Origin of the sequence: Herbihabitans rhizosphaerae, from assembly GCF_004216555.1 — a bacterium.
Classification (GTDB): Bacteria; Actinomycetota; Actinomycetes; order Mycobacteriales; family Pseudonocardiaceae; genus Herbihabitans; species Herbihabitans rhizosphaerae.
Map to the genome: position 1 here is coordinate 393,532 of NZ_SGWQ01000005.1, position 55,212 is coordinate 448,743.

The 55,212-nt window shown below is 69.5% G+C and carries 65 protein-coding genes (2 of these 65 cut by a window edge); 34 read left to right on the forward strand and 31 right to left on the reverse strand.

All coding sequences use genetic code 11. The features are described 5' to 3' along the window. A protein-coding gene (locus EV193_RS18005; RefSeq protein ID WP_130345278.1) for an SH3 domain-containing protein crosses the window boundary here: on the reverse strand, positions 1-220 show its start. It extends 230 nt beyond the left edge of the window; the window shows 220 of its 450 coding nt (coding positions 1-220); its start codon is at positions 218-220; its stop codon lies off the left edge, out of view. A 75-nt stretch (positions 221-295) separates the two neighbouring features. After that, positions 296-2,557 carry a (Fe-S)-binding protein gene (locus EV193_RS18010; protein ID WP_130345279.1) on the reverse strand — a complete coding sequence of 754 codons (2,262 nt, stop codon included), beginning with the start codon at positions 2,555-2,557 and terminating at the stop codon, positions 296-298. 105 nt (positions 2,558-2,662) lie between these two features. Between EV193_RS18010 and EV193_RS18015 the strand changes: the two genes are divergently transcribed. The 8 genes from EV193_RS18015 (at position 2,663) to EV193_RS18050 (ending at position 9,576) form a co-directional block, all read left to right on the forward strand. Continuing rightward, the gene (locus tag EV193_RS18015) at positions 2,663-2,989 is read left to right on the forward strand and encodes a DMT family transporter (RefSeq protein ID WP_130345280.1); all 327 of its coding nucleotides are present in this window, start codon (positions 2,663-2,665) and stop codon (positions 2,987-2,989) included. Continuing rightward, positions 2,986-3,561: a TetR/AcrR family transcriptional regulator gene (locus EV193_RS18020; protein ID WP_130345399.1), complete on the forward strand. Its 576-nt coding sequence runs from the start codon at positions 2,986-2,988 to the stop codon at positions 3,559-3,561. Before EV193_RS18015 ends, EV193_RS18020 begins: the two co-directional genes overlap by 4 nt. A 30-nt stretch (positions 3,562-3,591) precedes the next feature. Continuing rightward, a complete protein-coding gene (locus EV193_RS18025; protein WP_130345281.1) occupies positions 3,592-4,188 on the forward strand; it encodes a hypothetical protein in 597 nt (198 codons plus the stop codon). A 140-nt stretch (positions 4,189-4,328) separates the two neighbouring features. After that, positions 4,329-5,111: a DUF4097 family beta strand repeat-containing protein gene (locus EV193_RS18030; protein ID WP_165401392.1), complete on the forward strand. Its 783-nt coding sequence runs from the start codon at positions 4,329-4,331 to the stop codon at positions 5,109-5,111. A 191-nt stretch (positions 5,112-5,302) separates the two neighbouring features. After that, entirely contained in the window at positions 5,303-7,186 is a 1,884-nt protein-coding gene (gene dnaK, locus EV193_RS18035; RefSeq protein ID WP_130345283.1) for a molecular chaperone DnaK, read from the forward strand. A 2-nt stretch (positions 7,187-7,188) separates the two neighbouring features. Beyond that, positions 7,189-7,938 carry a nucleotide exchange factor GrpE gene (gene grpE / locus EV193_RS18040; RefSeq protein ID WP_207222700.1) on the forward strand — a complete coding sequence of 250 codons (750 nt, stop codon included), beginning with the start codon at positions 7,189-7,191 and terminating at the stop codon, positions 7,936-7,938. 19 nt (positions 7,939-7,957) lie between these two features. After that, positions 7,958-9,127: a molecular chaperone DnaJ gene (gene dnaJ, locus EV193_RS18045; RefSeq protein ID WP_130345284.1), complete on the forward strand. Its 1,170-nt coding sequence runs from the start codon at positions 7,958-7,960 to the stop codon at positions 9,125-9,127. Positions 9,128-9,132: 5 nt separating this feature from the next. After that, a complete protein-coding gene (locus tag EV193_RS18050; protein ID WP_130345285.1) occupies positions 9,133-9,576 on the forward strand; it encodes a heat shock protein transcriptional repressor HspR in 444 nt (147 codons plus the stop codon). Between the two features lie 25 nt (positions 9,577-9,601). Here the strand turns inward: EV193_RS18050 and EV193_RS34135 are convergent, their stop codons facing one another. From EV193_RS34135 to EV193_RS18070, 4 genes are read right to left on the reverse strand one after another with little or no spacing between them, the layout of a single operon-like run. Continuing rightward, positions 9,602-9,817 carry a hypothetical protein gene (locus tag EV193_RS34135; protein ID WP_242613472.1) on the reverse strand — a complete coding sequence of 72 codons (216 nt, stop codon included), beginning with the start codon at positions 9,815-9,817 and terminating at the stop codon, positions 9,602-9,604. A 52-nt stretch (positions 9,818-9,869) separates the two neighbouring features. Then, the gene (locus EV193_RS18060; RefSeq protein WP_130345286.1) at positions 9,870-10,169 is read right to left on the reverse strand and encodes a TetR family transcriptional regulator C-terminal domain-containing protein; all 300 of its coding nucleotides are present in this window, start codon (positions 10,167-10,169) and stop codon (positions 9,870-9,872) included. A 35-nt stretch (positions 10,170-10,204) separates the two neighbouring features. Then, the gene (locus tag EV193_RS18065; protein ID WP_130345287.1) at positions 10,205-10,912 is read right to left on the reverse strand and encodes a dienelactone hydrolase family protein; all 708 of its coding nucleotides are present in this window, start codon (positions 10,910-10,912) and stop codon (positions 10,205-10,207) included. A 2-nt stretch (positions 10,913-10,914) separates the two neighbouring features. Then, the gene (locus EV193_RS18070) at positions 10,915-12,087 is read right to left on the reverse strand and encodes an FAD-binding oxidoreductase (protein WP_207222687.1); all 1,173 of its coding nucleotides are present in this window, start codon (positions 12,085-12,087) and stop codon (positions 10,915-10,917) included. Positions 12,088-12,312: 225 nt separating this feature from the next. Here EV193_RS18070 and EV193_RS18075 point away from each other — a divergent pair, with 225 nt between their 5' ends. The 3 genes from EV193_RS18075 (at position 12,313) to clpB (ending at position 16,687) form a co-directional block, all read left to right on the forward strand. Further along, entirely contained in the window at positions 12,313-13,119 is an 807-nt protein-coding gene (locus tag EV193_RS18075) for a pyridoxamine 5'-phosphate oxidase family protein (RefSeq protein ID WP_242613473.1), read from the forward strand. Positions 13,120-13,327: 208 nt separating this feature from the next. Beyond that, complete coding sequence (locus EV193_RS18080) at positions 13,328-13,981, forward strand: PIN domain-containing protein (protein WP_130345289.1); 654 nt, start codon at positions 13,328-13,330, stop codon at positions 13,979-13,981. A gap of 120 nt (positions 13,982-14,101) precedes the next feature. Continuing rightward, positions 14,102-16,687 (forward strand): ATP-dependent chaperone ClpB, encoded by a 2,586-nt coding sequence (gene clpB / locus EV193_RS18085; RefSeq protein WP_130345290.1) that lies wholly within the window; start codon positions 14,102-14,104, stop codon positions 16,685-16,687. On the opposite strand, the gene EV193_RS18090 is transcribed toward clpB, so the two are convergent. Beyond that, positions 16,688-17,854, reverse strand: a complete 1,167-nt coding sequence (locus tag EV193_RS18090) for an outer membrane protein assembly factor BamB family protein (protein ID WP_165401393.1) — start codon at positions 17,852-17,854, stop codon at positions 16,688-16,690. A gap of 322 nt (positions 17,855-18,176) precedes the next feature. On the opposite strand from EV193_RS18090, the gene EV193_RS33380 reads away from it, so the two are divergent. Beyond that, positions 18,177-18,536 (forward strand): hypothetical protein, encoded by a 360-nt coding sequence (locus EV193_RS33380; protein ID WP_165401394.1) that lies wholly within the window; start codon positions 18,177-18,179, stop codon positions 18,534-18,536. Here the strand turns inward: EV193_RS33380 and EV193_RS18100 are convergent. Beyond that, a complete protein-coding gene (locus EV193_RS18100; protein ID WP_130345293.1) occupies positions 18,466-19,737 on the reverse strand; it encodes a WD40 repeat domain-containing protein in 1,272 nt (423 codons plus the stop codon). The two genes, EV193_RS33380 and EV193_RS18100, sit on opposite strands and share 71 nt — an antisense overlap. A gap of 67 nt (positions 19,738-19,804) precedes the next feature. On the opposite strand from EV193_RS18100, the gene EV193_RS18105 reads away from it, so the two are divergent. The 12 genes from EV193_RS18105 (at position 19,805) to EV193_RS18160 (ending at position 27,953) form a co-directional block, all read left to right on the forward strand. Next, a complete protein-coding gene (locus tag EV193_RS18105) occupies positions 19,805-20,503 on the forward strand; it encodes a type III secretion system chaperone family protein (protein ID WP_130345294.1) in 699 nt (232 codons plus the stop codon). A 37-nt stretch (positions 20,504-20,540) separates the two neighbouring features. Further along, positions 20,541-21,317 carry an SDR family NAD(P)-dependent oxidoreductase gene (locus tag EV193_RS18110; protein ID WP_130345295.1) on the forward strand — a complete coding sequence of 259 codons (777 nt, stop codon included), beginning with the start codon at positions 20,541-20,543 and terminating at the stop codon, positions 21,315-21,317. 13 nt (positions 21,318-21,330) lie between these two features. Next, positions 21,331-22,053 carry a DUF3137 domain-containing protein gene (locus EV193_RS18115; RefSeq protein WP_130345296.1) on the forward strand — a complete coding sequence of 241 codons (723 nt, stop codon included), beginning with the start codon at positions 21,331-21,333 and terminating at the stop codon, positions 22,051-22,053. Between the two features lie 76 nt (positions 22,054-22,129). Next, the gene (gene pyrE / locus EV193_RS18120) at positions 22,130-22,678 is read left to right on the forward strand and encodes an orotate phosphoribosyltransferase (protein ID WP_130345402.1); all 549 of its coding nucleotides are present in this window, start codon (positions 22,130-22,132) and stop codon (positions 22,676-22,678) included. A gap of 66 nt (positions 22,679-22,744) precedes the next feature. Beyond that, entirely contained in the window at positions 22,745-23,245 is a 501-nt protein-coding gene (locus tag EV193_RS18125; protein ID WP_130345297.1) for a VOC family protein, read from the forward strand. 80 nt (positions 23,246-23,325) lie between these two features. Continuing rightward, positions 23,326-23,730, forward strand: a complete 405-nt coding sequence (locus EV193_RS18130) for a DUF2784 domain-containing protein (RefSeq protein ID WP_130345298.1) — start codon at positions 23,326-23,328, stop codon at positions 23,728-23,730. Continuing rightward, complete coding sequence (locus EV193_RS18135; RefSeq protein ID WP_130345299.1) at positions 23,727-24,380, forward strand: TrmH family RNA methyltransferase; 654 nt, start codon at positions 23,727-23,729, stop codon at positions 24,378-24,380. Before EV193_RS18130 ends, EV193_RS18135 begins: the two co-directional genes overlap by 4 nt. A 98-nt stretch (positions 24,381-24,478) precedes the next feature. Then, on the forward strand, positions 24,479-25,621 hold the full coding sequence (locus EV193_RS18140) for a glycoside hydrolase family 76 protein (RefSeq protein WP_423202180.1): 1,143 nt from the start codon (positions 24,479-24,481) through the stop codon (positions 25,619-25,621). Between the two features lie 220 nt (positions 25,622-25,841). Next, the gene (locus EV193_RS18145; protein WP_130345300.1) at positions 25,842-26,588 is read left to right on the forward strand and encodes an SDR family oxidoreductase; all 747 of its coding nucleotides are present in this window, start codon (positions 25,842-25,844) and stop codon (positions 26,586-26,588) included. Positions 26,589-26,591: 3 nt separating this feature from the next. Further along, on the forward strand, positions 26,592-27,209 hold the full coding sequence (locus tag EV193_RS18150; protein WP_130345301.1) for a nucleoside/nucleotide kinase family protein: 618 nt from the start codon (positions 26,592-26,594) through the stop codon (positions 27,207-27,209). 85 nt (positions 27,210-27,294) lie between these two features. After that, entirely contained in the window at positions 27,295-27,708 is a 414-nt protein-coding gene (locus tag EV193_RS18155; protein WP_130345302.1) for a VOC family protein, read from the forward strand. 65 nt (positions 27,709-27,773) lie between these two features. Then, positions 27,774-27,953, forward strand: a complete 180-nt coding sequence (locus tag EV193_RS18160) for a hypothetical protein (RefSeq protein WP_130345303.1) — start codon at positions 27,774-27,776, stop codon at positions 27,951-27,953. Here the strand turns inward: EV193_RS18160 and EV193_RS18165 are convergent, their stop codons facing one another. After that, a complete protein-coding gene (locus tag EV193_RS18165) occupies positions 27,954-28,559 on the reverse strand; it encodes a DedA family protein (protein ID WP_130345404.1) in 606 nt (201 codons plus the stop codon). 119 nt (positions 28,560-28,678) lie between these two features. Further along, positions 28,679-29,641 (reverse strand): alpha/beta hydrolase, encoded by a 963-nt coding sequence (locus tag EV193_RS18170; RefSeq protein ID WP_165401395.1) that lies wholly within the window; start codon positions 29,639-29,641, stop codon positions 28,679-28,681. A 381-nt stretch (positions 29,642-30,022) separates the two neighbouring features. Here EV193_RS18170 and EV193_RS18175 point away from each other — a divergent pair, with 381 nt between their 5' ends. Beyond that, positions 30,023-31,408, forward strand: coding sequence for an FAD-binding oxidoreductase (locus tag EV193_RS18175; protein WP_130345305.1), 1,386 nt, complete (start codon positions 30,023-30,025; stop codon positions 31,406-31,408). A 91-nt stretch (positions 31,409-31,499) separates the two neighbouring features. On the opposite strand, the gene EV193_RS18180 is transcribed toward EV193_RS18175, so the two are convergent. The 11 genes from EV193_RS18180 to EV193_RS18230 all read right to left on the reverse strand — a co-directional run bounded on the left by EV193_RS18180 (position 31,500) and on the right by EV193_RS18230 (position 38,373). Further along, a complete protein-coding gene (locus EV193_RS18180) occupies positions 31,500-31,883 on the reverse strand; it encodes a hypothetical protein (protein WP_130345306.1) in 384 nt (127 codons plus the stop codon). An 8-nt stretch (positions 31,884-31,891) separates the two neighbouring features. Then, entirely contained in the window at positions 31,892-32,566 is a 675-nt protein-coding gene (locus EV193_RS18185; RefSeq protein ID WP_130345307.1) for a DedA family protein, read from the reverse strand. Between the two features lie 54 nt (positions 32,567-32,620). After that, a complete protein-coding gene (locus EV193_RS18190) occupies positions 32,621-33,004 on the reverse strand; it encodes a hypothetical protein (RefSeq protein ID WP_130345308.1) in 384 nt (127 codons plus the stop codon). 40 nt (positions 33,005-33,044) lie between these two features. Next, entirely contained in the window at positions 33,045-34,184 is a 1,140-nt protein-coding gene (gene nagA, locus EV193_RS18195; protein ID WP_242613474.1) for an N-acetylglucosamine-6-phosphate deacetylase, read from the reverse strand. After that, a complete protein-coding gene (locus EV193_RS18200) occupies positions 34,181-34,762 on the reverse strand; it encodes a SigE family RNA polymerase sigma factor (RefSeq protein ID WP_130345309.1) in 582 nt (193 codons plus the stop codon). Before EV193_RS18200 ends, nagA begins: the two co-directional genes overlap by 4 nt. A gap of 49 nt (positions 34,763-34,811) precedes the next feature. Then, positions 34,812-35,279, reverse strand: a complete 468-nt coding sequence (locus EV193_RS18205) for a pyridoxamine 5'-phosphate oxidase family protein (protein WP_130345310.1) — start codon at positions 35,277-35,279, stop codon at positions 34,812-34,814. Continuing rightward, positions 35,279-36,193 carry a short-chain dehydrogenase/reductase gene (locus EV193_RS18210; protein ID WP_130345311.1) on the reverse strand — a complete coding sequence of 305 codons (915 nt, stop codon included), beginning with the start codon at positions 36,191-36,193 and terminating at the stop codon, positions 35,279-35,281. Before EV193_RS18210 ends, EV193_RS18205 begins: the two co-directional genes overlap by 1 nt. A gap of 91 nt (positions 36,194-36,284) precedes the next feature. Next, on the reverse strand, positions 36,285-36,710 hold the full coding sequence (locus EV193_RS18215) for a hypothetical protein (RefSeq protein ID WP_130345312.1): 426 nt from the start codon (positions 36,708-36,710) through the stop codon (positions 36,285-36,287). Between the two features lie 85 nt (positions 36,711-36,795). Then, positions 36,796-37,638, reverse strand: a complete 843-nt coding sequence (locus EV193_RS18220) for a helix-turn-helix domain-containing protein (RefSeq protein ID WP_130345313.1) — start codon at positions 37,636-37,638, stop codon at positions 36,796-36,798. Then, positions 37,625-38,140, reverse strand: coding sequence for a DUF6879 family protein (locus EV193_RS18225; RefSeq protein ID WP_130345314.1), 516 nt, complete (start codon positions 38,138-38,140; stop codon positions 37,625-37,627). The genes EV193_RS18220 and EV193_RS18225 overlap by 14 nt, the downstream gene beginning before the upstream one ends. Then, on the reverse strand, positions 38,131-38,373 hold the full coding sequence (locus EV193_RS18230; RefSeq protein WP_130345315.1) for a hypothetical protein: 243 nt from the start codon (positions 38,371-38,373) through the stop codon (positions 38,131-38,133). The genes EV193_RS18225 and EV193_RS18230 overlap by 10 nt, the downstream gene beginning before the upstream one ends. A 268-nt stretch (positions 38,374-38,641) precedes the next feature. Between EV193_RS18230 and EV193_RS18235 the strand changes: the two genes are divergently transcribed. Further along, positions 38,642-39,742 (forward strand): methyltransferase domain-containing protein, encoded by a 1,101-nt coding sequence (locus EV193_RS18235; protein WP_130345316.1) that lies wholly within the window; start codon positions 38,642-38,644, stop codon positions 39,740-39,742. Between the two features lie 7 nt (positions 39,743-39,749). Here the strand turns inward: EV193_RS18235 and EV193_RS18240 are convergent, their stop codons facing one another. Next, positions 39,750-40,487 (reverse strand): sulfite exporter TauE/SafE family protein, encoded by a 738-nt coding sequence (locus EV193_RS18240; protein ID WP_130345317.1) that lies wholly within the window; start codon positions 40,485-40,487, stop codon positions 39,750-39,752. Then, positions 40,484-41,422: an aldo/keto reductase gene (locus EV193_RS18245; RefSeq protein WP_130345318.1), complete on the reverse strand. Its 939-nt coding sequence runs from the start codon at positions 41,420-41,422 to the stop codon at positions 40,484-40,486. The genes EV193_RS18240 and EV193_RS18245 overlap by 4 nt, the downstream gene beginning before the upstream one ends. A gap of 102 nt (positions 41,423-41,524) precedes the next feature. On the opposite strand from EV193_RS18245, the gene fbaA reads away from it, so the two are divergent. The 3 genes from fbaA (at position 41,525) to EV193_RS18260 (ending at position 43,745) form a co-directional block, all read left to right on the forward strand. Then, positions 41,525-42,559 (forward strand): class II fructose-bisphosphate aldolase, encoded by a 1,035-nt coding sequence (gene fbaA, locus EV193_RS18250; protein WP_130345319.1) that lies wholly within the window; start codon positions 41,525-41,527, stop codon positions 42,557-42,559. A 109-nt stretch (positions 42,560-42,668) separates the two neighbouring features. After that, positions 42,669-43,232, forward strand: coding sequence for a VanZ family protein (locus tag EV193_RS18255; RefSeq protein WP_130345320.1), 564 nt, complete (start codon positions 42,669-42,671; stop codon positions 43,230-43,232). A 66-nt stretch (positions 43,233-43,298) separates the two neighbouring features. After that, positions 43,299-43,745, forward strand: coding sequence for a peptidoglycan-binding domain-containing protein (locus tag EV193_RS18260; protein ID WP_130345321.1), 447 nt, complete (start codon positions 43,299-43,301; stop codon positions 43,743-43,745). Here EV193_RS18260 and EV193_RS18265 read toward each other — a convergent pair. Next, positions 43,736-44,872: a hypothetical protein gene (locus EV193_RS18265; RefSeq protein WP_242613475.1), complete on the reverse strand. Its 1,137-nt coding sequence runs from the start codon at positions 44,870-44,872 to the stop codon at positions 43,736-43,738. The genes EV193_RS18260 and EV193_RS18265 overlap by 10 nt on opposite strands. Before the next feature lie 33 nt (positions 44,873-44,905). Here EV193_RS18265 and EV193_RS18270 point away from each other — a divergent pair, with 33 nt between their 5' ends. Both EV193_RS18270 and EV193_RS18275 read left to right on the forward strand, forming a co-directional pair. Then, positions 44,906-45,313 (forward strand): DUF3151 domain-containing protein, encoded by a 408-nt coding sequence (locus tag EV193_RS18270; protein WP_130345322.1) that lies wholly within the window; start codon positions 44,906-44,908, stop codon positions 45,311-45,313. Position 45,314: 1 nt separating this feature from the next. Beyond that, entirely contained in the window at positions 45,315-45,743 is a 429-nt protein-coding gene (locus EV193_RS18275) for an acyl-CoA thioesterase (RefSeq protein ID WP_130345323.1), read from the forward strand. A 64-nt stretch (positions 45,744-45,807) separates the two neighbouring features. On the opposite strand, the gene EV193_RS18280 is transcribed toward EV193_RS18275, so the two are convergent. The 6 genes from EV193_RS18280 to EV193_RS18305 all read right to left on the reverse strand — a co-directional run bounded on the left by EV193_RS18280 (position 45,808) and on the right by EV193_RS18305 (position 51,301). Then, a complete protein-coding gene (locus EV193_RS18280; RefSeq protein WP_130345324.1) occupies positions 45,808-46,446 on the reverse strand; it encodes an HNH endonuclease family protein in 639 nt (212 codons plus the stop codon). 166 nt (positions 46,447-46,612) lie between these two features. Next, on the reverse strand, positions 46,613-46,864 hold the full coding sequence (locus EV193_RS18285; protein WP_130345325.1) for a hypothetical protein: 252 nt from the start codon (positions 46,862-46,864) through the stop codon (positions 46,613-46,615). Positions 46,865-46,871: 7 nt separating this feature from the next. Beyond that, a complete protein-coding gene (locus tag EV193_RS18290; RefSeq protein WP_130345326.1) occupies positions 46,872-48,125 on the reverse strand; it encodes an alpha/beta hydrolase in 1,254 nt (417 codons plus the stop codon). Positions 48,126-48,400: 275 nt separating this feature from the next. Continuing rightward, positions 48,401-49,288: an SH3 domain-containing protein gene (locus EV193_RS18295; protein WP_130345327.1), complete on the reverse strand. Its 888-nt coding sequence runs from the start codon at positions 49,286-49,288 to the stop codon at positions 48,401-48,403. A gap of 90 nt (positions 49,289-49,378) precedes the next feature. Beyond that, entirely contained in the window at positions 49,379-50,422 is a 1,044-nt protein-coding gene (locus EV193_RS18300) for a Fic family protein (RefSeq protein ID WP_165401396.1), read from the reverse strand. Between the two features lie 177 nt (positions 50,423-50,599). Next, on the reverse strand, positions 50,600-51,301 hold the full coding sequence (locus EV193_RS18305; protein ID WP_130345329.1) for a hypothetical protein: 702 nt from the start codon (positions 51,299-51,301) through the stop codon (positions 50,600-50,602). A 74-nt stretch (positions 51,302-51,375) separates the two neighbouring features. Here EV193_RS18305 and EV193_RS18310 point away from each other — a divergent pair, with 74 nt between their 5' ends. Continuing rightward, a complete protein-coding gene (locus EV193_RS18310) occupies positions 51,376-52,674 on the forward strand; it encodes an adenylosuccinate synthase (protein ID WP_130345330.1) in 1,299 nt (432 codons plus the stop codon). A gap of 4 nt (positions 52,675-52,678) precedes the next feature. On the opposite strand, the gene EV193_RS18315 is transcribed toward EV193_RS18310, so the two are convergent. After that, a complete protein-coding gene (locus EV193_RS18315) occupies positions 52,679-53,080 on the reverse strand; it encodes a hypothetical protein (RefSeq protein ID WP_130345331.1) in 402 nt (133 codons plus the stop codon). Positions 53,081-53,190: 110 nt separating this feature from the next. Between EV193_RS18315 and EV193_RS18320 the strand changes: the two genes are divergently transcribed. Next, positions 53,191-55,179, forward strand: coding sequence for a TRAP transporter permease (locus EV193_RS18320; RefSeq protein ID WP_242613476.1), 1,989 nt, complete (start codon positions 53,191-53,193; stop codon positions 55,177-55,179). Positions 55,180-55,195: 16 nt separating this feature from the next. Then, positions 55,196-55,212, forward strand: partial view of a TAXI family TRAP transporter solute-binding subunit gene (locus EV193_RS18325; protein WP_207222689.1) — the start only. Its footprint extends 970 nt past the window's final position; 17 of the gene's 987 nt are visible here — the first part of the coding sequence; its start codon is at positions 55,196-55,198; its stop codon lies off the right edge, out of view.

Below are 55,212 nucleotides of genomic sequence, written 5' to 3' on the forward strand. Positions count from 1 at the left end.
CGACCCTGGAGCTGATCCGAGGATCGGCCGCCATCGCGGCGGGGTGTCGCTCGTTGGGGTTGATCTCGACCGGCGCGGTCTCCACCGCGCTCGCGCCGATCGGGCCGCTCTCGTCGGCCTCGGTCGGGGCCGCGGTCGCCGTCGGGCCCGCCAGCAACGACACGGCCGTCGCCACCGCCGCGGCGGAACCGCCGATGGCCGCAATGATTCGCTTCTTCAACGTTCTCGTCCCCTGTGTGTTCGGATACGGGCAGCCGTGATCGACCGCCCCGACACAGGATCACCGAGGGCGCTTTCAGTTCTCTTTCACGAGTTCGGTGCTCGCCGGAACGTCCGGCTGATCGTCCACAGCGGACTCCTCGGGCTTCTCGGCCGCGTCGGTCTTGCCGCGCCGCACCGCGGTCAGCAGCAGTTGCGCCACGTCCACCACCTCGACGTGCTCGCCGGCGACGCCGTCGTTCTGCCGCTGGGTCACGCCGTCGGTCAGCATCACGCGGCAGAACGGGCAACCGGTGGCGATCTTGGACGGCGCGGTGCCCAGCGCCTCGTCCACCCGATCGACGTTGATCCGCTTGCCGATCCGCTCCTCCATCCACATGCGCGCGCCGCCCGCACCACAGCACATCGAGCGATCACCGTGCCGCGGCATCTCGCGCAGCGTGGCACCGGACGCGCCGACCAACTCACGCGGCGCCTCGTACACCTTGTTGTGCCGGCCGAGGTAGCACGGGTCGTGGTAGGTCACGTCCTCGGTGACCGGCGCGACCGGGGTGAGCCGCCTTTCGCGCACCAGCTTGTTCAGCAACTGCGTGTGGTGCACGACCTCGTAGTCCCCGCCGAGCTGCGGGTACTCGTTGGCGATCGAGTTGAAGCAGTGCGCGCAGGTCACCACGATCTTGCGCTTGCCGACCGGCACGTCCTCGAACACCGAGTTGAGCACCTCGACGTTCTGCTGGGCCAGCATCTGGAACAGGAACTCGTTGCCGGCGCGGCGTGCCGGGTCGCCGGTGCAGGTCTCCTCCGGCCCGAGCACGCAGTACTTCACCTCGGCGGTGTGCAGCAGTTCGGCCACCGCGCGGGTGGTCTTCTTCGCGCGGTCCTCGAACGCGCCGGCGCAGCCGACCCAGAACAGGTACTCGGTGTCGCCGAGTTCACCGTCGAACACCGGCACCTCGAAGTCCAGGTCCTCGGTCCACTGGAGACGGTCCTTGGCGTTCTGGCCCCACGGATTGCCTTTGTTTTCGAGATTCTTGAACATCCCGCCCAACTCGGTCGGGAAGTTCGACTCGATCAGCACCTGGTACCGCCGCATGTCGACGATGTGGTCGACGTGCTCGATGTCCACCGGGCACTGCTCGACGCACGCGCCGCACGAGGTGCACGACCAGAGCACGTCCGGGTCGATCACGCCGCCGGCAGCACCATCCGAGCCGACCAGCGCGCGCTCGGACTCGGCGATCGCCAGCACGTCGATGCCGGCGTACATGTTCTCGCCGGACAGCCCGACCTCGTCGCCGGCCATGTCCCGGCTGCCGCCGGCGAGCAGGTACGGCGCCTTGGCGTACGCGTGATCACGAAGTTGGGTGATCAAAAGCTTGGGGGACAACGGTTTGCCGGTGTTCCACGCGGGGCACTGGGACTGGCAGCGGCCGCACTCGGTGCAGGTCGAGAAGTCGAGCCAGCCCTTCCAGGAGAAGTCCTCGATTTTGCCGGCGCCGAAGACGTCCTTCTCCGGATCGGCCTCCTCGAAGTCCAGCGGCTTGCCGCCGGACATCATCGGCCTCACCGCGCCGAGCGCGACCCCGCCGTCCGCCTCGCGCTTGAAATAGATGTTGAAGAACGCGGAGAACCGGTGCCACGCCACGCCCATGGTCATGTTCCTGGCGACCACGTACACCCAGACCATCGCCATCATCAGCTTGGCGAACGCGAAGATCGACACCAGCGCGCCGCTGGCCGGCAGCAGATCGCCGAGCGGGTTGGTCACGAACGCCGCCCAGGTCGGCACCTCGTGCGCGCCGAGTGCCGCCTTGGCCGCGCGCACGCCGAGGATGCCGATGCCCTCCAGGATCACCACGGCCTCGACGAAGTACGCCTGCTTCATGTTCGAGCCCTGGAACCGGGACTGCCGGTCGGCGCGCCTCGGATGGTTGCGCTGGCGGATGATCGCCAGTGCCACGCCGCCGACGACGGTGGCCACGCCGAGCAGCTCCATCAGCAGGTGCCACAGCGCCCAGTGGTCCAGGATCGGCCAGCCCCAGGTCGGCACGAACACCTCGCCGTAGGCCTCGAACAGCGCGGCGGAGCCGATCAGGAAGCCCCACATCACCAGCCAGTGCGCCCACGCGACGTGGCGGAACTTGCTCATCCGCGTGTGGGCGGCGAACTCCTTGATCATCGTGGTCATTCGCGCCACGAATGGACCGTTACGGGTGGAGTCGGGCTGCCCGAGCCGGATCGTGCGGACGAACCGCGCGATCGTGCGTACGAACATGCCCCAGGCGACGGCACTGATCGCGACGGCGGTCAGTCCGAGCGTGAGCTGCAAGGCACCCATGCGAGTGTTATTACTCGCCGGTAACCGGGCTTGGCCACCCCTAACGACCCAAGTGTGGCGAACGCCCCACAACTATCTGAACGATCGTCCCGGTAGTCTCACAGCATGGTCTCACTCCTGATCCTCGCGGCCGCGATCGCCGCCGAGGTCACCGCCACCATCTCGTTGAAGCTGTCCGACGGCTTCAGCAAGCTGGTGCCGTCCGTGCTCGTGGTGATCGGCTACGGCATCGCCTTCGCCGCACTCGCCGTGCTGCTCAAGCGCGGTTTTCCGGTCGGCGTGGCCTACGGCGTGTGGGCCGCCGTCGGGGTCGCGCTGGTCGCGATCATCGGCGCGCTGTTCCTGAACGAGAGCTTCACCTGGACCATGGGCGCCGGCGTGGTGCTCGTGATCGCCGGCGTGCTACTGCTCGAACTCGGCAGGCAACACTGACCCGGCCACGCGTCGACGGCCGCAAGGCGCGCGGCGAGCGCAGGCGGGCGGAGATCGTCGAGGCGACGCTGCGGGTGATCGAGCGGGACGGCGTCGCCGGGGTCACGCACCGCACGGTCGCCGCCGAGGCCGGTGTCCCGACCACGTCGACCACCTACCACTTCGCCACCCTGGACGACCTGCTGTCCGGCGCGCTGGTGTGGTCGGCCGAGCAGTGCGCCTCCGAGGTGTACTGGATGATCGATCGCGCGCGCACCAAGGGCAGCCGGGGCGTCAACGAGCTGGCCGAGCTGCTCGCCGACTGGCTCGGCCCGCGACGCCGGCGGGCGATCGCCGAGTACGAGCTGTACCTGCTGGCCGCGCGCCGGCCCGAGCTGCGGCCCGCCGCCCGGCGCTGGCTGGACGTGCTCACCAGCATGGTGCGCCAACCGGGTGACGAGTCCGGCGTCCAGTTGCGCACCTACCTCGCCGGTGTGGACGGGTTGCTGATGCAGGGGCTGATCGACGACGAGCCGCCGACCGCCGAGCAACTGCGGCCGGTGGTGCGGTTCATGTTCCGCGATCTCGGCTGAGCGGCCTCCGTGTCGGCTATGGTGGCTTTAATGTTCACTGCGGAAAGCACTTCCTGGCAGCTGCGCCGCGGCACCGACCACGCCACCGACATGGCGCTGTGGCTGCGTGACTCACTCGCACTGTCGGTGGACACCTCGCCCTACGTCCCGTCGCTGGACCCCTCGGTCCCCGTCCACGTTCCGTCCACTGTGGACAGAGCGGCTGTCCAGCGGGAGTGGCCCGGGTGGTGGGACGACGTGCTGCGGAACGCGGCGGCCGAGGGTCCGTCCGACCTGCGAGCGCGGCATGACGACTACCCCACGACGGAGACCTCGCCCCTGCTCGCCGACCGCCCCGCGATCCGGTCGGCGCTGCCGGCGACCCGTGAGTCGTTCGGGCGGTACACCATGACCGTGCCGCGCCGCGAGCCGCGGCGCGGCCTGCTGATCACGGAGCTGGTGGCCGAGCTCGAAGCCGAGCTGGGGCGCCGGGCGAATCCGTTCCGGCTCGTGATCACCGAGGTTCGAGTCGACGGTTTCCTGTGGGAGCGGCTCGCCGACGATCACCTGCTGGCGTCCGTTCAGTGGATCGAGGACGAGTCCTTCGTGCGGCGGGAGCTCGGCCCGGTCATCCGGGAACTCGCCTGACGTCCCGCTACTCGGCCCACCAGCCTCCGCCTCGGGTAGGGGGTCAAGCCCAGGGACACATCGGGGACAACCCTCATGCGCGCCGCGCGCCGTGACTCGTAGCGTTCAGCCAGACGGTTGAACTGATGCGAGGAGTGGGCATGTCTTGGCGACGGGTCGCGGTCGGAGTACTCGCCGTGGGGGCGAGCGCGCTTGTGCTGGCCGGGTGCGACACGGCGCCGTGGGAGCGCAAGAACGCGTCCGACGACGTGTCCACCAGCTCCCCGATCAGCAAGCTGCGGGTGGCCAACGGCTCGGGCACGGTCGACGTGAAGGTCGGCGACATCCCGAACGCCACCGTGCACCGGGAGATCCAGTTCAACGGCGACAAGCCCGGCCACACGCACCGGGTCGAGGGTGACACGCTCGTGCTCGACCCGTGCGGGCAGAACGACTGCGAGATCGACTACACGATCGTGGTCCCGCGCGGCACGACGGTCACCGGGCACACCGGCTCCGGGCGGTTCCTGGTGACCGGGCTCGCCGCCGCGACGGTCAAGACCGGCGCGGGGGAAATCGCCGTGCGCGACGTGCCCGGCGAGGTGCGGGCGACCACCGGCTCGGGCCGCGTCGCGCTGTGGAACACCGGCGCGTCGGTCGCCGCCGAGACCGGTTCCGGCGACATCACCGGCACCGGCCTGCGCGGCGCGACGGCGGTGAAGTCCGGCTCCGGGGCGATCCGGCTGACCACGACCGCCGTCACCGACGTGAATGCGGACACCGGATCGGGCGACGTCGAGGTGACCGTGCCGCAGGGCCAGTACCGGGTGCGCACGCGCACCGGCAGCGGTGACAACCGCGTGAGCGTTCCTGACGTGCCGACCGCACAGCAGCAGATCGACGTTCGCACGCAGAGCGGCAACCTGACCGTGCGACACGGCTGACCAGGCCGGGAACACCGGAGACGGTTCGCACGTTGAGCCCGATGCAAAGGTTGAGCAGGAGCGACTCAAGTTCGGTTTGACGACTCGGCGGGGCCGAGGGCAAACTTGCGTCGCATTCGCTCAACACCCCGCGCGGACCTGGCCGGACAGGCTCCAGGAGCGCACCCACACAGGACTACAGGAGGAACCTCATGGCGCGAGCGGTCGGTATCGACCTTGGCACGACCAACTCGGTCGTCGCCGTTCTCGAGGGTGGCGAGCCGACAGTGATCGCCAACTCCGAGGGATCGCGGACCACACCGTCGATCGTGGCCTTCGCCAAGAACGGCGAGGTGCTCGTCGGTCAGCCGGCGAAGAACCAGGCCGTGACCAACGTCGACCGCACCATCCGGTCGGTCAAGCGGCACATGGGCGAGAGCTGGAAGACGCCGGACGTCGACGGCAAGACCTACACCGCGCAGGAGATCAGCGCGCGCGTGCTGCAGAAGCTCAAGCGCGACGCGGAGGCCTACCTCGGCGAGCCGATCACCGACGCGGTGATCACCGTGCCCGCGTACTTCGAGGACGCGCAGCGCCAGGCCACCAAGGAGGCCGGCCAGGTCGCCGGCCTGAACGTGCTGCGGATCGTGAACGAGCCGACCGCGGCGGCGCTGGCCTACGGCCTGGACAAGGGCGAGAAGGAGCAGACGATCCTGGTCTTCGACCTCGGCGGCGGCACGTTCGACGTGTCCCTGCTGGAGATCGGCGACGGCGTCGTGGAGGTGCGCGCCACCTCCGGTGACAACCATCTCGGCGGCGACGACTGGGACCAGCGGATCGTCGACTGGCTGGTGGAGAAGTTCAAGTCTTCCAGCGGCATCGACCTGACCAAGGACAAGATGGCGCTGCAGCGCATCCGCGAGGCGGCGGAGAAGGCCAAGATCGAGCTGTCCAGCTCGAACAGCGCCAACATCAACCTGCCGTACATCACGGTCGACGGGGACAAGAACCCGCTGTTCCTGGACGAGAACCTGACCCGTGCGGAGTTCCAGCGGATCACCTCCGACCTGCTCGACCGCGCCCGCCAGCCGTTCAACAACGTGATCAAGGACGCCAGCATCTCGGTGGCCGACATCGACCACGTGGTGATGGTCGGCGGCTCCACCCGGATGCCCGCGGTCACCGAGCTGGTCAAGGAGCTGACCGGCGGCAAGGAGCCGAACAAGGGCGTCAACCCGGACGAGGTCGTCGCCGTCGGCGCCGCGCTGCAGGCCGGCGTGCTCAAGGGTGAGGTCAAGGACGTCCTGCTGCTCGACGTGACCCCGCTGTCGCTGGGCATCGAGACCAAGGGCGGCGTGTTCACCAAGCTGATCGAGCGCAACACCACGATCCCGACCAAGCGCTCGGAGATCTTCTCCACCGCGGACGACGGCCAGACCACGGTCGGCATCCAGGTGTTCCAGGGTGAGCGCGAGATCGCCGTGCACAACAAGAAGCTGGGCACCTTCGACCTGACCGGCATCCCGCCGGCACCCCGTGGCGTGCCGCAGATCGAGGTCACCTTCGACATCGACGCGAACGGCATCGTGCACGTCAACGCGAAGGACCTGGGCACCGGCAAGGAGCAGTCGATGACCATCACGGGCGGCTCGGCGCTGCCCAAGGACGACATCGACCGCATGGTCAAGGACGCCGAGGCGCACGCCGAGGAGGACAAGAAGCGCCGCGAGGAGGCCGAGGTCCGCAACCAGGCCGAGACGCTCGTCTACCAGACGGAGAAGTTCGTCAAGGAGAACGACGAGAAGATCCCGGCCGAGGCCAAGGACAAGGTCAACGCGGCGATCACCGAGGCCCAGGAGTCCTTGAAGGGCACCGACATCCCGGCGATCAAGGCGGCGATGGAGAAGCTGGCCACCGAGTCCCAGGCCATGGGTTCGGCGCTGTACGCCAACACCGGTGCGGCCGCCGGCGCCGAGGGTGCCGGAGCCGACGCGGGCGGCGCGCCCGGCGGCGAGTCCACTTCGGACAGTGCCAAGGACGGCAAGGCCGAGGACGTCGTGGACGCCGAGATCGTCGACGAGGACGAGAAGAAGTGACGATTCCCGGGCAAGGCAGCGAACACGGACACGACCAACAGGGCGGAGAGGAGCCGCGAGTCGTCGTGCGCGACCGTCGCAAGATCGATCCGCAGACCGGCCAGGTCCGGCCGACGCCCGAGCCGACGCCGGCCGAGCCCGCGCAGCCGGCCGGCGCCGCGCCCGAGGTGGCGGCACCCGACGACGAGTTGCGCACGCAGCTCGACGAGCGGACGGCCGACCTGCAGCGGCTGACCGCGGAGTACGCCAACTACCGCAAGCGGGTCGACCGCGACCGGGAGGGCGTGATCACCGCGGCCAAGGCGCAGGTGGCGACCGAACTGCTGAGCGTGCTCGACGACATCGAGCGCGCCGAGCAGCACGGCGACCTCACCGGCGCGTTCAAGTCGGTGGCCGACAAGCTGGGCAACTCGCTGCAGCGGGCCGGGCTCGAACCGTTCGGCCACGAGGGCGAGCCGTTCGACCCGTCGGTGCACGAGGCGGTCCAGCACAACACCTCGTCCGAAGTGGACGGTCCGACGGTGACCGGCGTGCTGCGCCGCGGCTACCGGTTCGGCGACCGGGTGGTGCGCGCCGCGCTGGTCGCGGTGACCGACCACGAGCCGGAGGCGCCAGTGGTGGTCGAGGCGGAGGAGCCGCTGGTCCAGGCGGCCCCCGCCACGCCGACCGAGCCGGTCCCCGCCGAGGAGGCGGCCGACTGGTTCCAGCCGGCGCCGGAGCAGGATCCGAGCGCCACGACGAAGAACGAGTGACCGGGAGGGGAGGCGTCCGATGAGTGCGAGGGACTGGATCGACAAGGACTTCTATCGCGAGTTGGGCGTCTCCTCCGACGCCGGCGACGCGGACATCAAGAAGGCCTACCGCAAGCTCGCCCGCGAGTTGCACCCGGACGCCAACCCGGGCGACACGCAGGCCGAGGCGCGGTTCAAGGCCGTGTCCGAGGCCTACGGCGTGCTCGGCGACCCGGACAAGCGCAAGCAGTACGACGAGTCGCGCAGGCTGTTCGGCTCCGGCGGGCTCGGCGGCGGAGGCCTCGGCGGGGGCGGGTTCGACTTCGGCGACCTGTTCTCCGGCGGCGCGCAGCAGCAGACCAGCGGCGGGTTCGGCGGTATCAGCGACATCCTCGGCGGACTGTTCCGCCGGGGCACCGGTGGCGGCCCCACGGAGGCCCGCCCGAAGCGCGGTGCGGACGTCGAGACCGAGGTGCGCATCGACTTCATGGAGGCGGTGCGCGGCGCGACGGTCCCGCTGCGGCTGTCCGCGCCGGCGAAGTGCGGCACCTGTCACGGGTCCGGCGCGAAACCCGGCACCACGCCGCGCACCTGCGCGAGCTGTGGCGGGGTCGGCCTGGTCAGCCGCAGTCAGGGCGCGTTCTCGTTCAGCGAGCCGTGCCGCGACTGCCGGGGCACCGGGCGGATCATCGACGACCCGTGCCCGGAATGTGCCGGCGCGGGCGTGAGCACCAAGACGCGCACGCTGACCGTGCGGATCCCGGCCGGGGTCGCCGACGAGGCCAAGATCCGGCTCGCCGAGCAGGGCGAGCCCGGCCAGCAGGGTGGGCACGCGGGTGACCTCTACGTGCGGGTGCACGTGACGCCGCACCCGGTGTTCGGCCGCACCGGCGCCGACCTGACCGTGACCGTGCCGGTGACCTTCCCCGAGTTGGCGCTGGGCACCACGCTCACCGTGCCGACGCTGGACGGCCAGGTGTCGCTGAAGGTGCCGCCGGGCACGTCGACCGGGCGCGTGCTTCGGGTGCGCGGCAAGGGAATCGCCAAGCGCGACGGCACGACCGGCGACCTGCTGGTGACCCTGCAGGTGGCGGTGCCGGCCAACATGGACGACGAGGCGAAGGCGGCGCTGGAGGCCTACGTGAAGGCCACCGAGAAGCACGATCCGCGGCCGGATCTGACCGCGATGCTCAAGCGGGACGGGAGGTAGTCGCGATGGTGGGCCTGCCAGGCATGCCACCGGGCGCGAACGAGGAGACCCCGGTGTTCGTGATCTCGGTCGCCGCGCGGCTGTCCGGCATGCACGCGCAGACCCTGCGCAGCTACGACCGCCAGGGTCTGGTGTCGCCCGGCCGCACGCCGGGTGGTGGCCGGCGGTACTCGGTGCGCGACATCGCGCTGCTGCGCGAGGTGCAGCGACTGTCCCAGTCCGACGGGGTGAACCTGGCCGGGATCAAGCGGATCATCGAGCTGGAGAACCAGGTCGACGCGCTGCGCTCCCGGGTGGCCGAGTTGACCGAGGAGCTGGCCGCCGTGCACGCCGCCGCCGAGCAGTCCGCCGCGGCGATCCACCGCTCCTACCGGCACGAGCTGGTTCCCTTCCGCCAGGAGACCGCGCTCGTCGTGTGGAAGCCGCCGAATCGCGGGCCTCGGCGCTGACTGTCCACTGTGGACTTTCATGCGGTCAAGCGGCGGCCTCGTGCTCATGATCGTGCCAAGCAACCGCAGCTACAGCGAAACCGCACTTGCCGGGGAACACAACAATACTGGGGAATTTCGGGGAGGCGGGCGAGCACACCCGCGAGTTGAGTACCGGTGCGCCCAGCATGCCGACCGCGAACCCGGAGATCAGCAGCCCGGCGAGCATCAGCTCGGAGGTGCCCTGGGCGAAGATCGCCACACCCAGGATGTAGACCGCCAGTGGAATCGAGATTTCTCCAGTTTTGAACTGATCAGTACATAATGCGTGTCAGCTCGCGCGGCGTTCGGTCGTTCGTGATCTCGCCGGAGCGCTGGGCGGCGGCGATCGCGGTGCTCAGCGCGGCCAACCGGTCGCGGGTGTCCCGTGCGAGCAGGGCGGCCACCTCCGGGTCGCGCGGACTGAGTTCGATCATGGTGTTCACGGCCAGGCAGCCGCCGGGATCACGGACCACCTCCTCGGCGACCAGTTGCTGAAAGATCGCCTTCAGCTTGTCCCGCAACGGTTTCGGGCCGTCCAGCAGTTCGAACATCGCGGTGTTGCGCTGAACCATGTAGTGCCGCAACGCCTTGGTAACAGGTTTTGGACTCAGCGATCCAAAACGAGATGGTCACCGAAGAAGTCCATCACCCGCCGCCACGCGTCCTCGCTCGACTCGTGGTGGTAGGCGAAGCCGGCGACCTTGAGCAGCACGTTGAACGGCCCGCCCGGAAGCCGGTTGGCGAAACTGTGCGCCGCGTCCGGGTACTCCTTGACGTCGTGCGGAGTTCCCTGCTCAGTGAGCTTGCGCTCGAGCGTGTCCGCCGCGCCGCGCAGCATCGGGTCCTTGCGGCCGAAGCTCGCCACCATCGGGCAGGAGCCGTCCAGCACGGACAGATCGCGCGGCATGACCCCGTAGTACGGCGCCGCCGCGTCGAACCCGCGCGTCGCCGCGACCAGGGCGAACCCGCCGCCGAGGCAGAACCCGACCACGCCGACCTTGCCGGTGCAGTCGTCCCGGTCGGCCAAGAGCGATCGGGCCGCGTCCACGTCCTCGAACGTCCGGCCCTTCGCGGCGAGGAGATCGCGGAACACCGAGCGGATGCACCGCACCAGCCCGCCGCGCGAGTACAGGTTCACCGCGAGCGCCAGATAGCCGGCCGTGGCGAACCGGTCGGCGTGCGCCCGCGCGTCCTCGGTCAGGCCGGACACGTCCGGAACGATCACCACCGCCGGGTACGGCCCGTCGCCGGAGACCGACGGCACCGGCCGCGCGAGATAGCCCTCGATCACACCGTCGGCGACCGGAATGTCCATGATCAGTCCAAGGTGAACGGGTCGTAGGTGATCCGGTCCAGCGGCGTGCCGGCGACCAGCATCCGGGACACCGTCGAACGGATCATCGCCGGCGAGCCGGCCACCAGCACCTGCCGGTCGGCCCACGCGCCGTAGCGGGTGACCACGTCGGCCAGCGTGCCGTGCTCCATGCCCGGATCGTCGGACTCGGTGACCGGCACGACGGTCAGCCACGGGTTGGTCGACGCGATCCGCTGCAGGTGGTCGAGGTCGTACAGGTCCTCGCGGGTGCGGCCGCCGTAGAACAGGTGCACCCGGGGGTTCTCGCCCCACCGCGCCAGCCCGTCGATGATCGACCGCATCGGCGCGACCCCGGTACCGCCGGCGACCATCACCACGTCGTCGTCGGCCTCGCGGTCCACCGTCATGCGACCCATCGGCGGCCCGAGCCGCCACATGTCGCCGGCCTGGATGTGCGACACGATCGCGCGGCTGACCCAGCCGCCCTCCACGGCGCGCACGTGGAACTCGAGCACGCCGTCCTCGTCCGGCGCGTTGGCCGGCGTGTAGTACCGCCACAGCCTCGGCCGCTGCGGGATCTCCACACTCAGGTACTGCCCGGCCCGGTACGGCACGGGGTAGTCGGTGTGCACCCGCACGACGGCCAGGTCCCAGCCGATCTTCTCGTGCTCCACGACCGACGCCGGCCACCACGCCGGGCCGTCGTCCGCGGCGGCCGCCTCGAGCATCGCGCGCGCCATGATCGTGTACGCCTCGGCCCAGGCGCGCTCGATGTCGTCGGTCCACGCGTCGCCGGCGAACCGCTTGATCGCCGCGATCAACGCCATGCCGACCGCCTCGTAGTGGGCGGTGACCACGCCGAACTTGCGGTGGTCACGCCCGAGCTGACGCAGGAACGGCACCAGGTCGTCGGGCCGGTCGACCATCTGCACGATGTGCACGAGCGCCCGTAACAAACGGGACCGCTGCACCTGCATGTTGGCCGGAAAAAGCTCGCGCGCGTCCGGCGCTAGGCTGAACAGCATCCCGTAGAAGAACCGCGCGACCGCCTCGGCATGTGGTTCGACCGCGGCGAAGCTCTCCCGCACGAGCCGGACCAGCGTGGCGACGGCCTCGGGCGGCTCGGCGGCATGCGGCGACTCGGGGATGGGGCTCACAACGGCATCAGCGGTCATTGTCGGGCTTCTGACTCCACCTCTTCGGGCGCCACTTCGACGCCACGTTACTCAAAGCCTCCATCCCCCGACAGGGTGGACATTAGACGCATTCTATTTTCGTGTCCCCCTTGATGACACGTTCGTGTGTTCTTAGCTAACACAGAGTTACAAAGTTTCCTACGAATGGGCGACCTCTACCAGCGAAGATGCGAACAGCACCCGATCCGTGACACGGTGTCGCGCGTGTCCCAGACACCGACACCGACCGGTACCGCAAGTCCAGACCTGCTGCTACTCGAGCTCGCGGATGCTCCCCCGGCTCCGCCACCACCCGTTCGGGCACCGGCTCAGGGCAGGCGCGAACCCGTCGGGCCACCGCGTGACCTGATCGACCCGCTGGCCGACGACGCGACGCCGCTGCCCGGCTCGCGCGGCGAGCACCTGCTGCAGTGCGCCTACGGCACCCGCGACCGCGCGCGGAAGTTCTACGACGACCAGGTACTCGATCGGCTGAACGAGACGATGGTGGAGTTCGTCGGGCGGATGGAGATGGCGTTCGTCTCCACGGCCGACGCCGCCGGCGAGTGCGACGCCTCGCTGCGCGCCGGGCCGGCCGGGTTCCTCCAGGTGCTCGACGAGCGGCACATCGCCTACCCGGAGTACCGCGGCAACGGCGTGCTGGCGAGCCTCGGCAACATCAGCGAGAACCCGCATGTCGGGATCCTGATGCTGGACTTCGTGCGGGACCTGATCGGCCTGCACGTGAACGGCCGCGCGCGGATCGTGGAGGACGCCGACCTGCGCGTCGACCATCCCGGGCTGCCCGCCGACGGCGCTCGAGGGCGCACCCCGGAGCGCTGGGTGGTGGTCGAGGTGGAAGAGGCCTACATCCACTGCCGCAAGCACATCCCGCGGATGCAGCCGGTGCCGCGCTCGCGCGACTGGGGCACCGACGACGTGAAGCGCAAGGGCGGCGACTACTTCGAGGCCAAGGGCACCCCGCGCCCCTGGCACGAGACGGCGGTCGGTGTCTCTCGGCCGTCCGAGTGAGCTAGTCGGTGACCTTCTGTCGTTGTGGAGAGCCTTGTTCACGCCCCTGTGGATAGAGTCCTGGGGATTGTGGATAACTCCGGGTGACTGTGGACAACCCGCTGGTCCGTCCGGGTGAGCACCCGATCGGTTACCCAGGGGTCGCATCAGGGGAACTCTCCCGGTTCTCCCCGATGTGTCCGCCGAGTGTCACCGACAGCCTGGACACATGGCGAAGAATTCACGGCGCTGGCGGCAGTTGACCGTGGCGCTGCACGTGATCACCTCGCTCGGCTGGATGGGACAGGCGCTGGCACTGGCCAGCCTGCTCAGCGTGGCGATGAGCACGGCGGACCCCGACACACGCGTGGCGGCCACCTCGATGGCGCACCACCTCGACCTGAGCGTGCTCGCCGTGCTGGCCAACGCCTCCGCCTTCACCGGGATCATGCTGGCCGCGAGCACCTCGTGGGGTTTCTTCCGGCACCGCTGGGTGTGGATCAAGTTCGGGCTGACGCTCGTCCAGTTGTACGCGGGGATCTTCCTGCTCTCCGACGCCCTGGACGACGCGACGGCCGCGGCGCGGGACGTCCAGGCCGCGCCGCCGGTCGCGCTGGTGATCGGCACCGCCGCGATGGTCGGTGCGCTGGCGTTCCAGACCTGGCTGTCGGTGGCCAAGCCGGGCCGGGCGGCTCCGGGCAGGGCGAAGCCGCCGACCGCCTCGGAGCGCACGTTCGCCGTGACGGCCGTCGTCGTGCTGGCCGACATCGTGCTGAGCGTGCTCCTCGGCAATCCCGCGCCGCTGTTCTCCCTGGTCACCATCGCGGTCCGGCTGGGGTCGCGCACCCGCGAACTGCGCGGTCGGGTCCTCGTTCAGACTTGAGCGGAACAGACTCAACTTTTCGAACGTTATGCGATGTGACGGCCGGTGCGCCACGCTGAAGCGGGCGTGCCGGTCTGTCGCGCGGACACACGGATGGACCACAGGCGATGAGGGTGAGGGATGGACGCTTTCAATCCGACCACGAAGACACAGCAGGCGATCTCGTCGGCGGCACAGGCCGCCACGGTCGCCGGCAACCCGGACATCAAGCCGGGCCACCTGCTCGGCGCGCTGCTCGCTCAGGGTGACGGGCTCACCGCGCCGCTGCTGTCCGCGGTCGGCGCCGATCCCGGCGTGGTCGGCAAGGAGCTGGACCAGCTGGTCAACTCGCTGCCGGCGGCGACGGGCGCGACCGTGTCCGCGCCACAGTTCGACCCCGAGGCGGTGAAGGCGCTCACTCACGCGCAGAAGCTCGCCACCGAGATGGGTGACGAGTACGTGTCGACCGAGCACCTTCTGGTCGGGCTCGCCGCCGAAGGTGGACGGGTCGGCGACCTGCTGCGGCGGCACGGCGCCACGCCGGACGCGCTGCGCGAGGCGTTCACCAAGGTGCGCGGCTCCGCGCGGGTGTCCAGCCCCGACCCGGAGGGCACCTACCAGGCGCTGGAGAAGTACGGCGTCGACCTGACCGAGCGCGCGCGCAAGGGCGAGCTGGACCCGGTCATCGGCCGCGACGCCGAGATCCGCCGGGTCGTGCAGGTGCTGTCCCGGCGCACCAAGAACAACCCGGTGCTGATCGGCGAGCCGGGCGTCGGCAAGACCGCGATCGTGGAGGGGCTGGCCCAGCGGATCATCGCCGGCGACGTGCCGGAGTCGTTGCGCGGCAAGCGGGTCGTGGGCCTGGACCTCGGCGCGATGGTGGCCGGCGCGAAGTTCCGCGGCGAGTTCGAGGAGCGGCTCAAGGCCGTGCTCAAGGAGATCACCGAGTCGGCGGGGCAGGTGATCACCTTCATCGACGAGTTGCACACGATCGTGGGAGCCGGCGCGACCGGTGAGGGTGCGATGGACGCCGGCAACATGATCAAGCCGATGCTGGCCCGCGGCGAGCTGCGCATGGTCGGCGCCACCACGCTGGACGAGTACCGCGAGCACATCGAGAAGGACGCCGCGCTGGAGCGGCGCTTCCAGCAGGTACTCGTCGGTGAACCGTCCACAGAGGACACGATCGGCATTCTGCGCGGGCTCAAGGAGCGCTACGAGGTGCACCACGGCGTGCGCATCACCGACGCCGCCCTGGTCGCCGCCGCGACGCTGTCCGACCGCTACATCACCGCGCGCTTCCTGCCGGACAAGGCGATCGACCTGGTGGACGAGGCGGCCTCCCGGCTGCGTATGGAGATCGACTCCCGGCCCGTCGAGATCGACGAGGTCGAGCGGTCCGTGCGCCGGCTGGAGATCGAGGAGATGGCACTGTCCAAAGAGGACGATCCGGCGTCGAAGCAGCGGCTGGACGCGCTGCGCGAAGAGCTGGCCGAGAAGCGCGAGGCGCTGACCGGGCTGACCGCGCGCTGGCAGAACGAGAAGGGCTCGATCGAGAAGACCCGGGAACTCAAGGAGCAGCTCGAACAGCTCCGCGGCGAGTCCGAGCGGGCCGAGCGGGACGGCGATCTCGGCCGCGCCGCCGAGCTGCGCTACGGCCGGATTCCCGCGCTGGAGAAGGATCTCGAGGCCGCGAACGCCGCCGAGCGGGCCGACGACGTGATGCTCAAGGAGGAGGTCGGGCCGGACGATGTGGCCGACGTGGTCTCCGCCTGGACGGGCATTCCGGCCGGTCGGCTTCTGGAGGGCGAGACGGCGAAGCTGCTGCGCATGGAGGAGGCACTCGAGGCGCGGGTGATCGGGCAGGCCGAGGCCGTGCGCGTGGTGTCCGACGCGGTCCGGCGCACGCGTGCCGGGGTCGCCGATCCGGACCGGCCGACCGGTTCGTTCCTGTTCCTCGGGCCGACCGGCGTCGGCAAGACCGAGCTGGCCAAGGCGCTGGCCGAGTTCCTGTTCGACGACGAGCGGGCCATGATCCGCATCGACATGTCGGAGTACGCCGAGAAGCACTCGGTCGCGCGGCTGGTCGGCGCGCCGCCCGGGTACGTCGGCTACGACCAGGGCGGCCAGCTGACCGAGTCGGTGCGGCGGCGGCCGTACTCGGTGGTGCTGCTGGACGAGGTGGAGAAGGCGCATCCGGACGTGTTCGACGTGCTGCTGCAGGTGCTCGACGACGGTCGGCTGACCGACGGCCAGGGGCGCACGGTGGACTTCCGCAACACGATCCTGGTGCTCACCTCGAACCTCGGCTCGCAGGTGATCGCGGACGCCAACCTGGACGAGCGGCAGCGCACCGACGCGGTGATGTCGGTGGTGCAGCGGCACTTCAAGCCGGAGTTCCTGAACCGGCTCGACGACGTCGTGGTGTTCCACCAGCTCGCCACCGAGGAGCTGACGTCCATTGTGGACATTCAGGTGGAGCGGCTCGCGGCCCGGCTGGCCGGCCGCAGGCTCATCCTGGACGTCACGCCGTCGGCGCGCGACTGGTTGGCGCTCAACGGTTTCGACCCGGTGTACGGCGCGCGGCCGCTGCGCCGGCTGGTGGCCTCGGCGATCGGCGACCAGCTCGCCCGCAAGCTGCTGTCCGGTGACATCCGCGACGGGGACACGGTGCTGGTCGACATCACCGACGACAATTCGGCGCTGGACGTGACGCGCGCCGAATAGTCACCCGACGATCCGGTGCACCGCGTATCCGTCGTCGGTCGCGAAGATCGCGTTCTGCTCCGAGATCGCGACGAGGCGGCCGGGGGCCGGGCCGAGTTCGTTGGCCGCGCGATCCACCATCGCGCGGCCGGCGAAAATCCGGCCCTGCCAGACGCCGTGGAGCACCGGGGCCACCGTGTTCGCCGAGGTCTGGATCGCCCGCTCGTCCACCCGCAATGTCGACAACGTCACCTTGCCGGCGAGCAGGGTCACGCACGCGATCATCGTCTGGTCGGCCGCGCAGTCCGCGATCTGGGCGTCCCCGAAGCCGGTCAGCTCGGCACCGGTATTCGCTTGCAGGACAACGGCTTTCTGCTGGTGGTCGCCAGACCCGCTGAACACGGCGAGGACGGCGAGACCACCGGCGCTGGCCCGCGGTTCGGCGTTCGGGTACCGGGCCGTGAGGTCCCACCGCCGCGTTCCGGTGGCCAGGTCGAGCCCCACGATCGGCAGGCGCTTCGGTGCCTGACCGGTGTACGGGATCGGTACCGTGGCGAGGACCGTGTCGCCCACGATCCGGGTGGGCAGGACACCGTGCTGCTGCCAGCGCGTCGCACCGGTGGCGAGATCGACGGCGACCGTTCGCCGGTCCTCGGGCCGGGCGGGCTCGGACCGCAGGATTCCGACGACGGCGACGTGATCGTTCACGTCGGCGAGGCTCAGCGCGGCTGGGTCGTTGACGACTCGCCGCCCGTCCTTGCCGGTCGCCGGCAGGAGCGCGTTCTTCCACAGCACCCGGCCGTCCTTGCCGGACAGCGCAGCGATGCCGCGCTCCTCGCCCTTGTCGTACTTCACGATGACCGCATCGGCGTTCGCGCCGACCACGTGCAACGACACCGGCCCGAACGCCAGCGTCGCGCCGTCACCGCCGAGCAGCGAGCCTTCCCGTGCACGGTAACGCCAGTTCACCGCGCCGGTCTGGGTGTCGACGGCGGTCAGGGCCGGTTCGCTCTTGTGCGTGAACACCGCCACGGTGGTGCGGCCCCGAATGACCGCGCTCTCGACATTCGGCAGCGCGCCGGCGATCTTGTCCGTCCGCAGTGGAACACCGTCGAACTTGATCGGGGCCAGCGGTGCCGCCGCCGGCGGCGGTGTGTGCTGACCGGATCGGAGTCCGTGCCCGTGCAACCGGCGGCCGTGGCCATGGCCAGCACGACCACGGTGGCGGCGAGTCGGGTGCGCATGCGGCGTCCTTTCGTTGCCGGTGAGAGTCGCCGGCGCGCTGTCCGGTTCCCGCCGATGCGCGCGGGACCCCTCCCGGAATTGCCTCGCTAGTATTCGCGCGCTGTCGGGAGAACTGCGCACAGTCGGGGTGGAAATGGCGGCTCGATTCGCACGGCGAATGGCGATAACGGCATTCGTACTGGTTTCGGCGGTGGGCTGTGGCTCGTCCGGCGACGGCGCCGCGTCGTCGTCCAGCGCGCCGCCGCCGGTCACCATGTCGTCCGCGATGCCAAGCCAGACAACGACTTCCGTGCCACCGCCGCCGGTGGTGACGCCCAAGCCGAAGGTGCCGCTCCCGCCGACCGAGGACGGCTCGAACATCCGCGCGTGCTCGGACGGAGTCTGCGAGGTTCTGGTCGTCGGCCAGGCAAGCATCACGTTCACCAGAAACGTCGGCCTCGCCACGATGACGATCACGGTCGCGCCGGACGGCGTCGACTTCGGCGGGGTCAGCCCGTCCGGAACGGTGGTCAACGCGCGTGAGCAGCGGCCGGATCAGGGCGGTCCGTCGACCATCAACAAGATGACGATCGCGGTGGTCGCCATCGACGGAACGAGCGCGGTGATCCGGCTCGGCAAGGCGTGACACCGGCCAGCTCGCCCGTCTCCGGGTGCCACCGCGACGGGTGAAACCCGTCCAGCACAAGGGTTTTCTCGCCGGTGAGCGGATCCCACGCGGTGCTGCCGGACTCGTCCACCGAGTACAGCCGGTGCCCGTCGCTGAGCAGCCGGCCGCGTGGACCGGCGAAGCGCCGCACCTCGGCGCCGGTCGACACGTCGAAGATCCGCACGCCGTCGATCATGATCTCGTCGTCCGGTCCGATGCCGGTGATCGCGAGCGTGTGGTCGCCGAGCCAGCACATGCCGGTATTCCAGTGGTACCAGCGCTGACACAGCCACCGGCGGGTCGGGCCGTCCTCGGACTCCCACACGTTCTCGGTCAGCCAGCGCTCGGCGTTCCACGAGCAGGGCAGGCCGGCCGGGCTCCACGCCCAGCCGTCCGAGGCGAGCCACCGCCCGTCCGGCGAGGCACGCAGCGCGCCGTAGAAGTAGTCGAGGTGGTGCCGCTCGTGCTCGCGCGGGGTGAGCGGCTCGCCGGTCTCCGGGTCGGACAGGTCCACCCGGTTCCAGTCGGTGCCGTGCGCCACCACCTCGCGGCCACCGATCTCCAGGAAGGCCAACGGGAACGAGGTCTGCTCGACGTGCGCGGTGCCACGGTCCATCGAAAGGGTGACCTTGGCGGTGTGAAGGTTCACCACGACGCCCCGCTGGCCGTGGTCGGTGACCACGGCGGCGAACCTGCCGGACCGGCTCGCGTGCAGTGCGCCTCGCGGTGCGTGCTGCCCCCGGAACCCGGGCGGCTCGTCGAAGGCGACCGGCACCTCGATCTCGCGCGATCCGTCCACAGTGGACAGTCGAACCGGATTTTCCCGCAGCAGCAACCAATCCGAGCCGCACGGTGCGAGGTCGAGCACGTCGTCACGCACCGGCTCGTCGCGCACCGTCAGGTCGGCCGGCTCCAACCGCTCGGCCACTCCCGGCTCGCCGCGCCAGCCGAGCAGCTCGTCAAGGGTGCCGTCGGCGGTCACCCTGGAGACACAGCCCTCGCACACGGTGAGTAACTCCGGTGGCGTGGTCGCCGTATCGCAGTCCGGGCAGCGGAGATCGAACTCCAGCCCGTTCCCGGTGAGGTGTGCGTAGAACGGCGCCTCCTCGCGCCCGGCCAGGTGAGCGCACATCCGCCCGGTCCCCGCCAACGCGACGTGACCGCACGGGAGCGCCTCCATGCGCCCGAGTCTGACACGGTGCACGGCCTGTGATCTTCGGAACGGGTTCGGCACTAGGCTGCACCTCGTGGGCGTACCGGCTTGGCTCTGGTTCGTTGTCGCCGCGGTCGCGGCGGTGGCGGGAGTGGCGTTGTTGCTGCGCGAGCGCGCCACGGTGACCTCGCGCAACCGCGAGCGCCGCAACTGGGCCGGCCTGCGCGGCTGGCAGTTCACCGAGCACGATCAGGTGCTGCCGACCCGCTGGCAGGCCGGCGCGCTGGCGTACTACGGGCTCGGCAACGCGCGCGACGTCGTGTCCGGCACGACGTTCACCGCGGACGGCCGGCGCCGCGTGTGCGTGTTCGACCTGGACCAGAACGGCCGGGTGAGCACCGTGATCGTGGGTGTGGAGCTGCGCAGGGAGCACCGCGTGGTGCTCGAGCTGTGGCTGCCGAGCGTGCCGTTCCAGCGCGACGAGATGCCCGATCTGCTCGGGCCGGTCGGCCAGCGGTACGCGTTCGTGTCCGACATGACCGCCGCCCGCCCGCTGATCAGCGAGAACCTCGCGACCGCCGCGGACGACCTCGGCGGCGACATCACCGTGGTGTGGCTGGAGGACGGCTGGGTGCTCGCCGCCGCGCCCGCGCATACCAACCCGGTGCGGCTGGAGCGGCTGCTGCGCGGGGTCGGCGAGGTGGCCGACGTGCTCGACCCGTTCGACGCCGAGCGCGACCCGGTCGATGAGCTGCCGCCGGCCCGGCACGATCGGGACAATCCGGTGGACTGAGCGCACGGAGCGCGCGCCAGCGGCTACGGTGGCTCGCATGTCGACAGCGCTCGTCACCGGGGCAACCGCAGGAATCGGCGCCGCCTTCGCACGGCGGCTGGCCGCCGACGGGTACGACCTGGTCATGGTCGCCCGCACCGCGTCCCGCCTTGACGAGTTCGGCGCGGAGCTGGCCGACGAGCACGGCGTGCGCACCACCGCGCTGCCCGCCGATCTGTCCACTGTGGACGGCCGGGCGCGGGTGGAGGAGTACCTCGCGGCCCACACCGTCGACCTGTTGGTGAACAACGCCGGTTTCGGCACCCGGGGCTCGTTCGCCGACGCCGACCCGGACCTGCTGCAATCGCAGTTGGACGTGAACGTGACCGCGGTGCTGCGGCTGACCAGGGCCGCGCTGCCCGGGATGATCGAGCGCGGCTCGGGTGCGGTGGTCAACGTGTCCAGCGTGGCCGGGTTCTTCCCCGGCACCGGCGCCACCTACTCGGCGACCAAGGCATGGGTGACCACGTTCTCCGAGGGCATGGCCGCGTCGCTGGCCGGCAGCGGGGTGCGAATGCTCGCCCTCATTCCCGGGTTCACCCGTACGGAGTTCCACGACCGGGCGGGTGACAAGGACACCGGCAAGATCCCCGACATGCTGTGGCTGCAGGCGGATCGCGTGGTCGCCGACTGCCTTGCCGACCTGCGTCGCGGCAGAGTGGTCTCGGTGCCGGGGGCGCAGTGGAAATTGATCGCCGGCATCGGCCGGCAGTTGCCGCGGCCGCTGTTGCGGATGCTGATGGGGAAGGTCGCCGCAGGGCGAGATCGCACCTGACAAGGGAGGAATCATGGGGCTGTTGGACGGCGTGTTCGGCAAGAAGCCGGAAAAGGTCGCGCATCACGACGGGCCGCTCGCGCAGTGGTCCGACCAGTACGGCTGGGAATACATGTTCCGCAACGACGAATGGGCGGATCGCTTTCCCGGAATTCCCGGCTACCGTTCTCGGGTCGGCAACGAGGCGTGGCACGCGATGCGCGGCGGGCACCGTTGGAAGAAGGTCGAGTCGTTCCACTACTTCCACCGGTACACCGAGCGCGAGGAGCGCTACCACGACCACGACTTCGATTTCGACGCCGATTCCCGGTCGGTGCACCACGAGCTGCGGATCGACCGCTACATGGTGGTGAACATCCTGCTGCCGCAGGAGTTCCCGGTGCTGACGGTGTCCAAGGAAGGCTGGATGGGTGACAGTCTCCTCGACCTGAACATGGACAGCCCGACATTCGACAAGACCTTCAAGGTGAAGGCGAAGAAGCGCGATTCGGAATTCGCCAGGAGCGTGCTCACCGACGAGGTGATGGGCTTTCTTCTCGAGGACCAGCGGGCCATGGAATACGACTGGCCGTTCCGGTTCGAGGGGAACAACCTGTACACCTGGCACCCGCGCCCCGATCACATGGACGTCATGGAGATTCTCGGTACGGCCGATTATCTGATCGACATCATCGAGCGCATTCCGGAGCACGTCTGGGGCGGGCACCTGTTCCCCGGCGGGCAGCACGAGCAGTAAGCGGTGTCACGGCGGTTCTGCCGGGCTGGTGGCAGGTGGCCGTGAGAGGCTGACGCCCGTGCGAACCGGATCCGTCGTGGACGCGTCAGCCAAGGCCGAGCTGGCCAGGCTGGTGACCGAACTGGCCGTGGTGCACGGCCGCGTCGTGCTCTCCTCCGGCAAGGAGGCCGACTACTACGTCGATCTGCGCAGGGCGACCCTTCACCACGCGGCCGCTCCCCTGATCGGGCGATTGCTGCGCCAGCTCACCGCCGACTGGGACTACGTCGCGGCCGGCGGGCTCACCCTCGGCGCCGACCCGGTCGCCGCGGCGATGATGCACGCCGCGGCGGCGGCCGGCGAGGTGCTGGACATGTTCGTGGTGCGCAAGTCGGCCAAGGAGCACGGCATGCAGCGGCGCATCGAGGGCATCGAGGTCGCCGGCCAGCGGGTGCTCGCCGTCGAGGACACGTCCACCACCGGCGGCAGTGTGCTGGCCGCCGTGGAGGCGCTCACCGAGGCCGGCGCGCGCGTGGTCGGCGTGGCCACCGTGGTGGACCGCGACACCGGTGCGCGCGAGGCGATCGAGGCGCGCGGGCTGGAGTACCGGTATCTGCTCGGGCTGGACGATCTCGGTCTGAACTAGGACCGGCTCCGCCCTACATCGCTTCTACGTTCGGTGTTCCGAAGCAATCGAGAGATGGAGCACCACATGTCACCCGTCGTCCGTACCGGAGCCGACCTGCCCAGCGGTGAGCGCACCCTCAACCCGTTCGCCATCGTCGACGGCGCCGCGGACCTGATCACCTTCGTCCAGGAGGTCTTCGACGGCGTGGAACGCGCCGAGGCGCGGACCCCGATGCCGTCCGGGTCGCTGATCCACGCCGAGGTAGCGATCGGCGACTCCGTGCTCCTGCTGGCCGACGCGCAGCCGGGCTGGCCCGTGATGCCCGCGTTGCTGCAGGTCTACGTGCGCGACGCGCAGGAGGTGCTGGACCGCGCCGTCGCCCGGGGCGCGGCGGTGATCACCGAGGTCACCCCGTTCTACGGCGGCGAGGACCTGGCGCGTCTGCGCGACCCGTGGGGCAACATCTGGTGGCTCTACGCACCGGCGAAGGGCGCGGAGGCCGTGCCGTCCTGGGAGGGCGGTTCGACGTACATGTTCGACTCCCTGGACGCGGTCCTGCGCGAGAGGGCCGGCGCCGGGAAGTAGCGCTCGCCGGTGGTCGGTGCGGCGTCACCCGGCTGGGGTAATCTGGGCCGCACCGACACACCGCGCGGGAGGACCGCCGTATGGCTGGGGTGCTTGCGTCCGCCACCGTCGTCGTGCACTTCATCGCCCTGATCTACATCGGGCTGGGCGGCTTCCTGGCGTGGAAGTGGCCAAAGTCGATCTTCGTGCACATCTTCTTCGCCCTGTGGGGCGTGGCGATCAACGTCCCGGCGCTCGGGCTGCCGTGCCCGCTGACCGCGCTCGAGGACCACTTCCGCCACCAGCAGGGGCTCAGCTCACTGCCGGGCGGCTTCAACGAGTACTACATCTACGACGACCTGATCCCGCGCTCGTGGCTGCCCGCGGTCGCGGTGATCGCGTTCGTGGCGTTGATCGTCTCCTACGTCGGCGCGTTCGTGTTGTGGCGCCGCCGCCGCGGCTCGAACGGGAGCAACACGCCTGACAAGGTGGCCACCGCCGGGTGAGTGACGACGAAGCCGGACCCACCGAGTGGAGTTCCGGTGTGGAGATCGGCGTCGGGCCGTGGCCGGGCGAGTGGCCGGCCGACGACCGGTACGACCCCGAGTTGCTCGAGCACGGCGACCGGCGCAACGTGGTCGACGCCTACCGGTACTGGCGGCGCGAGGCCGTGATCGCCGACCTCGACCAGCGCCGGCACGGCTTCCACGTGGCGATCGAGAACTTCCGGCACGACCTGAACATCGGCACCGTGGTGCGCACCGCGAACGCGTTCCTGGCGCGGGCGGTGCACATCGTCGGCCGGCGAAGGTGGAACCGCCGGGGCGCCATGGTCACCGACCGCTACCAGCACGTTCACCACCACCCGGACGTGTCATCTTTGGCCGAGTTCGCCAGGACCGAGGGGCTGGCGCTCGTGGCGGTGGACAACACGCCCGGCGCGCGTCCGGTGGAGACCGCCGAGCTGCCGAAGCGATGCGTGCTGCTGTTCGGCCAGGAGGGCTCCGGCCTGTCCGAGGAGGCCGGCGACGCGGCCGATCTACACCTGTCGATCGCCCAGTTCGGCTCGACCAGATCGATCAACGCGGGGGTCGCGTCGGGGATCGTCATGCACGCCTGGGTGCGCCAGCACGCCGACCTCGACAACGCCTGGTGATCACCATATGTGCGCACGAAGGACGGTGTTAGCCCGGTCGGTTGTTTCTCCTCCGCTCGTCGAGGCTTCGGTACCGATCCAGGGCGCACGATGATCTGGTGACCAGGGAAGTCGAAGATCCCGGAATCCTCGACGACAACGGGCACCCGCTGCTGTGGTCGGCGCGTGCCGGCGTCGTCGAGCGCGCGGTGTACACCAGGCACCTGCGCCACGTCTGGGGCATGCCGCGCACCGTGCTCGGCATGGCGCACTGGCCGCCGTCGGTCGGCACGCACCTGCACCGGCACTGGAACTACTGGTGGCAGGCGCACCTGCTGGACTGCCTCGTCGACGCGCAACTGCGGCATCCGGTGCCGGCCCGCGTGACGATGATCGAGCGGCTGATGCGCGGGATCCGACGGCGCAACGGCCGCTCGTGGACCAACGACTACTACGACGACATGGCCTGGCTCGGACTCGCGCTGCTGCGCGCCGAGACGGAGATCTACCTGCCGTGCGAGGTGCCGATCCGGCAGCTACTCGAACAGCTTCGGGACGGGTGGACCGACCACGCGGGCGGCGGCATCTGGTGGCGGCGCGGCGACGACTTCAAGAACGTGCCGGCCAACGCGCCCGCGGCGATCCTGCTGGCCAGGTGGGCCCGGCTGGCCGACGAGCGGGTGGACGCGCAGCGCGCGATCGCGATGGTCGACTGGATGGAGGAGCTGCTGCTCGATCGCGGTACCGGCCTGCTGCACGACGGCCTGCACGTCTCGCCGGACGGCGGTATCCGGGGGATCGAGACCGCGATCTACACCTACTGCCAGGGCGCGTTCCTCGGCGCGTGCCTCGAGCTGGCCGAGTTGGGCCACCAGCAGCGGATCAACGTGCGGCGGGCCGAGCGGACGATCAGCGCGGTGGCCGAGTACCTCAGTGATCAGGGTGTGCTGCACGGGCAGGGCGGCGGGGACGGCGGGCTGTTCGCCGGGATCACCGCGCGCTACCTCGCGCAGGCCGCGCTTCGCATGCCCGCCATGGGATCCGAGTTCGGTGAGCTGGCCGCGGGCGTGGTGTTCGCGTCGGCCGAGGCGGCGTGGCGCAACCGCGGCGTGGTCACCGGCGGACCGCTGATCAGTCCACAATGGACAGAGCCGGCGATGGCGCCGCGGTCCACCGGGAGCGAGGTGGCCGAGCGCGACCTGTCCGTGCAGCTGTCCGGCTGGACGCTGTTCGAGGCGGCCGCCCTCCTGGAGCGCACCTGAGCCACCGCCGCGCCCCGTGAGTGTGACTCCGCCGCCGCACGACCCCAGACGTGCAGCACCTTCACGTTCCCCCGCCTCTCCAGCAACGCTCTGACCTGCACCTTTGCTGCGGCTCGGGGACTTTAGCGGGCTAAAGTACGCCAACGGGGGTTTGTGCGGTTGTCAAGTCTGAGGCGGCGGGGCGTGTTGGCGGGATAAGGCCGGGTGCGATGATTCGGCCGTGAACGGCGTCGTGGTGGTGACCGGTGGTGGGCGGGGAATCGGTGCGGCGACGTGCCGGCTCGCCGCGCAGAGCGGATATCGCGTGGTCGTGAACTACGCGGGTGACGCCGATGCCGCGAACGGGGTGGTGGCCGACGTCGAGCGCGCCGGTGGCAAGGCGATCGCGGTGCGCGCGGACGTGTCCGTCGAGTCCGATGTGGACAGTCTGTTCGACGCGGCAACCGCGCACGGTCCGCTGGCCGCCCTGGTCAACAACGCCGGGGTCACCGGCAACACCCCCGGCCGGCTGGACTCCTACGACGTGGACGTGGTGCGCCGGGTCTTCGACGTGAACGTCACCGGCACGTTCCTGTGCGCGCGGGCGGCCGTGCGGCGCATGTCGACCCGCTACGGCGGCCAGGGCGGCGTGATCGTGAACCTGTCCTCGACCGCCGCCGACCGGGGATCGCCGAACGAGTGGGTGACCTACGCGGCGTCCAAGGCAGCGGTGAACACGATGACCATCGGGCTGGCCAAAGAGGTCGCGGCGGAAGGGATCCGGGTCAACGCGGTGGCGGCCGGACTGGTCGCGACCGATCTGCACGCGTCCGCCGGAATGCCCGATCGTCTCGACCGGATGGCGCCGCTGATCCCGCTCGGCCGGGCCGGCACACCGGAGGAGATCGCCGAGGGAATCGTGTGGCTGCTCTCACCCGCCGCGAGTTTTGTGACCGGCGCCGTGCTCCCGATCAGCGGCGGCTTCTGAGCGGTGACCACGTTCGACGAACTGCGGGATCGCGCGGCGGCACTCGCCGCCAGAGGTGGCCGCAGGCTGCTCGGCGTGTGCGGGCCACCGGGTGCCGGCAAGTCCACCCTGACCGACCGTTTGGTGCACACACTGGGTGATCAGGTGGTGTGCGTGCCGATGGACGGGTTCCACCTCGCGCAGGCCGAGCTGGAGCGGCTGGGACGCGCGGGCCGCAAGGGCGCGCCGGACACGTTCGACGCCGCTGGGTACGTGAACCTGTTGCGGCGCATCAAGAACACGGACGGCGTGGTGTACGCGCCGGAGTTTCGCAGGGAGATCGAGGAGCCGATCGCGGGCGCGATCGCGGTCAAGCCGAACACCCCGCTGGTGATCACCGAAGGTAACTATCTGTTGCTGGACGAGCCGCCGTGGTCCGACGTGCGGGCGCTGCTCGACGAGGTGTGGTTCCTCGCGCCGGACGAGAACGAGCGGCGCTCGTGGCTGGTCGAACGGCGGCTCGCGCTGGGCCAACCGGCGTCGGCCGCACGAGACTGGGCGCACGGTTCCGACCAGGTGAACGCCGATCGGGTGAACCCCACCGCGGTGAAAGCGGATCTCGTCCTGCCAAAGATCGAGTAACGACGGCCGACACCGAGCGACCACTGCGGCACTATTGCGAACACAGCAACACGAACGTTCGGGCGCACAGGAAGGGGGTCCGCCGATGCCCGCGCTGACCGGTGTGCACCATGTCAGCCTGACCGTCACCGACGTGGACCGCAGTGTCCCGTGGTACGAGCGGGTCCTCGGGTTCACCGAGTTCGAGCGGGTCGACGGCGGTGAGGGCGCGCTGCGCAAGGTGTTACTGCGCGGTCCCGGCATCGGCATCGTGCTCGCGCTGGTGCAGCACCCGGTGTCCGATCGAGTCGGCTTCGACGAGTCCCACCCCGGCCTCGATCACCTGTCCTTCTCCGTGCCGGACGAGAAGTCGCTGGACGACTGGGCCGAGCGGCTGACCGAGCACGGCGTGACGTTCTCCCCGGTCACCGCCGAGCACACCTCCACGGGCGCCGCGGTCGTGGTGTTCCGCGACCCGGACGGGATCCAGCTCGAACTGTGGGCGGCCGCTCCGAGCTGATGGTGCGCCGAGGCTCGGGCTCCTCCCAGCGGCTCCTCTCAGCGCGGCCGCGCGACGGTCGGGGCATGACACTTCGATCATGGCGCCGGATCGGCGTCGTCATCACCCTCACGGGCACCACTGTCACGATCGGGGCAACCGGCGCCCGAGCGGCCAGCCCGCCGGAGACGCGGCGAGCCCTGGGACGGCGGGCCGGGTCCGGTGAGGCCATGAAGCGGCTGATCAACACGGCGATCCGCGGGTAGCTACTCGCTGGTGGCCGGCGCGGGCTTGTCCACCGGGCGGTGCATCTCCTGGCGGTAGCGCCACACGCCGTACGCGGTGCCGAGCACGAAGAACGCGATGCTGCCCCACAGCGCCAGCGGCTTGAGCCACGGCAGCACGTCGAGCAGGCCCGCGCCGTAGTAGCCGATCAGCACCAGCGTCGGCACCCAGAGGATCGCGCCGATCGAGGTGGCCAGCATGTACCGGCGCGCGTCCATCTTGGCCGCGCCCGCGATCATCGGCGCCAGCGTGCGGATCCACGGGATCCAGCGGGCCAGCACGATCGCCCAGAAGCCGCGCCGGTCGAGGAACTCGCGGGCGCGGGCGAGGTTCTCGTGGTTGAGGACCTTCCCGCCCCGCCGGGCGATCAGCGCGGTGCCGGTCTTGCGGCCGATGTAGTACCCGAGCTGGTTGCCGAGTACCGCCACCACCGTCGCCACCACCGATAACGCCCAGGCGTGGCCCTCATTCGCGCCCTGCGCGAGCACCACGCCGGCGGTGAACAGCAGCGAGTCACCGGGCAGGAACAGGCCCACGATGAAGGCGCACTCGGCGAACACGAAGCTCAGCACGATGACCCACACCATGAGCGGACCAGCGTCCGAAAGAGATGCGATGGCCACCGCGCTGGATTCTCCGTGCGCGAAAGTCACCACCGCAGCCTACGTGGCGCCGCCCCGATCGTGTCGGCGTGTTCACGAAGGTGCTAGGCAGTCGCCGCCACGGCGGGCTCCAGAACCTTGCCGAGGAACTCGCCGACGTAGCGCATCGCGGCACGTCCTTCGGAGATCAACGGCGCGAGTGCCTGGAACACGTGCACCTGACCCGGCCACACCTGCAGCTCGACCGGCGCGCCCGCGTCGGAGATCGACTTGGCCAGCCGTTCGGAGTCGCCGAGCAGGCACTCGCGCGCGCCGACCTGGATCAACGTCGGCGGCCAGCGGCGCTTGTTGCTGCTCAGCACGTTCAGCCGGGGGTGGGTCATCGGCGTGTCGCCGGCGTACCCGATCGCGCACTCCAGCGCGCGGCTCGGCGGGATGTACGGGTCGCGGCACTCCTTGTCCCGGTCCGGCAATTCCGCGCAGGTGAGGTCGGTCCACGGCGACAGGAACACCGCGGCGGCCGGCATCGGCATGCGCTTGCGGCTCAGGTCGCCGAGCAGGGTGGCGGCGAGGTGGCCGCCGGCCGAGTCGCCGGCAACCACGATCTGGCTCGGCGCGTAGCCGCGGGCCAGCAGCCACTGGTAGGCGGTCAGCGCGTCGTCGGGCGCGGCGGGGAACGGGTGCTCGGGCGCCTTGCGGTAGTCCAGCGACAGCACGGGCAGCCCGCTGGTCGCCGACATCCGCACGGCGTGCCGGCGGTGCGAGTTGGGCGAGCCGAACACGTAGCCGCCGCCGTGCAGGTACAGCATCACCCCGGCGGCCGGGTCGGCCTCGCGGGCGGTGATCCACAGGCCGCGCACCGGGTTGTCGTCGAACGTCTCGGCGATCGGGCGGATGGTGGCGCCGCGCGGCACCGGGCCGCCGCCGAACCGGTCGAATGCCTCACGGACGAGGCGCCTGGTGAGCCCGTTGTACGGCGCGTTCTCCAGGAGAACGCGGAGGCTCGGACTGAGCAACATGGCCAGCGCCCGGCTCTCCAGGCTCGGGCTGCTCGGCAACGCGGTCATGCTCATCGCCTCCCGTCACCCCGTCTTCATTGACGCGACAACTAACCGAATACAAGAACTGTAGGTCGATCTCCGTCGTTTCCGCGCCGTCCGTTCGTTTGTTGTCTGACGTATGACAAATCGGTTGGTTGCACCACTGATCGCACCGATGGTGACGAGCGTGAGCGCGAAGGGGACCGAAACGGCGCAGCGACGCGTGGCGGACCGATTCAGAGCCGGCACCTCGCCACCCTGAGTGATTCCGGGAAATGTGATCAGCGACATAGTTCTACGGTCTCCCGCGCCGAGGAGCCCGGACACCCCTACAGTCCCCAGCCCGCGCGCCAGAACCCCCAGGGCTCGCCGTGGCATTCAGGCTCGGCGAGGGCATACGGTCGGTGGGTGATCAGTCTTGTCGAGCGCCTGCGGGCCGAGCTGGGTCCCGACGCCGTGCTCACCGACGCCGACGTCACCGACAGCTACGCGCGCGACATGATGCCGCTGGCGCCGTCCGGCAGCCCGCTCGCGGTCGCGCTGCCCGATGACGTTCCCGGTGTGCAGGCGGTCGTGCGCGCGTGCGCCGAGGCGAAGGTGCCGATCGTGCCGCGCGGCGCCGGCAGCGGACTGACCGGTGCGGCCAACGCGATCGACGGCTGCGTCGTGCTGGTCACCACCAAGCTCGACGAGATCGTGGAGATCGACCCGGACAACCGGCTCGCCGTCGTGCAGCCCGGCGTGATCAACCTGGACCTGCGCGGCGCGGTGGAGAAGCACGGGCTGTTCTATCCGCCGGACCCGTCCAGCTACGACTGGTGCACGATCGGCGGCAACCTGTCCACCAACGCGGGCGGGCTGTGCTGCGTGAAGTACGGCGTGACCACCGACTCCGTGCTCGGGCTCGACGTGGTCCTGGCCGACGGGTCACTGCTGCGCACCGGGCGGCGGACCGTGAAGGGCGTGGCCGGCTACGACCTGACGAAACTGTTCATCGGCAGCGAGGGCACCCTCGGCGTGATCACCCAGGCCACGCTCGCGCTGCGGCCGCTGCCCCAGGCGCCCGGCACGCTCGTCGCCGCGTTCAACGCCACCGAGTCGGCCGGCGCCGCGGTCGCCCGGATCGTGCGCGAGGGCGTCGTGCCGTCGCTGATGGAGATCATGGACGCCACCTCGATCGCCGCCGTCGAGGAGCACCTGAAGATGGAGATCGGCGCCGGCAAGGGGTGTGCCGCGCTGCTGATCTGCCAGTCCGACGCGGGCGGCGAGGCGGCCCGGCGGGAGCTGACCGCGATCGAGCAGGTGTGCGCCGACAGCGGCGCCGACCTGCTGCACACCACCTACGACCTGGCCGAGGGGCGGATGCTGCTGACCGCGCGCCGGGCCGTGCTGTCGGCGTTGGAGGTGTACGGCGCCTGGCTCACCGACGACGTGTGCGTGCCTCGGACCAGGATCGGCGAGCTGATCGCGGCCTGCGAGCGGATCTCCGCGGATCGTCGGCTGCGGATCGCCGTGGTCGGGCACGCCGGCGACGGCAACATGCACCCGACGATCGTGTACGACCCGACCTCGACCGACGAGTTCGAGCGGGCGCACCTGGCGTTCGGCGAGATCCTGGAGGCCGGCCTGGCGCTCGGCGGCACGGTCACCGGGGAGCACGGCATCGGCAAGATCAAGCGCGACTGGCTGGAGCGCGAGATCGGCCCGATCGGGATGCGCGTGCACCGGTCGATCAAAGCGGCGCTGGACCCGGAGAACCTGTTCAACCCGGGTTCGATGTTCGCGATGGAGTGACGCCGACATCGGGCCACGGCGGGATTGAGCCCGCTGAATCACCTTTTCGGGTTTGTCAAGCGGAGCGCCGCGATCTGTGGATAACTGATCGCTAGGCGCGTCGGCGCATGAACATGCGGGGGCGGATATCGCCCTCCTCGTCCCAGCCGATCAGGTTGCCGGCCGCGCTGAACAGGCACAACGCCGTCGTGACGATCAGCGCGACCAGCGCGTTGCCCAGTGACAGGGCGAACCCGGCGTTGGCGGCCAGCGAGACGACACCGAAGATCCACTGCTTGACCGTCGGCATCCCGATCGACCGGCTGCGCAGCCACGCGCCCACCAGGATCGCCACGGTCGCCAGCACCGCGACCAGCACGCGCGCGCCGCCGTCGGTGAGAATCTGCAGCACGAACGCCAGGCCCGCGGTGCCGCCGACCAGCCACGCACCGATCTTGGCGCGGTCGGCGTCCTCCCGGCTCACGTCATCGGTCACGGCGTGCCTCAGGCGGGGTCCTGCTGCTGTTGGGCGCTCTTGCGCTCGCGGCGCGCCTTCACGTACTCGATCACGATCGGGATGATCGAGACGAGCACGATGATGATGATCACCGTCTCGATGTTGGTCCGCACCCACTCGATGTTGCCGAGCAGCGCGCCGAGCACGACCAGGCCGACGACCCACGCCACGCCGCCGATCGCGGAGTAGGTGAAGTACTTGCGGCGGTCCATCTGGCCGACGCCGGCCACCGCGGTGATGAACGTGCGCACGATCGGCACGAACCGGGCCAGGATGATCGCCCGCGCGCCGTACTTCTCGAAGAACTCGTGCGTCTTGTCCACGTACTCGCGCTTGAACAGCTTCGAGTCGGGCTTGCTGAACATCTTCGGCCCGACCTTGTAGCCGATCCAGTAGCCGACCACGTTGCCGAGGAACGCGCAGACCGTGAGTGTGACCGCGACCAGCCACACCGGCGTGTCGATCGCGCCGGTCGAGGCGAACAGGCCCGCGGTGAACAGCAGCGAGTCACCGGGCAGGAAGAAGCCCAGCAGCAGGCCGCACTCGGCGAAGATGATCAGGCACAGCCCGAGCAGCACGTAGGGTCCGAGGCCGTCGAGAATGTTCTCCGGCTTCAGCCAATCGGGCAGCAGGGCAAGGTTTTGGGTGAGCGCGACCGTCACGCTTTAACACGGTACAGGCAGGCCCGCAACTGGTTGCCGTGGCCTACTGGTGACTCAGAGCAGCGTCAGCAGGCCGATCACCGAGCCGGCGGCCAGGCCCAGGACCAGCGCGAGCAGCAGGATCACGCCGGCGTTGAGCTTCGGCTCCGGCTCGACCCTGGCGGTCGGCTCGTCCGACCCGGTCGGGGTGGTCTGCTCGGCGGCCTGGGCGCGCAGCCGGCGGCCGAGATCGCTGCCGGAGATCAGGCCGTAGTCGTAGCCGCTGAACACGCCGTCGCTGGGCCGCGCCGGGACGTCGACGTTCTCGGTCACCGCGTCGACGGGGCGGGCCTCGACGGTGTCCTCGTCGTCACGAGGAGTGACGGGCGGCGAAGTCTGGGCGGCCTGCGCGCGGAGCGCCTCGGTCAGCAGCCGCTCGGGATCCTTGCCCGTGCTCATGTCTCGACGGTAGCCGACCGGCGCGCGCACCGGGTGACGATCAGTCGGGCAGCCACTCGCCCTGGCGCATCACGGCGTCGACTCGCAGCTCGTCGTCCAGCACCACGAGGTCGGCGGCCAGCCCGCGCGCCAGCGAGCCGGTCTCCTTGCCAAGGCCGAGCAGCGCGGCCGGCCGGATCGCGGTCGCGTGCACCGCGTCCAGCACGGAGAACCCGCAGCGCCGCACGAAGTTGCGGAACGCGGCGTCCATCGTGAGCGTGCTGCCGGCCAGCGACGATCCACCGGCCAGCGTCGGCACGCCGTCGCGCACGATCACGTCCAGCCCGCCGATCCGGTACTCGCCGTCGCCCGCTCCGGCCGCGGCGATCGCGTCGGTGACCAGGACCGTGCGCTGCTGGCCGGCGTGCCGGCCGGCCAGGTGCACGACGGTCGGATGCAGGTGCGCGAGGTCGACGATCAGCTCGACGCTCACCCGCTCGTCGTCCAGCAGCGCGCCGATCGGGCCCGGCTCGCGGTGGTGCAGCGGGCGCATCCCGTTGAACAGGTGCGTGGCGACCGTCGCGCCGGCGTCGATCGCGGGCAGCACCGCCTCGGCCGTCGCGTCGGTGTGGCCGACCGCGGCGATCACCCCGGCGTCGGCCAGCGTGCGGACCGCGTCCACCGCGCCGTCCAGCTCGGGCGCGATCGTGACCATGCTGATCGCGCCCCGGCCCGCGGTGAGCAGCGCGTCCACGGAGTCGGCGTCCGGCGGCCGCAGGATGGCCGGGTCGTGCGCGCCGCAGCGGGCCGCGGACAGGAACGGCCCCTCCAGGTGCACCCCGGCGAGGTGACCCTCGGTGACCAGATCCGCGAGTGCGGCGACCTGCTCGACCAGCTCGGGAATCGGTCGGGACACCAGGCTGGCCAGCATCGTGGTGGTGCCGTGCGCGCGATGGGTGGCCACGATCCGGGCCACGGTCTCCTGATCGGGTGAGGTGAACGCGACCCCGCCCCCGCCGTGGCAGTGAATGTCCACGAACCCGGGCACCACCCAGCGGCCGGACACGTCGGTGCGCGGGCCGGACGACGGCTCGCCGTCGCCCACGCCGGTGATCCGGCCGTCCTCGACGGCGACCCAGCCTGGATCGAGCACACCGGACGGCGTCACGACACGGCCGCCGGTGATCACGGCACCGGTCACTGGCCGCCCCCGGCCATGATCTTCTGCAGCGCGTCGAGTGCCCGGCTGGCCGTGGACTTCACCGTGCCCTTGGAGATCCCTGCGGTGTCGGCGATCTCCGCCTCGGTCAGGTCGCCGTAGTAGCGCAGCACGAGCACCTCGCGCTGTCGCGGCGGGAGTTGGGACAACGCCTTCACCACTGCCTGGTGTTCGGCGGTCAGCATGGCAAGGCTCTCCGCCGAGCGGGCGTTGGTGGGGTGCGGCGGGGTGTAGTCGCGGGCGGTCTTGCGGCGGCGGAGCACGCTGCGCGAACCGTTCACCACGGCGGTGCGCAGGTACCCGACGGCCGCGGCCGCGTCGCGCAGGTTGCCCCAGTTGCGGTGCAGGCCGGTGAACGCCTCCTGCACCACGTCCTCGGCCGTCGCCGGCTCGTCGACCAGCAGCATCGCGATGCGGACCAGCCGCATCCGGTGGGTGCGGTAGAGGTCTTCGAGGGTCAGCGGCGTGGCCGGTGTCGCGGGTGCCGGCGGCGCGGTGCCGTCCACCGCGCGCAGATGGCGCAACGTCTGCTCGACATTGCTCCCGGCACCTCGCTCCACACGATGACCTTACCGTTCGGAGCGCTTTCGGCCATGGTCCAGACGGGCGTCAGTACGTTCCGCCCAGCTTCGAGTGATCCCAACTGACCGTGGACGTCGGGCGGAACACCAGGCCGACCCGCTTCTCCGCCTGCAGCCGCACGAACTGGGTGGCGGCGGTGGCGACGTCCGGGTCGGGCGTGTACCGCTCCAGCATCGCGGTGCCGATCCGGGCGATCTCCTCGATGTCGCGCACGACCTCGACGTCGCACTCCATGGTGACGCCGCGCAACTCCTCGTAGGACTGCCCGGACTCGACCAGCACGGTGGCCTGCGGCAGCCGGTCCAGGTTGGCCACCTTCTGCGACTTGGCGTAGGTCCAGGTGGCGATGCCGCCGTCCTCGTGCGGGACGAACCAGAGCGGCACCACGTGCGGCCGGCCGTTGCGCCCGATCGAGGCGATGGTGGCGATCTTCTGCTCGTCGAGCAGCGCGCGCACCTCGTCCGGGGTGAGCTGGATCTGGTCGCGCCGCGACATCAGTTCGCGCGCACCTTCGCCGATTTGCTCTTCGCCGCGGCCCTTGCACCCGGTCCGACCAGGCTGGACTCTTCCGAGCCGCGCTTGGCGATGTCCTCGAGTACGGCCTTGTCCGCGGGCGGCACCAGCTTGCGGGCGTTGAGCTCCACGACCCTGGGGATGAACGAGCGGACGAGTTTGAGCGCGCCGACCCAGCCGGGTACGTGCACCGCGCGGGAGCGTTTCTGGATGCCGGCCACGATCAGGTCCACGGCGACCGACAGCGGGTACTTCTTGCTGGCCAGGCCGGGTGCGGCCTTGCGCAGCGGGCCGAAGACCGGGTGCTCGTCGGCGCTGTTGACCATGTCGGTGGCGATCCAGGTCGGGTGTGCCACGCCGACGTCCACGCCGAGGTGCTTGACCTCGGCCCGCAGGCTGTTGGCGAACGCCTCGACGCCGGCCTTGGCCGCGCTGTAGGCGGAGTTGCCCGGGATGTGCACGATCGCGGCGAGCGAGGAGATGAGCAGGGCGTACCCGTTGCTCTCGATCAGGTGAGGCAGGGTGACCCGGACGGTCCGCCACACGCCGAGCAGATCCACCTCGATCACGCGCTCGAATGCCTTCGGGTCGATCGACCGGGTGAAACCGGTGGCCGCGACGCCGGCGTTGGCCACCACCGCGTCGATCCGGCCGTACCGCTGCACCACGCCGTCGACCGCGCGCTCCAGGTCGTCCCAGCTCGTGACGTCGGCCTCCCAGACGCCGGCGTCGGCGCCGATCTCGGCCGCGACCTTCTCCATCTCGTCGCGCTCGAGGCCGACGAGGGCCACCTTGGCGCCCTTCTTGGCCAGGTCACGGGCGACTCCGGCGCCGATCCCGCGGGCCGCGCCGGTGACCAGCACGACCTTGCCCTTGACGCTTCGCTTGCGGCCCATGGTTCCTCCTCGACGGCGACACCTGGCCGATCGGACGTTACCTGAACCTACCGCCAGTAAGCTACTGGCGAGTTCTGTTGCGACGTGAGCGCTATCGGGCGTACGGCGACAGCGGCCGGACGACCACGGGTCTCGGCAGGTTCTCGGGGACGGAGCACTCCGGCTGCTTCGGAGTCTCCATGCCGACCGGAGCGCCGGGTGCGCCCGGCGCCGGCAGCGAGAGAATCGAGCGGAGGGCCCACAGCGGCGAGTGGTGGTACTGGTAGCTGACGCCCGTGGGACTGAAGATTTCGGCGTCGTCCAGCGTCGGCACCCGGTAGGCGGTCGCAGCGGTTTCGCCTCGCAAAATGAGCACATCGGCACACATCTGCCATTTGAAGATCGCAGCCACGAGATAGGGAGCGTCCTGTGGCCCCCAGCGAATCAGGGTCCAATGGCGTCGGCGAAGCTCCGACAGCAGATCATCGAGTTCGAGAGAGAATGTCTCGACTGGCCACTTTCCGCTCGTGCTCGTCATGGTGTGCGCCTCGCTCCGCCCAGATGAATCGCCTCACTGGGAAGTTATGTCGCGATAGTGGCGAGCGCGAGGTTAAGTCACGTGCTCACATAAATTCGTTGGCAACCGAATCGAGAAGAATTTTCGCACGCTCGCCGGAAACGGCACGGTCGCGAAAGTATTCGAACAAGTTGAGGTGGTATTCGACGTCCTGCGGGTCGCGCAGGGCGACTTCCCCGGAGAACAGTTCGACTATCACGAGGCGATCGTCGTAGACCACGAACACGTTCAGCGGTGCGGCACTGACCATGACGCCATTCGGGATGATCGCAAGATCCAGGTTCGGCTGGTCTACGAGCGCGGACATATGTCGGAGTTGGCTCACTATGACGGCCGACTCGGCGCGCTGCCACCGAACCGCTTGTTCGGTGAGAAGAAAGTGGAATCGGCGAGACTCGTCCGTGAGGACTTCTTGACTGTCCAGGCGAGCCCTGACGGCCTTCTCCACGTCCCGGTCAGGGTTGCCCTTCACGGTCGGAGTGAGGACCGCGCGAGCGTACTCGGGAGCTTGGATCAGTCCAGAGGGGATAGCCGGTAGGAACTGCCGGACCGCGGACGATGATTCCGCGAGCGCTTTCAGCTCAGCTTGCTTTCGCCAGAGGCCGACTCGGGCATACGAGCGCCACGACGCATAGTCGACGTTGGCCGCACGGGCTAGCGAGAGCAGTTCGTGAGCCACCTCTGCGGGCACGTCGAGCGCCTTCACGATGCGCTCGACGTCTACGACGGTGGGCAAGACCTTGCCGGATTCGATCCGGCTCACCTTGGACTGAGACATGGCTGCGCGAACGGCCAGCCTGTCGCCGGACAGGCCAGCCGCTTTGCGTAGGTCCCTCAGCGCCTCTGCCAGATGCTTGCGACCTTGTTCCCGATTGTCAGGTTCGAGCATTCCATTCACTGAAGCGTTGAGCGTGGGCCAATGCCGTGTCACGCCAATTGAGGTACTTGTCCAAGTCCGGGTGTTCGATCTTGTCCACGTTGATCAGGGTTCCGTCGGAGCGGAAGTTCAGATCGACCACCGTGGACTCATCAAAGAGCCAAAAGTCTTGCGAAGGCAGCTCGAGGTCAAGCTCGGTGAGGTCAAGGATACGAATGTCCTCACCGGCCACAATATTTCCCGGAACCGCCCAATCAAGCTGGAACCTCTGGTACTCGGTGAGCGGCTGCCGGACAGTGCGGACGCGACCGATGGTCTTACCGGCTGCCACCAGAGACCGGACCGTCTCGTGCCACGCCGAGTTGTGCTCCTCGGGCTTGGGTTCCCCGGTGCGCCACCGGCGCAGATTCTCCTGCTCGTTCGGCATGGTGTAGGTCGGCTGAGTCTCGAATCTCCACGCCGATTGTTCGTAGCCGGTGAGGTACCGGCCGAACTGTTCCCCGTCTAGGAGCACTGCAGAGCCTCCGTGAGCCGTTGTACCGTCTCCGCGCTGCCCGACCGGGCCAGTGCGGTCACCGCCGCCAGCACCACGTCGGGCGGCAACTCGACGGCCGATTCGCCGTCTCCCAGCTCCAATCCCTCAGCGGTGGTCACGAGATCGCCTTGCACCACGGCTGTTCCCCGGTCCGAGACATAGACGGCCGGGCACGTGCCGTTCTCACAACCGGACACCTTACGTAGCTTCATGCTTACAGCCTCCGCTACAGGGTCTGGCCCGGGCAAACGCCAGTCACGATCTCGCATAACTTGGCTGGGCTTCACCCGTTCCCGGCACTGTCGTGCTCCGGCAACCTGGAAGGGCGATCTTCCTGAGACAGGAGGTAGACGGGTGGGCAAGCGTGACGCGGACCGGGACGGTCAGGGCGACTCTCAGCCGGACAAGTGGGAGAACTGGGGTAGCAAGGACGATGGCAACAAGCACGAAGGCGACGACAAGTAGAGGCGAAACGACACTGTGACCGACTGGCGCGAACGACTCTCCGTACCGCGCGACCAGTTCGTCCCGTCCGTGGTGTGGGTGGCCGCCCCCGCCACGGACGGGTTCGTCTCGGTGTCGCGGGAGGAGGACGAATCCCGGTGGCGTGCGCTGATCGACGCCGACGAACCGATCGTCACCCAGGTTGACGACGGCGAGACCCCGCCCGGCGGACTCGGGTTGCAGCCGTCCAGCTCGTGCAGTCAGCCGTCGCTGGTGGCCACCATGCTTGACGCGCTGGAGGTGCACGAGGGACACCGCGTGCTGGAGATCGGCACCGGCACCGGCTGGAACGCCGCTCTCCTGTCTGAGCGGGCCGGAGAGGCCGGGCATGTCGTGTCGATCGAGGTGGACCCCGACGTCGCTGACAACGCCCGGGATGCGTTGGTCCGTGTCGGACACGCCCCACTGGTCGTGACGGCGGACGGCACCGGGGGCCACCCGCGCGACGCCCCATACGACCGCGTGATCTGTACCGCATCGGTCCGGCGGATTCCCCGACCGTGGATCGACCAGACCCGGCCCGGCGGCCTGATCGTGACCCCGTGGGGCACCGACTACGGATACGACGCACTGCTGCGCCTCGATGTGCACGAGGACGGCTCGGCGTCCGGCAGGTGCGGAATGAGTCTGGCGTTCATGCGGGTGCGGCACCAGCGCCGACAATTCCTCGACCCGACCGCCGAAGAACAGGCCGAGGCGGACGCGACCACGACGGCCCGCAGCGGCCAGGAGTTCTTCGAGATCACGGCCTTCCCCCGAGCGGCTTTCACGATCGGGCTCCGCGTGCCGTACTGCTACGTCACCGTCGAGGACCTCGATGTCGATCACCGAAGGATCGAGTTTCACGACGCGCGCACGGCTTCGTGGGCGCGAGTCGCGATGGTCCGGGGTGCCGACTCGTTCGAGGTTCGCCAGCTCGGCCCCCGCCGACTCTGGGATGAGGTGGACGACGCCTACGCCTGGTGGCGCGACCACGGCAAGCCCACGCCGGACCGGTACGGGCTGACCGTCCACCCGGACGGCGAACACACCGTGTGGATCGACACGTCAGCCGGCGAACACCGCTGGTCTCTGTGAAGTTGGGTCAGTACGTGTCCACGGCGAGCTTCACTGCGAGCCCGAGGCCGGCGATCGCGATGGCGACGCGCAGCAGACCGGTGGGCAGCCGGCGTGCGAGCACCGGGCCCAGCCACGACCCGATCAGCAGCCCGATGGCCAGCGGGAGCACGGCCGTCCAGGACACCGGGCCGAACAGGGCGAACCCGACCGCCGCCACGATGTCGATCACCAGCATCAGCACGTTCTTGAGCGCGTTCGCCCGCAGCAGCCCCTCGCCGGTGGTGGCCAGCAGCAGCGCGAGCACCAGCACACCGGACGCGGCGGCGAAGTACCCGCCGTACACCGACGTGCCGAATACCCCGACAGTGGTCAGCCACGGCCGCGCGGCACGCTCGTCGGTCGTCTCCGGCTGCCGCCACAGCAGGATCGCCAGCGACGCGCCGCCGATCAGGAACGGCACCACGACCTCGAACACGTCCGGCGGAAGCACCAGCACCAGCGCCGCACCCACGGCCGCCCCGGCCGCACAGGCCACGCCAAGGTGCCGCACCGCCGCCCGCTGACCGGTCAGCTCCCGCCGCGACCCCGGCAACACCCCGAGGCTGCCGAACGCGAGCGCCACCGTGTTGGTCACGTTGGCCGCCGTTGGTGGCAGGCCGGTCGCGAGCAGCGCCGGATAGGAGAACAGGGACGCCAGGCCGGCGATTGTGCCGGTCAGACCGGCGGCCACCCCGGCGGCGGTGAGCAGGAGGAACGAGTTCACGCGTCCGAGGCGGTGCTGAGTGCGGTCACCTCGTCCTCGGTCAACTCGAGTGTCGCGCCCGGCAGCAGGTCGGCGAGCTGCTCGGGCGTGCGGGCGCTGACGATCGGCGCCACCACGGCAGGCTGGGCGCGCAGCCAGGCCAGCGCCACGGCGGCGGGCTTCACCGAGTGCCCGGCGGCCACCTCGTCCAGCGCGGCCAGCACCCGCGACCCGCGCTCGTCCAGATACGCCAGCGCGCCGGCGGCACGCGGACCCGACGGCGCGTCACCGGCGGACCGGTACTTCCCGGTGAGGAACCCCTTGGCCAGCGAGAAGTACGGCAGCACGGCGAGGTCGTGCCGCGCCACCAGGTCGGCGTACTGGCTCTCGTACCCGCCACGCTCGACCAGGTTGTAGTGCGGCTGCAGTGCCACGTACCGGGTGAACTCATTCGAGGAGGAGATCGACAGCGACTCGGCCAGCCGCTCCGCGGACAGGTTGGACGCCGCGACGTGCCGCACCTTGCCGGCGCGGACCAGCGCGTCGAACGCGCCGAGCGTCTCCTCGATCGGCGTATTGAGATCGTCGAAGTGCGCGTAGTAGAGGTCGATCGTGTCCACCCCGAGCCGGCCCAGCGACGCGTCGGCCGCCGCCGCGATGGTGCCGGCGGTCAGGTCGTGCAGCCCGTCGCGCCCGCCGACCTTGGTGGCGATCACCACGTCGTCACGCGCGCCGCGCGCGGCCAGCCAGCGGCCGATGATCGTCTCCGACTCACCGCCGGAGTTGCCCGGCGCCCACTGCGAGTACTGGTCGGCCGTGTCCAGGAAGTTGCCCCCGGCCTCGGCATAGGCGTCCAGCACGGCGAAGGACTCGCGCTCGTCGGCCGTCCAGCCGAACACGTTGCCACCGAGGTTGATACCGAACACGTCCAGGTCGGTGCCAGCGATCTTGGTCATACCTCGAACGTAGTCGTGCGGCCCTACCGGGGCGCACCCGTTTTCCGGCACTGTCCCGGCTCGTAGGATGCGCCCAAAGGCACCTGCGAGGAGGAGCACCCGATGCCAATCGCCACACCCGAGGTCTACGCCGAGATGCTGGACCGGGCCAAGGCGAACGAGTTCGCGTACCCGGCCATCAACGTGACCTCGTCGGAGACGCTGAACGCCGCGCTCCGCGGGTTCGCCGAGGCGGAGAGCGACGGGATCATCCAGGTTTCCACTGGTGGGTCCGAGTTCGCTTCCGGCACCAAGGTGAAGGACATGGTCACCGGGTCGGTCGCGCTGGCCGAGTTCGCGCACGTCGTCGCGGACAAGTACCCGGTGAACATCGCGCTGCACACCGATCACTGCCCCAAGGACAAGCTGGACGGGTTCGTCCGGCCGCTGATCGCGATCTCCCAGGAGCGGGTGGACGCCGGCAAGGCGCCGCTGTTCCAGTCGCACATGTGGGACGGCTCGGCCATCGACCTGGACGAGAACCTCAAGATCGCCGCCGAGCTGCTGGAGAAGGCGGCTGCCGCGAAGATCATCCTGGAGGTGGAGATCGGCGTGGTCGGCGGCGAGGAGGACGGCGTCGCCAACGAGATCAACGAGAAGCTGTACACCGCCGAGGGCGACTACTTGAAGACGGTGGACGCGCTGGGTGCCGGCGAGCGCGGGCGATACCTGCTCGCCGCGACGTTCGGCAACGTGCACGGCGTGTACAAGCCGGGCAACGTGAAGCTGCGCCCGGACGTGCTCAAGCGCGGCCAGGAGGTGGCCACCGAGAAGCTGGGGCTCGAGCCCGGGTCCAAGCCGTTCGAGCTGGTGTTCCACGGCGGCTCGGGCTCGGCGCTGGAGGAGATCCACGAGGCGCTGTCCTACGGCGTGGTGAAGATGAACATCGACACCGACACGCAGTACGCGTTCTCCCGCCCGATCGCCGATCACTTCTTCAAGAACTACGACGGCGTGTTGAAGATCGACGGCGAGGTCGGCAACAAGAAGGTCTACGACCCGCGGTCGTACCTCAAGGTCGCCGAGCAGGCCATGGCCGCGCGCGTGACGCAGGGCTGCGAGCACCTCAAGTCCGCAGGGCGGATGCTCGCCGGCTGAGGCCGTGACGGAGGGTGGGCGCGTCCAGCCGGGCGTGCCCACCGTTGGGCCATTCGAATTATTTAGCGCTAGTGACGCAACGTGACGCCACTCTGCGCGTCTCCCCAGCATGGGGCTACTGACGGTCACCGATGTCGAGCGGGACATCAACCTGGCGGAGCGGATCTTCGAGCAGCCGGGCGTACTGGCGGCGGGGATCGGCGGCTGCCTGGTGCTCGGGGCGCTCGGCGTGCTGCTGGGCCGCGCCTTTCGCTGGCGGCCGGTGTTCGCCGGGCTGGCCGGGTTCAGCCTCGGCGGCGCGCTGACCGTGACGCTGGCGCGGGTGAGCACCAGCAAGCGCACCGGAGGGCTGGACGCCTGCCTGCACAACGACTTCTCGCTGTCCAGCTCCTACGCCCGGCTGAACTTCGTGATGCTGATGCCGTTCGCGTTCTTCGCCGTACTCGCGGTGCGCCGGTTCCTCCCCGTGGCGCTGGCCGCGGTGGTGCTCGGGTTCGGCATCGAGGCGGTGCAGGTGGCCACCGGCCGCGGCGTGTGCGAGATGCAGGACATGCTGAACAACGCGCTCGGCGGGGTGATCGCGGCCGTGGTCGCCTGGGCGTTGAATGTGCTCGTCAGCCGCGGCCTCGACCAGAGACCGTCCGAAGTGGACACTCGGAGGGTTCGCGCATAGCCGGCGCATAGGCGTGGCGCCCTACCTTCGGCGGTGACAGGTCACCGAGGGAAAGGGGAGATCGCCATGGGAATCCGAAGAATCACTGTCGCGGCGACGATTCTGGCCGCCGCGCTGACGCCGCTGGCCGGCGCCGGGTCGGCCGCCGCGGACGTCGACGTCGCCGCGCTGCCCGGCTGCACCGAGGCGCGGATGATCGGCTTCGCGCACCGGGTGAGCGCGCAACTGCCGTTCCACCCGACCGGCGGGCTGAACTGCAAGCTGACCACCGGCTACCACAACTGGGCCGTGGTGGTCCTGCAGATCTCGCTGCAGAAGTGCAACGGCTTCACCAGCTTGGCGGTGGACGGCATCTACGGCGGCCAGACCGCCGAGGCGGTGCGGAAGACGCAGTCCAGGTACGGCATTCCGGTGGACGGGGTCTACGGTCCGCGGACGCTCAAGGCGATGCGCTGGAGCGGTACCTTCCCCGGCGCGACCGGCCCGGTGCCGACCTGCGCGCACTACGGCTGACTCGCGGTGTCCACTGTGGACGGTCGGTTTGCCAGGCGTGCCAACGGTTTCGCCGACCACCACAGTGCGGCGAGCAGGGCCAGCGCGATCGGCGCGGACCAGTACGCGGACGGCGGTGCCGCGATCAACCGGTCCTGCAGGTACAGCGCCGCGTAGCCGAACACGGTGGCCAGCGTCGCGCCGAGCAGCACGGTCGCCGTTCTCGGCAGCCCGCGCCGGTGGGCCAGGTCGATCGCGAGCCCCACGAACACCATCCAGAACGGCACGGTCGACGGCGGGAAGTCGGCCGCCACGAGCAGCGGCCAGATCAGCGCGCGGTACGCCACGTACGCGCCGGCCACCGCGGTCGCCGCCCACGCGCGGGCCAGCGTGTGCCGGGCGGCCACGAGCACCAGCCCGCCGGCCACCACACCCCAAACGGGGTACACCCAATCGTGGATGGGGAGGGCGAAGCCGATCACCGCCTCGCGGTCCACCGGCCGGCCCATCTGCTCGGCGGCGAACCGCAGCAGGCTCGGCTCGGCGTAGGGCTCACCCCGGTCCCATGACCGCAGTTCGAGCACGCCGTACTCCTGCTGACCGTTGGAGAACAGCACGTTCTCCAGGAACAGGATCCACAGCACGCCGAGCAGCGCGGTCTTCTCCCGGCCGGGACGCGCCTGGCCGATCCAGCCGTCGATCACGCCCAGGATCATGATCGCCGTACCCAGGTAGAGCAGCGCGTGCGACGGGCTCCACGCGGTCAGGTCCAGCCCGTTGATCCGATGGTTGAGCACGTCCAGCGGCGCGGCGACCAGGAAGATCGCCGTGCCGGCCTGCATCAGCCGCAGCGCCCGCTTGCTCGCGCCCATGCCGGTGTAGGTGTGGATCATGACCAGCACCACGACGGTGACCGTGCCGACCGTGTTGACCAGGTGCGGCGGCGCGAGATCGTCACGCAGGTACTTGAAGTGCCACGACATGTCCCACGACGAGCCGAGCAGCTTGAACAGCAGCGCGAGCACCCAGACGCGGTAGGCCAGCAGCAGCACCCAGTTCGGCGTGTCGAGGCCGGGCGCGCCGCGCGACCAATGCCGCCGGAAGAACTCGACGAACTGGCCGGCCGGTCCGCCGGGAATCGTGGTCACGGCACCATGATGCAGGTGAGGCAGGATGGCGGTATGACCAACCTGCTCGGACCAGAACCGACCCGACTTCCCGACCGGCCGGAGCCGCAGGCGGCCGAGGACGCCGGCACCGACCCGGCCAAGATCGCCACCCAGTGGCCGGACTACAGCGCGGCGTGGGCGACGCTCGCCGAGCGCTCGCTGGAGGCCGGCGAGAACGTGGCGGCCTACGCGTACGCGCGCACCGGCTATCACCGCGGCCTTGACCAGTTGCGCCGCTCCGGATGGAAGGGCCACGGCCCGATTCCGTGGTCGCACCGGCCCAACCAGGGGTTCCTGCGGGCGCTCGCCGCGCTGTCTCGGGCCGCCGCCGGGATCGGCGACGCGGAGGAGGAGCAGCGCTGTCGCCAGTTCCTCGTCGACTCCGACGCGGAGGCGGCCGAGGCGACCGGATTGGCCTGAGATGAGTGAGCGGGCCGACTTCTGGTTCTTCTGGCCGACCCGGGTGCGCTACTCGGAGATCGACGGTCAGGGCGTGGTGTTCAACGCGCACTACCTGACCTACTTCGACACCGCGCTCACCGAGTACCTGCGCGCGCTGCCGTACTCCTACGGGCTGGGCGGCACCGACGGCGCGGACTTCCACATCGTGAAGAGCACGGTCGAGTACGCCGCGCCGATCCGGTTCGACCAGGAGATCGAGGTGGGCGTGCGGACCGCGCGGCTCGGCCGGTCCAGCGTCACGTTCGACCTGGCGATCTTCGACAAGGCCGGGGACCGCGCGCTGTCGATCGGCGAGATCGTCTGGGTGAACACCGACACGACCGAGCACCGGGCCACCGCGCTGCCCGAGGCGTTCATCGAGGCCGTGCGCGCCCGCGAGAGTCCGTAGGGGACAGACGCCGGCCCCGCGACGGAATCCGTTGCGGGGCCGGCGTTCTCGGTCTGACGAGCGATCAGCAGGAGCCGAGCATCGAGTCGAGCTTGCTCTTCTCCGCGGAGTTGATGGTCAGGCCCCACCTGTGCTTGGAGCCGATCCACAGCTTCGCGTAGGTGCAGTGGTACTCGGTGCGCGGCGGCACCCAGGTGTCCGGCGACTGGTCGCCCTTGGCCTGGTTGACGTTGTCGGTCACCGCGATCAGCTGCGGGCCGGACAGGTCGTTGGCGAACTGCTCGCGCTTGTCCGTGGTCCACGAGTTCGCACCGGTCCGCCAGGCGTTGCCCAGCGCCACGACGTGGTCGATGTCCACATCGGAGGTCTGGGTCCAGGTCTCCCCGTCGTAGGGGCTGTACCAGGAGCCGGACGTCGCCTTGCAGGACGAGTCGACGTTGACGTTCTCGCCGTCGCGCTTGAGCACCTCCTCACGCGTGTCGCACGAGCCGGAGACGGTGCTCCAGTGCGGGAACTTTTCCCTGTCGTAGCCGTCCATCGAGCCGTCCGGCTGGACCTTGAGGCCGCTCAACCACGACTTGGCGGTCTCGGTGCTCGGGATTCCCGGCGGCTCGGCGTTCGCCGGAACGGCGAAGGCGACCAGCGACAACAGGGCGATCAATAACGCGGCGCCGACCGTGCGGCGTTTCCCCGACGTTGACATGTTACCTCCGTGTGAAGTTTCACGTTGGCTGGTAACCACCATCGCTCACAGAGGTTGATCAATCAATACTTACGGGTGACCCCCAGAAGACTTAAAGTGAACGACGGGCGTAACGAAGTGTGGCCGCCATGATCGAGTCATGGCGGCCACACTCACGTCGTCCTGATCACCCGGTCGGGCGATTGAGCACCCCGACCAGCAGCGAGTGCACCGCCGCGTGATCGCGGTCGTCCACGATCTTGCAGGCGCCACCTCGGACTCGGTACCACTCGCCGGCACCCTGGTAGCGGATCTTCGCGGTGATCACGCCGTCGCCGGTGCTGACCGTGCGCAACTCGAGATCGCCGGTGATCACTCCGGCCTCCTCGGTCATCACGCCGCCCTGGCCGGCGGTCAGCGGGCTGGAGTACTCGCTCATGCCGCGATCATCGCAGCCCGCGCCACCAGTCGAGGATCCGCGGCAGCGCGACCGTTGCGGCGGCGAAGTGGGTGACGTCGGGACCGAGGTCGACCATGGTCACGTCGGCACCGCGCTTGGCCAGGTCGTCACGGCAGTGCTCGGAGTTGGCCAGCACCACGTTCCGGTCGCCGCTGGAGGTGTAGAGCCGAACCGGGGCCGACGCGCGCCACGAGCACGACCTGTCGCCGGCCCGGATCTCGGCGCCCAGCTTGCCCGTGGGCTGCCGCAGGAGTTGCTGGTACTTCGGGGTGAACAAGGCCATCGGGTCGTCCGGCAGCTGCGCGATGATCTGGTCGGTCGGGTGGTCGCCGTCGAACCACGATTCCACCTTCGCGGCGTACGGGGCCTGGAACGCCTCGGACGGCGAGTCCCACAGGTGCAGCCTGCGGTTGGCCGCCACCGTGTAGTACGCGAGGGTGTACGCCGTCGGGCGGCCTTCCACCTGGCCGTCGAGCATCGCGGGCGTCTGCGCGCCGATGATGTCGTAGGGGCCGGCCACCGGAGCCAGCGCGCCGAGTCGCCAGAAGCGGTCGGCGCCGCGTCGCAGCTCCCGGCCGAGCGCGGTGGCCACCCTGCCGCCCTGGGACGAGCCGGTGACCAGGGTGTCCGGGTCCACCTGGAGCCCGTGGCGGTCGGCGAACGCGCGGGTAGCCCTGAGCAGGTCGAGCGAGGCGGACACCTCGGTCGGTGAGTGCATGTACGGGTGCGGGCCGGGACCGGAGCCGAGGCCGAGATAGTCCGGCGCGACCGTGAGGTGGCCGGCGGAGCCGTAGAACAGGGCCGGCGAGCCGGCGATCCTGGTCGGAGCCGACGACGGTGCGGCATGCCGTTCGCTGAGGGTGCCGTGCGCCTGCGACACGACCTGGAGGTTCGGACCGCTGTCGTTCGGCACCACCACCAGGCCGGTCGCCGTGGTGGGGCGGCCGTCCAGGTCCACTGTCGAGTAGGTGAGCCGGTAGCCGGTGACCGACGAGCGCACCTGGCTGGTGTCGATCTTCTGCTTCATCAGCGCGTCGGTGACCTGTGCGCGATCGAGATCGATGACCTGCTCGACTGAGAGCAGCGTGCCCCGGTCCTGGCCGGTCACAGGCGCGGGCGCGGCGCTCGCGGTGGGCACGGCGATCGCCAACGCGGTGGCGGCCGCCGTGCCCGCCGCCGTCACGATCGCGGCGCGCCGAAAAGCCTTGGTATTACTGGGTTTCATTGCGGAGATCTCCACCTTGTCGACTGTGGACGGTCCAGTGCGGGCGGTCGCGCCGTGATGGGATGCGGCGCGACCGCCCACCGGCCGCGCCCGCACTGGGGAGCGGACTTGGGCACACCGTTGCGACGGGTGCCCGAGCGCGGCCGACCCGCACCGGCCGACGAGGGGATGTGTTCGTGGCCGGTGCGGAAACCGTTGGTGTCACTGCGTTTCTGATGTCGACGGTAGCCGGCGCACCGGCTCCCCACGATGAGTGAAGACCTACTCTGAGGGTGGTGGAAACCCCACCTTTACCTAGGACACCCCGGCCGATTCCCCGGCTGCGGATCCGGCCAGTAGCCGAACCTCGGGTGCGACGGGCTCAGCACCGCGCCGGTGCAGCCCCGGGAGCGGATCTCCGCGTCCGGGTAGCTCGTGCCCACCTTCAAGCCGCTCAGCGTGCGCAACTGCGCCACCGGCTCGTCGAAGTACACGTGGTCACGTCCCTTCGGCTGCACACATTGCGACGGCACGAACGCCCAGACGCCGTAGCTCGCGCCGGGCCGGGGCGCGCTCACCAGCGCGACCGCGCCGTCGGTGGTCACGTACCGGTAGCTGACCTTGCCCAGGTCCAGGTCACCGGCGCGCTGCGCGGGGTCCACCGTGTCCGGCGCGTCGTCCCGGCGGGTGTAGTTCAGCGACGGCGTGCACTCCGCGCCCGGTGCCAGCGTCACGCCGGTGCCGAACACGATCCGCCGCCAGCCGGTCCGACCGTCCCCAGAGGCATCTGCTGGCACCTCGCGCACCGAGTGGAACGGCGCGTTGATCGCGCCCACCCAGTCCCGCCAGCGGTCGCGGTCGTCGCCGCAGCGGTCCGGCACGCCGTCCAGGCCGCCGGGTTTGCTCGCCTTCGCGAGGTTGCCCCGGATGACCCAGCCGACCGGTGTGGCCATCGCGTGCCCGGTGGACACGCGCACCCGCACCCACTCGCCGCACCTGCCGTCCAGCCGCACCCGGTCACCGGCCACGGCGTTGGCCAGCACCAGCCGGCCGGGGTACTCGCGCACGGTCGCGCGGTCGCCGGAGATCGTGTCCTCGCCGGCGGCGGACGCGGACGGTGCCACGGCCGTGACGACGCCGGTGGCGATCAGCGCGGCTCCACCGGCCGCGAGAAGCGTTGCCCTGTAACGAATTCCCATGCGCCCAGTAGACGCGCGCGCCGGCCCATCGGCGGCGACACGTTCACGCCGGGGCAATCACCTTGCACGCCCGATCAAGCCGAGCAAGAGCTATTCGATGCCGTACACGAAGGGCTCGTCGATAACGGAGAAGACCTCTTGGGCCAGCCACATAGCCCGCCCACCTCTGCCGGTCGCTTTGCCCATCCTGGACAGCCAGCCGTGCTGCTCGGCCCTTGTCAGGAGATTTCGAGCGCCTTGTCCGCTGACGCCGGCGGCCTTGCTTACCCGTGACACCGAAATGAAGGGGTTCTGAAATATGAGCGGCACGATAGCGGAAACACGCGACGAGTCACTTCTCGCCTGATCCAGATACCGTTCCCGTAGTTCGACCAGTTTCTCGGCCCGGGACACCGAGTCGTTGGCTTGATCGCGAACGGCCCGAAGGAAAAACCGAACCCATTCCTGCATCTCGCCGCGTTCCCGCACCGCCTGGAGACGCTCGTAGTATTCCGATCGGTGGTTCTCGAGGTAGCCGGACAGGTAGAGAAGCGGCGTGGTCAGTCGGCCCTCGCTGATCAACATCAGCCCCACCAGCAGCCGACCGATCCGGCCGTTGCCGTCGAGGAAGGGGTGAATGGTCTCGAACTGATAGTGCATAAGCGCACACCGGACCAGAACGGGTATTCGGCTCGGCTCGTTGACGAATTTCTCCCAGTCCGTCAGCAGATCGCCGATGTGTTGTGGAGCGGGCGCGACATAGTGAGCGTCTTCGAGCCGGTGTGTTCCGGTGCCGATCCAGACGGGCGAGGTGCGGATTGTGCCTGGCTGGCGTTCGCTTCCGCGGACGCCGCTCATGAGAACCTTGTGCACTTCCACGATCAGCCGTTGAGTGATCGGGAGCGACTCGATGAGCTCCAGCCCCTTTCGGCTGGCGTTGAGGTAGCAAACCACTTCCTCCACATCGTCCGGGCGCTCGGGCTGAACCTCTTGGCCTGCCTTGAACACGTCCGACAGGGAGGCTCGTGTGCCTTCGATGCGGGTGCTCGCGATCGCCTCGCGTGTGAGGAAAGGGCCGATCAGCAGGTCCGGATCGCGGATCAGCTTGCCCAGACCCTGGAGGTACCCGAGAGCGCTGTCGGCCTCGGACAGCAACAGGACAGTGTCAGACTCCAGGTCGAGGCTCCGTGGCACGTCTTTAGGCATGACGCTTCAACAAAACCGCCCAAAAGTGGGAGTGTCACCGCACGGGTGCAACGTTTGTTGGGCAGTCGGCGGACGGTCCAAGATCTCCGGCGGATCGTTGGAGCGTGAATTGGCGCTGACCGTCGATCAAGCCGTGGGCGGCACCCGGACGGCGAGCAGGTCCTCGGTGTGGCGGTACCAGGTCCAGCGTGGCATCGCCCGAGGGTGTGTCACTCCGTCGTGGTGAGGGTGGATCGGCGAGCACCCGATCTGGAACGCTCGCCCGGCGAAGGACTCCGTGCGCCGGGAGAACCAGCTCGACTTCGTCACCCGCACCAGCAGCCCGTCCCGCCCGGCCGGGTCCGGCGTCACCTCGATCCGCCGCGCCCGTCCGCGCAGCGCGAGATCGTCGTCGCAGTACGCCTCGCCGCGCACGTGCTCGATCGATCCTCGCCCGACCAGCACCCCGCCCGCGTCGTCGCGGATCAGCGGCATCGGTGCCGGCTCGCCGCCGAGCACCAGGTCCACGACCGCCTCGTCCTCCTGCGGCAGCCGCCACAGCGCCGCCACGGCCGACCGCGACGGCCCGGAACGCGCCGCCGGCAGGAATGCGACCGAGATCTCACCGAGCTGCCCGTTACGCAACAGCCGTAGTGCCACGGCGGCCAGGTCGGCGTCCGTCCCGGCGACCACGAGTCTGCGTCCTGCCAGCGCATCGAGCACCGGATCGACATCGGCCTTGGCCGGTGTGGCGGGGACGCGGCGCACCTCTACGTCGCCACGCTCAGTGATCAGCCGCAATCCGGCCGCACCCGGGTCGTCGCCACAGGCCAGTACAAGTGCACTCAACGCACGCTCCTGGTCTAGTCTCGGTCACCGGCATTTCGCTCGAGACCGTCGCACAATCCACACGGGAGTTTCACATGCCGGCCATCGTGCTCATCGGAGCCCAGTGGGGTGACGAGGGAAAGGGCAAGGCCACCGACATCCTCGGCGACCGCGTCCAGTGGGTTGTTCGCTACCAGGGCGGTAACAACGCCGGCCACACCGTCGTGCTCCCGGACGGTCAGGACTTCGCCCTGCACCTCATTCCCTCCGGGATTCTCACCCCCTCGGTCACCAACGTGATCGGCAACGGCGTGGTGGTCGATCCCGGCGTGCTGCTGGACGAACTCGCCGGCCTCGAGGAGCGCGGCGTGGACACGTCCAAGCTGCTCATCTCGGCCGACGCGCACTTGATCATGCCTTACCACGTGGCCATCGACAAGGTAACCGAGCGGTACCTCGGCAAGGCCAAGATCGGCACAACCGGGCGCGGCATCGGGCCCGCCTACCAGGACAAGGTCGCCCGCGTCGGCGTGCGCGTGCAGGACCTGCTCGACGAGAGCATCCTCCGCAAGAAGGTGGAGGCGGCGCTCGAGGTGAAGAACCAGATCCTGGCCAAGGTGTACAACCGGACAGGGTTGTCCCCCAACGAGGTCGTGGACACCGTGCTCGCCGCGGGCGAGAAGTTCGCGCACCGGATCGCGGACACCAGGCTGCTGCTGAACCAGGCGCTGGAGCAGGGCGAGACCGTGCTGCTGGAGGGTTCGCAGGGCACCCTGCTGGACGTCGACCACGGCACCTACCCGTTCGTCACCTCGTCCAACCCGACCTCCGGCGGGGCGGCCACCGGTTCCGGCATCGCGCCGACCCGGATCGACGTCGTGATCGGGATCCTCAAGGCGTACACCACGCGCGTCGGCTCCGGCCCGTTCCCCAGCGAGCTGACCGACGAGATGGGCGAGCGGCTGCGCAAGGCCGGCGGCGAGTTCGGCGTGACCACCGGACGCTCCCGGCGCACCGGCTGGTTCGACGCGGTGATCGCCCGCTACGCCGCGCGGGTCAACGGGATCACCGACTACTTCCTGACCAAGCTGGACGTGCTGTCCGGTTTGGACACCGTGCCGATCTGCGTCGGCTACGAGGTGGACGGCTTCCGCACCGACGAGATGCCGATGACGCAGACCGACGTGCACCACGCCATCCCGATCTACGAGGAGATGGCGGGCTGGTGGGAGGACCTCAGCGAGTGCCGCACGTTCGAGGAGCTGCCGGCCAACGCGCGCGCCTACGTCGAGCGGATCGAGCAGCTGTCCGGCGCGCGGATCTCCGCGATCGGCGTCGGGCCTGGCCGCGACCAGACGATCGTGCGCCACGACATGACCGCGGCGAGGCTCTGACCGGCTACTGGCCTTGCGGCTTGAGACCGCAGTCGCTCTGCGCGTGCTGGATGATCGCCATGCTCGCCTCGCCGTTGCGCTTGACGTCGTCCCTGGTCAGCTTGCTGATGTCGCCACCGGCGGCGTTCATCCGCTGTGAGTAGTCGGCGACGAAGTCCCATTGGCTCTTGAGGTTCGCGGGCGCCACGGCGGCCATCTCCTTGGCCTTCGCCGCCCATCCGCTGAGGCGCTGCGGGTCGTTGAGGTCTCCCTTGAGGGTTTCGCCAAGGGCCTTGAAGTAGTCGGGAAGCTTCGTGCAGTAGTCGCCGCTCGGGGCGCCGGCGTCCTTCGAGTCGTCGCCGCACCCGGCGGCGAGCCCGCCGAGGCCGATCGTCACTGCGATGAGGGCGATGGCCGCTCGGTTCACGTGGTTCCTCCTGATGTCAGACGCCGCGCGACGACGGTAGCGGGCCGGCTGGTGTCTCGCTCGTCTTGGTGATCTGGTCACGGGCGTATGTGATGGAGTACATATTTGCGGTGACCCAAGCCGAACCGGTCGTTGCCGCGCAGGACGAGGAGCGGCCGTCCCGCGCGCTGTCCCGGCGGTGGGACCTGTTCGTGCTGGCGGTGTCGCTGGGCATCGCGCTGCTCGTGCTGAAGCAGGTGTTCTGGCCGCTGGCCAAGGGCAACCAGTTCTATCTGGTGATCTTCCTCGGGCTGACGCTGCCGCTGGTGTTCCTGTGCTACCGGCCGCGCGGTCGCCGTGGTGACGGGGACGATCCCGGCCCGGTGGACTGGGTGCTGGCCGTGCTGGCGCTGCTCGTCGGGCTGTACCCGGTGCTGCCGTTCTCCGGCGGGTACGACGAGTTCCTGAACCGTGTCGCCGATCTGTCCACAATGGACACCGTGGCCGGCGGGATCCTGCTGGTGCTCGTACTGGAGGCGGCGCGACGCACCACCGGGCTCGTGCTTCCGTTGGTGTGCCTGGCTTTTCTGGCCTACTCGTATTACGGCGGGTTGTTGCCGCAAGGCTGGGCGATCGCGCACAGCGGGTTCGACTTCGACGAGATCATCAGTGCGCTGTACAACGAGCAGAGCGGGTTCTTCGGTGTGCCATTGGATGTGGCCGCCACCTACATCGTGCTGTTCGCGATCTACGGCGCGGTGCTGGACGCGTCCGGCGCGGGGAAGTTCTTCGTGGACTTCAGCTTCGCGCTGTTCCGCCGCAGTCGTACCGCGCCGGGTCGTACGGCGGCGACGGCGGGTTTCCTGCTCGGCACGGTGTCCGGTTCCAGTACCGCGACGACGGTCAGCCTGGGTGCGGTGACCTGGCCGGTGCTGCGCGAGGCCGGGTACCCGAAGGAGCAGGCCGGCGGGTTGCTCGCCGCGTCCGGGATCGGTGCGATCCTGTCGCCGCCGACGCTCGGCGCGGCGGCGTTCATCATCGCCGAGTACCTGGAGACGGACTACCTGACGGTGTTGTTGTGGGCGATCGTGCCCACGCTGTTGTACTACCTCGGCATCGTGCTGGCGGTGGAGGCCGACGCGCGGCGGTTCGGCGCGCGATCGGTCAGGGTGGACAGTCCGAGCGCGTGGAAGTTGTTGCTGCGCGGGGGTTATCACTTCCTGTCGCTGGTGATCATCGTGGTGTTCCTGGCGATGGACATCCCGCCGTTCAGCGCGGTGGTGTACGCGACCGGTGTGGCGGCCGCGTTCGGGCTCGCCGCACGGTTGCTTGGTACGGCCGATCGGATGACGGCCGTGCGCGAGTGGGCGATCGGCCTGGCCAAGGCGCTCGCAGTCGGTGTACGGAGCGCGCTGCCGGTGATCGCGGTGTGCGCGGCGGCGGGCGTGGTCACCTCGACGATCACCAAGAGCGGGCTGGGTCAGGTCCTGACCACCGCGTTGGTCGACCTGGCACGCGCGATCTCGTCGAACCCGACGGTGGTGCTGACCCTGACCGTGGTGTTCTCCGCGGTGGCTGTGCTCGTGTTGGGCCTGGCCGTGCCAGTGACCGCGAGCTTCATCATCTCGTGGGTGGTGATCGGCCCGGCGCTGGCCGACCTCGGCGTCGAGCCGGCCGAGCGGGCGATGTTCATCTTCTACTACGCGGTGCTGTCGGAGGTGACACCACCGACCGCGCTTGCGGCCGTCGCGGCGGCGGCGATCACCGGTGGTTCGGTGATGAAGACGATGTGGCAGACGTGGAAGTACACGCTGCCTGCTTTCTTGGTGCCGATCGCGTTCGTGTTGACGGACAACGGATCGGCGCTGCTGCTGCAACGGTCCACTATGGACGTTCTGTGGGTGACCGCCGTGTCCGGACTGGGCGTGGCGGCACTGGCCGTGGTGACCGGAGGCTGGCTGTTCGGCCCGGCGCGCTGGCCCGAACGGGCGCTGTGCGTGCCGGCGGCCGCGCTGTTGTTGTACCTGCAGCCGGTGTCGATCGCGATCGGTGTGGGTTTCGTCGTGGTGGCCGTAGCGGTGCACCTGCTCGGTAAGGCGAGAACACGGGAAACCGTGTGAGACAAGGAGAATTGCCGTGCGAAAGAAGATCGC

Bases quoted from the DNA above. Each gene is read 5' to 3' on its own strand.
- EV193_RS18010 (WP_130345279.1), bottom strand. From the start codon at position 2,557: ATGGGTGCCTTGCAGCTCACGCTCGGACTGACCGCCGTCGCGATCAGT.
- EV193_RS18015 (WP_130345280.1), top strand. From the start codon at position 2,663: ATGGTCTCACTCCTGATCCTCGCGGCCGCGATCGCCGCCGAGGTCACC.
- EV193_RS18025 (WP_130345281.1), top strand. From the start codon at position 3,592: ATGTTCACTGCGGAAAGCACTTCCTGGCAGCTGCGCCGCGGCACCGAC.
- EV193_RS18030 (WP_165401392.1), top strand. From the start codon at position 4,329: ATGTCTTGGCGACGGGTCGCGGTCGGAGTACTCGCCGTGGGGGCGAGC.
- dnaK (WP_130345283.1), top strand. From the start codon at position 5,303: ATGGCGCGAGCGGTCGGTATCGACCTTGGCACGACCAACTCGGTCGTC.
- dnaJ (WP_130345284.1), top strand. From the start codon at position 7,958: ATGAGTGCGAGGGACTGGATCGACAAGGACTTCTATCGCGAGTTGGGC.
- EV193_RS18050 (WP_130345285.1), top strand. From the start codon at position 9,133: ATGGTGGGCCTGCCAGGCATGCCACCGGGCGCGAACGAGGAGACCCCG.
- EV193_RS18060 (WP_130345286.1), bottom strand. From the start codon at position 10,169: ATGGTTCAGCGCAACACCGCGATGTTCGAACTGCTGGACGGCCCGAAA.
- EV193_RS18065 (WP_130345287.1), bottom strand. From the start codon at position 10,912: ATGGACATTCCGGTCGCCGACGGTGTGATCGAGGGCTATCTCGCGCGG.
- EV193_RS18070 (WP_207222687.1), bottom strand. From the start codon at position 12,087: ATGACCGCTGATGCCGTTGTGAGCCCCATCCCCGAGTCGCCGCATGCC.
- EV193_RS18080 (WP_130345289.1), top strand. From the start codon at position 13,328: ATGGCGAAGAATTCACGGCGCTGGCGGCAGTTGACCGTGGCGCTGCAC.
- clpB (WP_130345290.1), top strand. From the start codon at position 14,102: ATGGACGCTTTCAATCCGACCACGAAGACACAGCAGGCGATCTCGTCG.
- EV193_RS33380 (WP_165401394.1), top strand. From the start codon at position 18,177: ATGCCAAGCCAGACAACGACTTCCGTGCCACCGCCGCCGGTGGTGACG.
- EV193_RS18100 (WP_130345293.1), bottom strand. From the start codon at position 19,737: ATGGAGGCGCTCCCGTGCGGTCACGTCGCGTTGGCGGGGACCGGGCGG.
- EV193_RS18110 (WP_130345295.1), top strand. From the start codon at position 20,541: ATGTCGACAGCGCTCGTCACCGGGGCAACCGCAGGAATCGGCGCCGCC.
- EV193_RS18115 (WP_130345296.1), top strand. From the start codon at position 21,331: ATGGGGCTGTTGGACGGCGTGTTCGGCAAGAAGCCGGAAAAGGTCGCG.
- EV193_RS18125 (WP_130345297.1), top strand. From the start codon at position 22,745: ATGTCACCCGTCGTCCGTACCGGAGCCGACCTGCCCAGCGGTGAGCGC.
- EV193_RS18130 (WP_130345298.1), top strand. From the start codon at position 23,326: ATGGCTGGGGTGCTTGCGTCCGCCACCGTCGTCGTGCACTTCATCGCC.
- EV193_RS18155 (WP_130345302.1), top strand. From the start codon at position 27,295: ATGCCCGCGCTGACCGGTGTGCACCATGTCAGCCTGACCGTCACCGAC.
- EV193_RS18160 (WP_130345303.1), top strand. From the start codon at position 27,774: ATGACACTTCGATCATGGCGCCGGATCGGCGTCGTCATCACCCTCACG.
- EV193_RS18165 (WP_130345404.1), bottom strand. From the start codon at position 28,559: ATGGTGTGGGTCATCGTGCTGAGCTTCGTGTTCGCCGAGTGCGCCTTC.
- EV193_RS18170 (WP_165401395.1), bottom strand. From the start codon at position 29,641: ATGACCGCGTTGCCGAGCAGCCCGAGCCTGGAGAGCCGGGCGCTGGCC.
- EV193_RS18190 (WP_130345308.1), bottom strand. From the start codon at position 33,004: ATGAGCACGGGCAAGGATCCCGAGCGGCTGCTGACCGAGGCGCTCCGC.
- EV193_RS18205 (WP_130345310.1), bottom strand. From the start codon at position 35,279: ATGTCGCGGCGCGACCAGATCCAGCTCACCCCGGACGAGGTGCGCGCG.
- EV193_RS18210 (WP_130345311.1), bottom strand. From the start codon at position 36,193: ATGGGCCGCAAGCGAAGCGTCAAGGGCAAGGTCGTGCTGGTCACCGGC.
- EV193_RS18215 (WP_130345312.1), bottom strand. From the start codon at position 36,710: ATGACGAGCACGAGCGGAAAGTGGCCAGTCGAGACATTCTCTCTCGAA.
- EV193_RS18220 (WP_130345313.1), bottom strand. From the start codon at position 37,638: ATGCTCGAACCTGACAATCGGGAACAAGGTCGCAAGCATCTGGCAGAG.
- EV193_RS18230 (WP_130345315.1), bottom strand. From the start codon at position 38,373: ATGAAGCTACGTAAGGTGTCCGGTTGTGAGAACGGCACGTGCCCGGCC.
- EV193_RS18245 (WP_130345318.1), bottom strand. From the start codon at position 41,422: ATGACCAAGATCGCTGGCACCGACCTGGACGTGTTCGGTATCAACCTC.
- fbaA (WP_130345319.1), top strand. From the start codon at position 41,525: ATGCCAATCGCCACACCCGAGGTCTACGCCGAGATGCTGGACCGGGCC.
- EV193_RS18255 (WP_130345320.1), top strand. From the start codon at position 42,669: ATGGGGCTACTGACGGTCACCGATGTCGAGCGGGACATCAACCTGGCG.
- EV193_RS18260 (WP_130345321.1), top strand. From the start codon at position 43,299: ATGGGAATCCGAAGAATCACTGTCGCGGCGACGATTCTGGCCGCCGCG.
- EV193_RS18270 (WP_130345322.1), top strand. From the start codon at position 44,906: ATGACCAACCTGCTCGGACCAGAACCGACCCGACTTCCCGACCGGCCG.
- EV193_RS18275 (WP_130345323.1), top strand. From the start codon at position 45,315: ATGAGTGAGCGGGCCGACTTCTGGTTCTTCTGGCCGACCCGGGTGCGC.
- EV193_RS18280 (WP_130345324.1), bottom strand. From the start codon at position 46,446: ATGTCAACGTCGGGGAAACGCCGCACGGTCGGCGCCGCGTTATTGATC.
- EV193_RS18285 (WP_130345325.1), bottom strand. From the start codon at position 46,864: ATGAGCGAGTACTCCAGCCCGCTGACCGCCGGCCAGGGCGGCGTGATG.
- EV193_RS18295 (WP_130345327.1), bottom strand. From the start codon at position 49,288: ATGGGAATTCGTTACAGGGCAACGCTTCTCGCGGCCGGTGGAGCCGCG.
- EV193_RS18310 (WP_130345330.1), top strand. From the start codon at position 51,376: ATGCCGGCCATCGTGCTCATCGGAGCCCAGTGGGGTGACGAGGGAAAG.